This is a genomic window from Pseudomonas sp. BTN1 (assembly GCF_001907715.1).
In the GTDB taxonomy this organism is placed as follows: Bacteria; Pseudomonadota; Gammaproteobacteria; order Pseudomonadales; family Pseudomonadaceae; genus Aquipseudomonas; species Aquipseudomonas paracarnis.
Genome location: NZ_MPBM01000001.1, coordinates 57672 through 115342, shown reverse-complemented (window position 1 = coordinate 115342; position 57671 = coordinate 57672). Strand labels below are relative to the sequence as shown.

Annotated in this window: 49 protein-coding genes (2 of these 49 cut by a window edge); 17 read left to right on the top strand and 32 right to left on the bottom strand. The window is 60.1% G+C overall.

Translation table 11 applies throughout. From position 1 onward, the window contains the following. Positions 1-319: the beginning of a phosphoethanolamine transferase CptA gene (locus BMH52_RS00470; RefSeq protein ID WP_069868542.1), read on the bottom strand. The gene continues 1424 nt to the left of window position 1, outside the view; only the first 319 of its 1743 coding nucleotides appear in the window; its start codon is at positions 317-319; its stop codon lies off the left edge, out of view. A 157-nt stretch (positions 320-476) separates the two neighbouring features. Next, positions 477-653 (bottom strand): DUF6026 family protein, encoded by a 177-nt coding sequence (locus tag BMH52_RS29240; protein ID WP_196492057.1) that lies wholly within the window; start codon positions 651-653, stop codon positions 477-479. A gap of 259 nt (positions 654-912) precedes the next feature. On the opposite strand from BMH52_RS29240, the gene gnd reads away from it, so the two are divergent. From gnd to BMH52_RS00455, 3 genes are read left to right on the top strand one after another with little or no spacing between them, the layout of a single operon-like run. After that, positions 913-1896, top strand: coding sequence for a phosphogluconate dehydrogenase (NAD(+)-dependent, decarboxylating) (gene gnd, locus BMH52_RS00465; RefSeq protein ID WP_019817573.1), 984 nt, complete (start codon positions 913-915; stop codon positions 1894-1896). Next, the gene (zwf, locus tag BMH52_RS00460; RefSeq protein WP_014718746.1) at positions 1893-3416 is read left to right on the top strand and encodes a glucose-6-phosphate dehydrogenase; all 1524 of its coding nucleotides are present in this window, start codon (positions 1893-1895) and stop codon (positions 3414-3416) included. Before gnd ends, zwf begins: the two co-directional genes overlap by 4 nt. Beyond that, positions 3413-4237, top strand: coding sequence for a Cof-type HAD-IIB family hydrolase (locus tag BMH52_RS00455; RefSeq protein WP_032901660.1), 825 nt, complete (start codon positions 3413-3415; stop codon positions 4235-4237). The genes zwf and BMH52_RS00455 overlap by 4 nt, the downstream gene beginning before the upstream one ends. A gap of 67 nt (positions 4238-4304) precedes the next feature. Here BMH52_RS00455 and BMH52_RS00450 read toward each other — a convergent pair whose 3' ends face one another. After that, positions 4305-4565, bottom strand: coding sequence for a hypothetical protein (locus BMH52_RS00450; protein WP_014718744.1), 261 nt, complete (start codon positions 4563-4565; stop codon positions 4305-4307). A 344-nt stretch (positions 4566-4909) separates the two neighbouring features. Here BMH52_RS00450 and BMH52_RS00445 point away from each other — a divergent pair, with 344 nt between their 5' ends. Further along, positions 4910-6232, top strand: coding sequence for a sigma-54 dependent transcriptional regulator (locus tag BMH52_RS00445; protein ID WP_073842514.1), 1323 nt, complete (start codon positions 4910-4912; stop codon positions 6230-6232). A 1032-nt stretch (positions 6233-7264) separates the two neighbouring features. Here BMH52_RS00445 and BMH52_RS00440 read toward each other — a convergent pair. The 7 genes from BMH52_RS00440 to BMH52_RS00410 all read right to left on the bottom strand — a co-directional run bounded on the left by BMH52_RS00440 (position 7265) and on the right by BMH52_RS00410 (position 13270). Beyond that, complete coding sequence (locus tag BMH52_RS00440; RefSeq protein ID WP_073842512.1) at positions 7265-8572, bottom strand: hypothetical protein; 1308 nt, start codon at positions 8570-8572, stop codon at positions 7265-7267. Positions 8573-8621: 49 nt separating this feature from the next. Beyond that, positions 8622-9365 (bottom strand): hypothetical protein, encoded by a 744-nt coding sequence (locus tag BMH52_RS00435; RefSeq protein WP_032901657.1) that lies wholly within the window; start codon positions 9363-9365, stop codon positions 8622-8624. Positions 9366-9402: 37 nt separating this feature from the next. Continuing rightward, positions 9403-10083 carry a C39 family peptidase gene (locus tag BMH52_RS00430; protein ID WP_019817800.1) on the bottom strand — a complete coding sequence of 227 codons (681 nt, stop codon included), beginning with the start codon at positions 10081-10083 and terminating at the stop codon, positions 9403-9405. Positions 10084-10144: 61 nt separating this feature from the next. Then, complete coding sequence (locus tag BMH52_RS00425; protein WP_003190893.1) at positions 10145-10879, bottom strand: hypothetical protein; 735 nt, start codon at positions 10877-10879, stop codon at positions 10145-10147. A gap of 68 nt (positions 10880-10947) precedes the next feature. After that, positions 10948-11499 (bottom strand): adhesin, encoded by a 552-nt coding sequence (locus BMH52_RS00420; protein ID WP_072434061.1) that lies wholly within the window; start codon positions 11497-11499, stop codon positions 10948-10950. After that, a complete protein-coding gene (locus tag BMH52_RS00415) occupies positions 11499-11957 on the bottom strand; it encodes a hypothetical protein (protein WP_014718738.1) in 459 nt (152 codons plus the stop codon). The genes BMH52_RS00420 and BMH52_RS00415 overlap by 1 nt, the downstream gene beginning before the upstream one ends. A 314-nt stretch (positions 11958-12271) precedes the next feature. Continuing rightward, complete coding sequence (locus BMH52_RS00410; protein WP_014718737.1) at positions 12272-13270, bottom strand: FecR family protein; 999 nt, start codon at positions 13268-13270, stop codon at positions 12272-12274. A gap of 148 nt (positions 13271-13418) precedes the next feature. Between BMH52_RS00410 and BMH52_RS00405 the strand changes: the two genes are divergently transcribed. Then, entirely contained in the window at positions 13419-13688 is a 270-nt protein-coding gene (locus BMH52_RS00405; RefSeq protein ID WP_014718736.1) for a PepSY domain-containing protein, read from the top strand. Between the two features lie 19 nt (positions 13689-13707). Here BMH52_RS00405 and BMH52_RS00400 read toward each other — a convergent pair whose 3' ends face one another. After that, complete coding sequence (locus tag BMH52_RS00400; protein WP_143192507.1) at positions 13708-18849, bottom strand: dermonecrotic toxin domain-containing protein; 5142 nt, start codon at positions 18847-18849, stop codon at positions 13708-13710. 170 nt (positions 18850-19019) lie between these two features. Between BMH52_RS00400 and BMH52_RS00395 the strand changes: the two genes are divergently transcribed. Further along, positions 19020-20057, top strand: coding sequence for an Ldh family oxidoreductase (locus BMH52_RS00395; protein ID WP_020301093.1), 1038 nt, complete (start codon positions 19020-19022; stop codon positions 20055-20057). Positions 20058-20090: 33 nt separating this feature from the next. Here BMH52_RS00395 and BMH52_RS00390 read toward each other — a convergent pair whose 3' ends face one another. Next, the gene (locus tag BMH52_RS00390; RefSeq protein WP_019817806.1) at positions 20091-20411 is read right to left on the bottom strand and encodes a YqjD family protein; all 321 of its coding nucleotides are present in this window, start codon (positions 20409-20411) and stop codon (positions 20091-20093) included. Between the two features lie 164 nt (positions 20412-20575). On the opposite strand from BMH52_RS00390, the gene BMH52_RS00385 reads away from it, so the two are divergent. Continuing rightward, entirely contained in the window at positions 20576-20830 is a 255-nt protein-coding gene (locus BMH52_RS00385; RefSeq protein ID WP_003190904.1) for a hypothetical protein, read from the top strand. On the opposite strand, the gene BMH52_RS00380 is transcribed toward BMH52_RS00385, so the two are convergent. Continuing rightward, complete coding sequence (locus tag BMH52_RS00380; protein ID WP_073842508.1) at positions 20802-21722, bottom strand: LysR family transcriptional regulator; 921 nt, start codon at positions 21720-21722, stop codon at positions 20802-20804. The two genes, BMH52_RS00385 and BMH52_RS00380, sit on opposite strands and share 29 nt — an antisense overlap. Before the next feature lie 91 nt (positions 21723-21813). On the opposite strand from BMH52_RS00380, the gene BMH52_RS00375 reads away from it, so the two are divergent. Further along, the gene (locus BMH52_RS00375; protein ID WP_019817808.1) at positions 21814-22740 is read left to right on the top strand and encodes a carbon-nitrogen hydrolase family protein; all 927 of its coding nucleotides are present in this window, start codon (positions 21814-21816) and stop codon (positions 22738-22740) included. Positions 22741-22796: 56 nt separating this feature from the next. Here the strand turns inward: BMH52_RS00375 and BMH52_RS00370 are convergent, their stop codons facing one another. Both BMH52_RS00370 and BMH52_RS00365 read right to left on the bottom strand, forming a co-directional pair. Further along, positions 22797-23258 (bottom strand): LEA type 2 family protein, encoded by a 462-nt coding sequence (locus tag BMH52_RS00370; RefSeq protein WP_073842506.1) that lies wholly within the window; start codon positions 23256-23258, stop codon positions 22797-22799. A gap of 12 nt (positions 23259-23270) precedes the next feature. Further along, positions 23271-24701, bottom strand: coding sequence for a nucleobase:cation symporter-2 family protein (locus BMH52_RS00365; protein ID WP_047710726.1), 1431 nt, complete (start codon positions 24699-24701; stop codon positions 23271-23273). 233 nt (positions 24702-24934) lie between these two features. On the opposite strand from BMH52_RS00365, the gene BMH52_RS00360 reads away from it, so the two are divergent. After that, complete coding sequence (locus tag BMH52_RS00360; RefSeq protein WP_014718728.1) at positions 24935-26560, top strand: methyl-accepting chemotaxis protein; 1626 nt, start codon at positions 24935-24937, stop codon at positions 26558-26560. A 651-nt stretch (positions 26561-27211) separates the two neighbouring features. Here BMH52_RS00360 and BMH52_RS00350 read toward each other — a convergent pair. The 5 genes from BMH52_RS00350 to BMH52_RS00330 form a co-directional block, all read right to left on the bottom strand. After that, the gene (locus tag BMH52_RS00350) at positions 27212-28189 is read right to left on the bottom strand and encodes an NAD(P)-dependent oxidoreductase (protein ID WP_073842502.1); all 978 of its coding nucleotides are present in this window, start codon (positions 28187-28189) and stop codon (positions 27212-27214) included. Further along, entirely contained in the window at positions 28186-29478 is a 1293-nt protein-coding gene (locus tag BMH52_RS00345) for an MFS transporter (RefSeq protein WP_014718725.1), read from the bottom strand. The genes BMH52_RS00350 and BMH52_RS00345 overlap by 4 nt, the downstream gene beginning before the upstream one ends. A gap of 45 nt (positions 29479-29523) precedes the next feature. Continuing rightward, positions 29524-30465, bottom strand: a complete 942-nt coding sequence (locus BMH52_RS00340; protein WP_072434069.1) for a sugar kinase — start codon at positions 30463-30465, stop codon at positions 29524-29526. Then, on the bottom strand, positions 30458-31240 hold the full coding sequence (locus BMH52_RS00335; RefSeq protein ID WP_072434070.1) for a sugar phosphate isomerase/epimerase: 783 nt from the start codon (positions 31238-31240) through the stop codon (positions 30458-30460). The genes BMH52_RS00340 and BMH52_RS00335 overlap by 8 nt, the downstream gene beginning before the upstream one ends. Positions 31241-31324: 84 nt before the next feature. Next, positions 31325-32386, bottom strand: a complete 1062-nt coding sequence (locus tag BMH52_RS00330; protein ID WP_032901647.1) for a LacI family DNA-binding transcriptional regulator — start codon at positions 32384-32386, stop codon at positions 31325-31327. A gap of 248 nt (positions 32387-32634) precedes the next feature. Here BMH52_RS00330 and BMH52_RS00325 point away from each other — a divergent pair, with 248 nt between their 5' ends. The 3 genes from BMH52_RS00325 to BMH52_RS00315 all read left to right on the top strand — a co-directional run bounded on the left by BMH52_RS00325 (position 32635) and on the right by BMH52_RS00315 (position 39329). Further along, complete coding sequence (locus BMH52_RS00325) at positions 32635-34611, top strand: hypothetical protein (protein ID WP_073842500.1); 1977 nt, start codon at positions 32635-32637, stop codon at positions 34609-34611. A gap of 145 nt (positions 34612-34756) precedes the next feature. Next, positions 34757-36832 (top strand): hypothetical protein, encoded by a 2076-nt coding sequence (locus BMH52_RS00320; protein ID WP_256575656.1) that lies wholly within the window; start codon positions 34757-34759, stop codon positions 36830-36832. Between the two features lie 232 nt (positions 36833-37064). After that, positions 37065-39329, top strand: a complete 2265-nt coding sequence (locus tag BMH52_RS00315; protein WP_073842496.1) for an autotransporter outer membrane beta-barrel domain-containing protein — start codon at positions 37065-37067, stop codon at positions 39327-39329. Positions 39330-39381: 52 nt separating this feature from the next. On the opposite strand, the gene BMH52_RS00310 is transcribed toward BMH52_RS00315, so the two are convergent. The 5 genes from BMH52_RS00310 to BMH52_RS00290 form a co-directional block, all read right to left on the bottom strand. Then, positions 39382-39975 (bottom strand): LysE family translocator, encoded by a 594-nt coding sequence (locus tag BMH52_RS00310; RefSeq protein WP_072434074.1) that lies wholly within the window; start codon positions 39973-39975, stop codon positions 39382-39384. Between the two features lie 54 nt (positions 39976-40029). After that, a complete protein-coding gene (locus tag BMH52_RS00305) occupies positions 40030-40869 on the bottom strand; it encodes an AraC family transcriptional regulator (RefSeq protein WP_072434075.1) in 840 nt (279 codons plus the stop codon). A gap of 72 nt (positions 40870-40941) precedes the next feature. Further along, positions 40942-41583: a DUF1345 domain-containing protein gene (locus BMH52_RS00300; protein ID WP_073842494.1), complete on the bottom strand. Its 642-nt coding sequence runs from the start codon at positions 41581-41583 to the stop codon at positions 40942-40944. 121 nt (positions 41584-41704) lie between these two features. Continuing rightward, positions 41705-44803: an efflux RND transporter permease subunit gene (locus BMH52_RS00295; RefSeq protein ID WP_020301110.1), complete on the bottom strand. Its 3099-nt coding sequence runs from the start codon at positions 44801-44803 to the stop codon at positions 41705-41707. A gap of 6 nt (positions 44804-44809) precedes the next feature. Next, positions 44810-45952, bottom strand: coding sequence for an efflux RND transporter periplasmic adaptor subunit (locus BMH52_RS00290; RefSeq protein WP_072434077.1), 1143 nt, complete (start codon positions 45950-45952; stop codon positions 44810-44812). A 171-nt stretch (positions 45953-46123) separates the two neighbouring features. Here BMH52_RS00290 and BMH52_RS00285 point away from each other — a divergent pair, with 171 nt between their 5' ends. Next, positions 46124-46825, top strand: coding sequence for a response regulator transcription factor (locus BMH52_RS00285; protein ID WP_003190934.1), 702 nt, complete (start codon positions 46124-46126; stop codon positions 46823-46825). A gap of 3 nt (positions 46826-46828) precedes the next feature. Beyond that, positions 46829-48130 carry an ATP-binding protein gene (locus tag BMH52_RS00280; protein WP_019816856.1) on the top strand — a complete coding sequence of 434 codons (1302 nt, stop codon included), beginning with the start codon at positions 46829-46831 and terminating at the stop codon, positions 48128-48130. Here BMH52_RS00280 and BMH52_RS00275 read toward each other — a convergent pair whose 3' ends face one another. The 3 genes from BMH52_RS00275 to BMH52_RS00265 form a co-directional block, all read right to left on the bottom strand. Beyond that, positions 48131-48805: an anti-sigma factor domain-containing protein gene (locus tag BMH52_RS00275; RefSeq protein WP_014718712.1), complete on the bottom strand. Its 675-nt coding sequence runs from the start codon at positions 48803-48805 to the stop codon at positions 48131-48133. Then, positions 48802-49332 carry a sigma-70 family RNA polymerase sigma factor gene (locus BMH52_RS00270; protein ID WP_073842492.1) on the bottom strand — a complete coding sequence of 177 codons (531 nt, stop codon included), beginning with the start codon at positions 49330-49332 and terminating at the stop codon, positions 48802-48804. Before BMH52_RS00270 ends, BMH52_RS00275 begins: the two co-directional genes overlap by 4 nt. Positions 49333-49418: 86 nt before the next feature. After that, positions 49419-49940: a DUF3455 domain-containing protein gene (locus tag BMH52_RS00265; protein WP_014718710.1), complete on the bottom strand. Its 522-nt coding sequence runs from the start codon at positions 49938-49940 to the stop codon at positions 49419-49421. 192 nt (positions 49941-50132) lie between these two features. On the opposite strand from BMH52_RS00265, the gene BMH52_RS00260 reads away from it, so the two are divergent. Both BMH52_RS00260 and sfnG read left to right on the top strand, forming a co-directional pair. Further along, entirely contained in the window at positions 50133-50918 is a 786-nt protein-coding gene (locus BMH52_RS00260; RefSeq protein ID WP_014718709.1) for a sulfite exporter TauE/SafE family protein, read from the top strand. A gap of 380 nt (positions 50919-51298) precedes the next feature. Beyond that, the gene (sfnG, locus tag BMH52_RS00255) at positions 51299-52423 is read left to right on the top strand and encodes a dimethylsulfone monooxygenase SfnG (protein ID WP_073842490.1); all 1125 of its coding nucleotides are present in this window, start codon (positions 51299-51301) and stop codon (positions 52421-52423) included. A 37-nt stretch (positions 52424-52460) separates the two neighbouring features. Here sfnG and map read toward each other — a convergent pair whose 3' ends face one another. Next, a complete protein-coding gene (gene map, locus BMH52_RS00250) occupies positions 52461-53231 on the bottom strand; it encodes a type I methionyl aminopeptidase (RefSeq protein WP_073842488.1) in 771 nt (256 codons plus the stop codon). Then, positions 53231-53431, bottom strand: a complete 201-nt coding sequence (locus tag BMH52_RS00245) for a ParD-like family protein (protein ID WP_003190946.1) — start codon at positions 53429-53431, stop codon at positions 53231-53233. The genes map and BMH52_RS00245 overlap by 1 nt, the downstream gene beginning before the upstream one ends. 369 nt (positions 53432-53800) lie before the next feature. Here BMH52_RS00245 and BMH52_RS00240 point away from each other — a divergent pair, with 369 nt between their 5' ends. Further along, positions 53801-54070, top strand: coding sequence for a DUF1652 domain-containing protein (locus BMH52_RS00240; protein ID WP_014718706.1), 270 nt, complete (start codon positions 53801-53803; stop codon positions 54068-54070). Positions 54071-54139: 69 nt separating this feature from the next. Here the strand turns inward: BMH52_RS00240 and BMH52_RS00235 are convergent, their stop codons facing one another. Together BMH52_RS00235 and BMH52_RS00230 are read right to left on the bottom strand one after the other, a co-directional pair. Continuing rightward, positions 54140-56740, bottom strand: coding sequence for an autotransporter outer membrane beta-barrel domain-containing protein (locus tag BMH52_RS00235; protein WP_073842486.1), 2601 nt, complete (start codon positions 56738-56740; stop codon positions 54140-54142). Between the two features lie 144 nt (positions 56741-56884). Further along, a protein-coding gene (locus BMH52_RS00230; protein WP_072434081.1) for a carbohydrate kinase crosses the window boundary here: on the bottom strand, positions 56885-57671 show its 3' portion. 152 nt of this gene lie beyond the right edge of the window; 787 of the gene's 939 nt are visible here — the last part of the coding sequence; its start codon lies off the right edge, out of view; it ends in the stop codon at positions 56885-56887.

The following is a 57671-nucleotide window of genomic DNA, read 5'->3' as shown; positions in this document are numbered from 1 at the left end:
ACATGATGAAGATGACGCTCTGGGAAAATTCCTGCTGATAAATGAAGAAATAACCCAGGCTCGCCATGGAGCAAGCCCACAGCACCACGCCGATCAAGGCGGCGAGCAGGCGTGTACGACGCGGGAACAGCAACATCGGCGCCAGCCACAGCGCACTCATGAAGAAGGCCTGGCGGAAGCCACTGAAGCCGGAGGTGCCGGTCAGTTGGATAAGAAGTTGGGTAATACCCGAGAAATACCAGAAAAACAGGAATAACCAGCCAAGGCCGGCCCAATCAAAGCCTTTCGCAGTCGTCGTGCTGCGTTTGAACATCGCCATCCAGCGCCCCATCAGAGAAAGATTGTCGCGCACAGGCGCGCAACATCGGGCCGCCCAGGAAGTGAGCGGCATCGCGGAACGGGAGTATCAAGAGGGGAATGTGAAAACTTTGTGAGTTTTCTGTAGGTATTGCCTTACAACGCGTTCGGCCCGGCTTTCAGCACAGGGCTGGCTTGGCATCCGACGGTTGATCGAGCTGGGCTTGAAGGTGCAAGCGCAGGCGCAGGACTTCCTGTTGCAACTGATCGCGCTCGTCTTTCAACTGGCGCAGTTCATCGCGACGGAGGGTGACGTAGAGGGTCTGTGGCGGACGGGTCATCTGTGCTGTGCTCATTGCTTACCTCGCAAATAGCCGGTAGATCGCGGTGCCAAAACAGGTTTTTGGCAACAGTCGGAAGCAAGTTTGAATTCTTTTTCGCAGCAAGGGAACTTTTTTATTTTTGGTGGTCGTGTGACTTTTGCCGGGGTGATGGTGAAACGATGGCCACTTTTTTGTCATGAAACTACACGGATCCGCTCTGGACTAACCCTCATTAGCCTCATTGCGCTATAAACTATGTCACACATTTTTTAGAAGTTAGGAGCATCAGCACATGCAACTGGGGATTATCGGACTAGGCCGCATGGGCGGTAACATTGCGCGGCGCCTGATGCTCAATGGGCATACCACCGTTGTATACGACCGTAACGAAGCCTTCGTCAAAGCCTTGAGCGAGGAGGGCGCCACCGGCGTCGCCGACTTGAAAGCACTGGTGGCCGGCCTGCAAAAGCCCCGTGCTGTCTGGGTCATGTTGCCGGCGGGCGCGCCCACCGAAGACACCATCAACGCACTGAGCGAACTGCTGGAAGACGGCGATGTGATCATCGACGGCGGCAACACCAACTACAAGGACGACGTGCGTCGCGGCAAAGCCCTGGCTGAAAAGGGCCTGCACTATGTAGACGTGGGCACCTCGGGCGGCGTCTGGGGCCTGGAACGTGGCTACTGCATGATGATCGGTGGTGACACCGAGACCGTGAATCGCCTCGACCCGATCTTCAAAAGCCTGGCGCCGGGCCTGGGTAACATCCCGCGCACCAAGGACCGTTCGGCCTCTGCCGACCCACGTGCCGAGCAGGGCTACATTCACGCCGGCCCAGCGGGTTCGGGGCACTTCGTCAAGATGATCCACAACGGCATCGAGTACGGGATGATGCAGGCGTTTGCCGAAGGTTTTGACATCCTCAAGACCAAGAACTCGGAAAACCTGCCGGAAGACCAGCGCTTTGACCTCAACGTCGGCGACATCGCCGAAGTCTGGCGTCGTGGCAGCGTGGTGTCGTCCTGGTTGCTGGACCTGACCGCCGATGCCCTGGCCACCGACCCCAAACTTGACGGCTACTCGGGCTCTGTGGCCGACAGCGGTGAAGGTCGTTGGACCATCGAAGCAGCCATGGAGCAGGCGGTGCCGGTTCCGGTGTTGTCGACCTCGCTGTTCGCGCGTTTCCGTTCCCGCCAGCAGAGCACCTACGGTGACAAAATGCTGTCTGCCATGCGCTTCGGCTTTGGTGGCCATGTGGAGACTTCCAAAAAATGACCGCCAACGGCAAGAAACCCAAGGCCGAACCTGCTCCACCCACCACATTGTTTCTGTTTGGCGCCCATGGCGACCTGGTCAAGCGCCTGCTCATGCCGGCGCTGTACAACCTGAGCCGCGATGGGTTGCTGGGCGATGGCCTGCGTATTGTCGGCGTTGATCACAACGCCATCAGCGACGCGGACTTTGCCAAGAAACTTGAGGACTTCATTCGTACCGAAGCCTCCAGCAAGGTCAGGGGCAATGCCGAGAACGCCCTCGACCCCGCGTTGTGGGCACAATTGGCCAAGGGCATCAGCTACGTCGAGGGCGATTTCCTCGACGACAGCACCTATGCCGATATCGCCAGCAAGATCGCTGACAGCGGCACCGCCAATGCGGTGTTCTACCTGGCCACCGCTCCGCGCTTTTTCAGTGAAGTGGTGCAGCGCCTGGGCAGCGCTGGCTTGTTGAATGAAACGGACGATGGCTTTCGGCGCGTGGTGATCGAGAAGCCGTTCGGCTCCGACCTGGCCACCGCCGAGGCGCTCAACGCCTGCCTGCTCAAGGTGATGAGCGAGAAGCAGATCTACCGCATCGACCATTACCTGGGCAAGGAGACGGTGCAGAACATCCTGGTCAGCCGTTTCTCCAACGTGCTGTTCGAAGCGTTCTGGAACAACCACTACATCGATCACGTGCAAATCACTGCCGCTGAAACCGTCGGCGTTGAAACCCGGGGCAACTTCTTCGAGAAGACCGGCACACTGCGGGACATGGTACCCAACCACCTATTCCAGCTGCTGGCGATGGTCGCCATGGAACCGCCGGCCGCCTTTGGTGCCGATGCGGTGCGGGGTGAGAAGGCCAAAGTGGTCGGTGCCATCCGCCCCTGGTCGCTGGAAGATGCGCGGGCCAACTCCGTGCGCGGCCAATACACCGCCGGAGAAATCGCCGGCAAGCCATTACCCGGCTATCGCGAAGAAGCCAACGTCGCGCCGGACAGCAGCACCGAGACGTTCGTCGCGCTCAAAGTGATGATTGATAACTGGCGTTGGGTCGGTGTGCCGTTTTACCTGCGTACCGGCAAGCGCATGAGCATCCGTGACACCGAGATCGTGATCTGCTTCAAGCAGGCGCCTTATGCGCAATTTCGCGATACCGAAGTCGATGAGCTCAAGCCAACTTACCTTAAGATCCAGATCCAGCCGAACGAAGGCATGTGGTTCGACCTTTTGGCCAAGCAGCCTGGGCCGACCCTGGAAATGGCCAATATCGAATTGGGCTTTGACTACAAGGACTTCTTCGAGATGCAACCGTCGACGGGTTACGAAACCCTGATCTACGACTGCATGACCGGCGACCAGACCTTGTTCCAGCGTGCCGACAACATCGAGAACGGCTGGCGTGCGGTGCAGCCGTTCCTGGATGCATGGAAGGAAGATGACGGTATCCAGGCTTACAAGGCTGGTGAGGATGGCCCAGCAGCGGCCGATGCCTTGCTGGCCCGCGATGGCCGCGCTTGGCATAGCCTCGGATGAGTGACGCGACGATTCATCCCATCCGGTTTGTCCTCAGTGATGTGGACGGGACGCTATTGCATCCCGACCACAGCCTCAGCCAACGCACCGCCGATGCCATTCGCGCCATGCGCGAGGCCGGGGTGCTTTTCAGCCTGGCCAGCGGGCGTCCGCCCAAAGCCATGCGGCATTTGATCGAGACCTTTGGCATCGATGTGCCGGTGGCTGGCTTTAATGGCGGTACGTTGGTCAACCCGGATGGCAGCATCCTGGTTGCTCACCATCTGCCGGCGGAAGCGGCGCTGATCACCCTGGCGCTGTTTTCGGCCGAGCCGGACGTGGAAGTCTGGGTGTTTGCCGATGGCGACTGGCTGCGCCGTGATCCGCCCGGGCCCATGGTGCAGCGCGAAGCCGACGGCTTGGGCTATGGGCCGGTGGTGGTGGAGAGTTTCGAGCCTTACCTGGACCGGGTCGACAAGATCGTCGCCGCCAGCAACAACACCCAGTTGTTGGTGGAGCTGGAGGCGCAATTGCAGCCGAAAGTGCAGGGGTTGGCCCAGGTGTCGCGTTCGCAGCCGGTGTATCTGGATGTGACCGCGATGCTGGCCAACAAAGGCGAAGCCTTGAAAACCCTGGCCGAGCACCTGGGCGTGCCGCTTGCGCAAACGGCTGCGATTGGTGACGGTGGCAATGACCCGGCGATGTTTCATGTGGCGGGATTGTCGATTGCCATGGGCCAGGCCGAAGAAACCGTCAAGCGCCAGGCCAATGTGGTAACCGGCAGCAATGTCGAGGACGGCGCTGCCGAGGCGTTCGAACGGTTTATTCTCGCGGCACGCTAAGTAACTGACGTTTTAGTGCGCAACTTCCAGCCGATGTTTGGCGTTGGCTGGAAGTTGCCGCATTGCATTACTTCGGCATTGCCCAGGACTGCAACTGGTGGCCATCTTTATCGAGCTCGGCGCGGGCCTGTAACAACAGGTTTTCAAGTTGGGCCGGGTCGGTATACGCAGTGCAGGACAGCTGTTTGCTGCCGATGCGGGTGTTGGTACGGTCGATGACGCTCAGGCTGAGGGCGCCGACGCCATCGTGCCAGGCCACGCACTGAAAGGGCTGGAAAGCACGGTCTGCAATCAAAAGAGCTTCGTTGATGCGCAGCGGAGCGTTCATTTGGGTCTTCTCTCTGTATGCCCATTCAAGTGAGTACCGGCGGTTGGGCTGACCGTGCGGTGGGTTACTTGTACTGATGCACGATGGTGGCGTGCGGGTCACATGCTAGGGCAAGAAAATTTAACTTTTCCTGATTGACGTCATGTAAGCGGCTGTTTTGAAAGCGCCATAAGCGTTTCACTGACGAGCAACTTTCGGCGTGCTACGAAACAAGCATGGCTTTTTGCCCGCACTTATAGCGAAAGGGTACAAGGAAAGCGTCAAGATCTTGCTAGGGTTACCAACGGTCGCCACAAACTGTTGTTTCTAAATAACTTTAACAATCTTGGCGCCAAGGAATAGTCATGATTGCGACACCCGCCCAACGCCGCTTATTGGTGGTCGACCCCTGTGACGATTGCCACGGGTTATTACCCGGTTTACGCACCGCCGGCTGGGAAGTAGACAGCTGTGCCTTGGAGGCGGTGGGGGAGCGCTCCTGCGATGTGGGCCTGCTGCGCTTGCAGCGGGATCACCTGGAGCGCCCCGAAGCGGTCAAGGAGTTGATTGGTCGCAGCGGCACCGAGTGGATCGCCGTGCTCAGCCAGGATGTACTGCGTTTGCAGAACGTCGGCGATTTTGTCTGCGAATGGTTTTTCGACTTCCATACCTTACCCTTCGATGTGTCCCGGGTACAGGTGACCCTGGGTCGCGCGTTCGGCATGGCGCGCCTGCGTGGCAAGGGCTACGCGCCGGTGGATGAGCCCCATGAATTGCTGGGCGAGAGCCGCCCCATTCGTGAGCTGCGCAAATTGTTGTCCAAGTTGGCGCCGACTGAATCCCCGGTGTTGATCCGCGGTGACAGTGGCACGGGCAAAGAGTTGGTGGCCAAGACCCTGCACCGCCAATCCCAGCGGCATACCAAGCCGTTTGTCGCGATCAATTGTGGCGCTATTCCTGAACACCTGATCCAGTCCGAGCTGTTCGGTCACGAAAAAGGCGCGTTTACCGGCGCCCATCAGCGCAAGATCGGGCGTATTGAAGCGGCCAACGGCGGCACCCTGTTCCTCGATGAAATCGGCGATCTGCCGATGGAGCTGCAAGCCAACTTGTTGCGCTTTCTTCAGGAAAAACACATCGAACGCGTTGGCGGCAGCCAGCCGATCCCGGTGGATGTACGGGTGTTGGCCGCCACTCACGTCAACCTTGAGGCTGCGGTAGAGAAGGGCGCCTTTCGCGAAGACTTGTATTACCGCCTGAATGTGCTGCAAGTGGTTACCGCGCCGTTGCGCGAACGCCATGGTGACGTGGCGATGCTGGCCAACCACTTTTCACGTTTTTACAGCCAGGAAACCGGACGGCGCCCGCGCAGTTTCAGCGAAGAGGCCTTGGTGGCGATGGGGCAACACCCGTGGCCGGGCAATGTGCGTGAACTGGCCAACCGCGTGCGGCGTGGCCTGGTACTGGTCGAAGGGCGGCAGATCGAAGCGGCTGACCTGGGGCTGCAAGGCCAGCAAGCCATGTCGGCGCCGATGGCGACATTAGAAGACTACAAACACCGCGCCGAACGTCAGGCGTTGTGCGATGTGCTCAACCGGCACAGCGACAACCTCAGTGTCGCGGCCCGTGTACTGGGGATTTCCCGGCCGACGTTCTACCGGTTGCTGCATAAACACCAGATCCGCTAGGGCGGGTAAACCCAAAGTGGGAGCTGGCTTGCCTGCGAAAGCGGTAGTGCAGTCACAGATGCAGCAACTGACACACCGCCATCGCGGGCAAGCCCGCTCCCACAGGGGACTTGTGCCAGGCGCTGATTCTGTGGGCAATGCATGGCAAATGTGGGAGCTGGCTTGCCTGCGAAAGCGGTAGTGCAGTCACAGATGCAGCAACTGACACACCGCCTTCGCGGGCAAGCCCGCTCCCACAGGGGATTTGTGCCAGGCGCTGATTTTGTGGGCAATGCATGGCCAATGTGGGAGCTGGCTTGCCTGCGAAAGCGGTAGTGCAGTCACAGATGCAGCAACTGACACACCGCCATCGCGGGCAAGCCCGCTCCCACAGGGGATTTGTGTCAGGCGCTGATTCTGTGGGCAATACAGGGCCAATGTGGGAGCTGGCTTGCCTGCGAAAGCGGTAGTGCAGTCACAGATTCAGTGACTGACACTCCGCCTTCGCGGGCAAGCCCGCTCCCACAGGGGATTTGTGCCAGGCGCTGATTTTGTGGGCAATGCATGGCCAATGTGGGAGCTGGCTTGCCTGCGATAGCGGTGGTTCAGTTAGAGATTCAGTGACTGACACTCCGCCTTCGCGGGCAAGCCCGCTCCCACAGGGGATTTGTGTCAGGCGCTGATTCTGTGGGCAATACAGGGCCAATGTGGGAGCTGGCTTGCCTGCGATAGCGGTGGTTCAGTTAGAGATTCAGTGACTGACACTCCGCCTTCGCGGGCAAGCCCGCTCCCACAGGGGATCTGTGCCAGGCGCTGATTCTGTGGGCAATGCATGGCCAATGTGGGAGCTGGCTTGCCTGCGAAAGCGGTAGTGCAGTCACAGATGCAGTGACTGACACTCCGCCTTCGCGGGCAAGCCCGCTCCCACAGGGGATTTGTGTCAGGCGCTGATTCTGTGGGCAATACAGGGCCCATGTGGGAGCTGGCTTGCCTGCGAAGGCGGGAGTGCAGTCACCGATGCAGCAACTGACACACCGCCCGCAGGCAAACCAATCAGAAGTAATACGGGAATTTCAGGCTGAACGTAAAGTCCGGCGCATCATCGGTCATCCCAATCGCCAGGTTCGGCACGATGGTCAGGTTATCCGAGGCGGCAATCGTCATGCCCACGTTGAAATAGCCGGCGTTGGCATCGCTGGACACCACTGATTGCCAGTCGCCGCCATCGGGCTTGAGCTTGCTCTTGCGCTGCACCAGGTCGGAAACCGAGAACGACATGCTCATCTTCTCGTTCAAGGCAAAGGCGACGCCGACCCCGAATTGGAAGCTGTCGCCCAGGCGTACCTTGCCTCCTACCTTCTGATTGACTTCGCTGCTGATGTCATCGAAAGAATCTTCAAAGTTGTGGGTGTACGACAACGAACCGAACAGCACGGCCGGGTCGAAGGTCTTGACCAGGGAGATGCCCGGCGTGACCGACCAGACCCCGTTACCCGTGGGCAGGCTTTCGGGCACGTAGAGGTTATCGTTGTTAGGTTGCTTGACCAGTTTGATGCCGAAGGGCTCTTTGCCCGTCGGGGCCTTGGCGCGCACCGACACCACCGCATCGGGCAAGGTCGAGGTTTCGTCGAGGAACTTGTACGCCACGCCAAAGTTGACATCGCCGATGGTCGGGTCACGGGTCACGGAACCTTCGGAGGTGGCGGTGGCGTCGTTGCCGGCGCCGCCCGACTGGTAGGTGGACTCGCGGTACACCACCGGCACGTTCAGGTCGAACTGCCAGCGGTTGTCGACGTTGTAGCGCCCGGTAAGGTCCAGGGTCCAGCTGTCGGACTTGATCCGGTCCAGGTTGATGTTGCCCAGGAAAATAGAGTCCAGCGCCAGGAAACCATTGAGCGTCAACTGGCGCGCGTCATAACGGGCATAGGTGATGCCCGTTTCCACGCTGAACTTGCCATTGCCGAAAAAGCCGCTGGCCTCGTTGTATAGGTTGCTCACACTTTGCGCAGGGGCCGAGTCGTCCTTGAGGGCCTGGCCGTAGGAGCTGCCACCCCCGCCAGCGCCACCGGATGCCGCGGCTGCGCCCGTACCGCTAGCCGCGACAGTGTTAGCGCCGTTCTTGAAGTCGGCCGGTGATTTGGCCAGGCGCCTGGGGGCGGGCGTTGCCGGTTGGTCCTCGACCTGGCGCACACGTTGCTCCAGCACGGCCAAGGCTTTTTGCTGCACGTCGTAGCGTTGTTTGAGTTCCAGCAGTTCCTTCTTCAGGGTTTCGATGTCAGCGTCTGGCGCGGCATACAGCACGGATGCGGGCAAGAGCGTACTCAAACAAACCACCGCACGTAGCGATAACGATCGATGCATGAAATAAGCCGTCCTTTTCTAATGCGTAAGTGTCGAGGGTCAGCGTAGTTCAATAACCGAGCGTGCGTAGGCCTTTGAGTTGATCCAGGTTGCAGTTCAACGCGGCGTTGTTCAGCCCGTTATTGTTCATCACCACGTTGATCTGGGTGATGTTTCTGACAAGGTTGCTATCGCCGGTCAATACCGTGCCCTGCAGCACGTTCCCCGCGCCGATCTGTTGCAGGCTGTTGCCCTGGTTGTGATTGGCCTGGATGGCCATCTGCACGCCGCCACTGTTGGCCGATACGCTGACACGGCCCGCGGCGCTGTCCCCGGTCACTGTACCGCCCGCCACCAGCACCTGGCCGGACTGCAGGTTATTGGCGGGGCTAACCCCATTTTCGACGTTGATGCCCACATTGTTGTAGGCGGCGTTGCCATCGCCGGCGGTGCGTACACTTTGGGTCACGCCCTGGCCGCTGCCGAGGCCGGCACCACCGACCACATTTCCGGTGCCCGTGTTGGGGCGCGTGCCGGTACCGGTCGAGCCCGTGGTTTGCACGTAGAACTGTGGCGTAATGGTGGTCTTGTCGATCTGCATGTTGGCCGTGCCGGTGATGTTGCTACCTTCGGCATTGGTCCAGGTGCTGCTCATGACAATGCCAAAGCTGATGATGCGTCCCGGCATCACATAACGGCCGCGCAGCTCGGCCATTTCGGCGTCCTTGAGTTCGATGGGCTTGAACCCCGAGGACGCATAAGCAGGCATTGAGGCGGCCAGACACAAGACCGTCAGCCAACGGGAAGTGTTCATCTGCTGCTCCTGGGGCGTCCTGCCCCTTATTGCGCTTCTAGAAGAAGTCGCTCTGGATAAAACCGAAATCCATCAGCTCGGCATCGCCCACAGGCCTGAACTCATTCATCTGGCTCTTGGCGGTCAGCGGCAGGGGCGGGTCGAGCAAGACGTTGGCCTTGTCGTAACCCTCGCCCAGTACGGCGAAGACAATGCCATTCCAGCCTTTGACGAAATCGTCATGGGAATAGCGCTTGTGGCCCAATACGGGGTCGCCGATGTACACCCAGTCCTTGTCGGCCCGTTGCAACACCACGAAGTGCTTGTAGCCGCGGATTTCCAGCAGCACCACCACGGGGATTTTCACGGTCAGCAGGGTCTCGGGCGCGATCTTGTAGCCCCGGGCACGCATGCCGATGCTTTCGAGGTAGCGCTTCATGTCCAGCATGGAAAAACCCTGGGTTCGTACCAGGTCCTGGTCGGCGGTGACCAGCATGCCTTTGATGATGTGTGCTTCGTCGACGTCCAGCCAATAGGCCTGGCGCAGGATGGTGGCGAGTGCCGCGGCACCGCAGCTGAAATCGGTTTTCTGTTCCACCAGGTTGGCGAACCGGCGCTCGCGAATACTCTCGACCTTCTTGAAAATCACCGCCCCGCCGGGCATGGCGGAAATCGCCATGGTGCCTGCCCAGGTCGTGCCGGTGAGCAACATCAAGAGGGTAAGGGTCGCGATACGCATGATCGAATGACCTGTTGGACACTGGAATAAAAAAGGGCCTTGTCGCCAAGGCCCCGTTGGATCAGAAGCGCACGCCGCTGGCGCAGACGCTGCAACCTTGGCCGATCGACAGGCTGTTGCTGCCTTGGTTGCCCGCACCCGATTGCAGGTTGACACCTACGTTGCCGGAGTTGCGGTTAACCGAGTTGTCGAGGCTTGCGTTGTTGGACACGTACTGAGGCTTGCCATAACCATGGCTGCTGGCGGCCGTGTTCAGGTAGCTGTTGTTGAGCGAGTTCTGCTCGGTGTTGGACGCTGCTGCGATGTTCTTGCCGTCAGCGGTGGTGATGGCCAGGTTGTTTTTACCCTGGTTACCCTGGCCGGCCTGGCCGTTGTAACCCACGTTGCCGGAGTTGCCGGTGATGGAACCGTCCAGGGAGGCGTTGTTTTGCGTGCCTTTGTTGACGAAGTTGTTATGCGAGCTGCCTTGGTCGACATCGATCACGGCAAACACGGTGGCGAAGTCGCCTTTGGCACTGGAAATGGCGCCGGCGTTGTCAGCCTGGTTGCCGGAACCTGATTGTGCGTTGACCCCGACATTACCGCTGTTGCTATTTACCGAGTTGTCGGCTGATGCGTTGTTCTCGGTGTTGGTGTCGTCGAATTTGTTGTGTTCGCTTTTCTGTACGTCAGTGACCACAGCGGCCACAGTACCGGTGGGTTGTGGGGTTGGATGCCAGCCACCCGCTTGAGCAGCAGCAGCCATGAGTGCGGCGAGAGCGAAAACCATTGGTTTCAGAGCCATTTGAGGTTTCATGGTGTTTCTCCTTGCTTCTAATTAGTTGGTTAAGTGTTGGTACGGTCTAACGAACGTCTACCAAGCGGTTACTTGATAGTGATGCCCAGGGTGTTAGCCACTCGGTTCCCCACCCCGGCACTCTGGTTCACCTGTGTCACTCCTCGGCTGCCGGTGAAGGCCTGGTCGCTGGTCACGACCTGGCGGCTGCCAGTGGTGCGGGTGAGCCCTGAGTCGGTTGCCAGCGTCGTCGTGTTCTGTTGCAACAGGACGCTGTCATCGATGCTCTGCGGGCCAGGGTTGAGGCTGATCCGCACAGCGTTGATGGATTGGTTATGAGCCCCGGCAGACTGGTTGATGCCCAGTACGCCGTTGCCACTGCTGAATGAGTTGCCCTGGATCGCGGCCTTGGCGTTCAGGGACGGGTCGACCTTGCCGTCGACGCGCTGGATGTCGACGTTGGTGGCCTGGCCACCGAGCGCGATGGCGCGGCTGTTGGACATTTGTTGCCCCGTGCCGGCGGCCTGGTTGATCGACAGCACGCCGTCGTATTGCTGGCCGCTGTGGTTGATCACGGCGGTGTTGTCGGCCATGGCCGAGGCGCTGCCCAGCAGGGCAAGCACCAACAGGGCGCGCTTCATCACTTGCCCCCCATCATGCTGCCGAGGTTGTTGAGCGGCGCCATGCCACGCTGGATCGAGTCGCTGATCTGCCCGCCCATGCTGCTGCCGCTGCCCGCACCATGGCCTGCCGCTGCGCCAGCGCCGAGTGTCGACATGCTGTTTTGGGTGGCGCCCAGGCCCGACAGGCTGCCGTTGGGCTGCAGGGAGCGGGCGAGGCTGGAGCCACTGCTGATGCCGCCGATATCCCTGTCGCTGAGTTCGCCGGTCAAAGCGTTGTTGATCTCTTTGCTGGGGTTGGCATTGGCGGTGTTGGGGTAGGGATCGGGCAGCGAGGTGCGCCCGTACATGTGGCCCTGCACCGTACGCCCGGTCACGATCACACCGTCACCCGCCTGGCTCGTCAGGCTGACACCTGCACTGAGCACGCAACTGATCAGCAGTACGTTTATCGACGAGGTGTGTGTGAGTGTGTTCACGGCGGCAGTCCTTATTCTTAACGCTGACCCTAAACAGCGTTGTCAGGGAAAGAGCAGAAGGCGTGCCGCTTTTTATTAGATGTGGTTATTCAAGGGGTTGGGAGAAAGTCGAGGCAAAGTGATGGCAACCCTGTTTCAGGGTTGAAACAGTCTCAAAGGCGTGAGATAGGCCCATGCTCATCTCACGCTGTCTCAGCCATGTAACACTGCCTGTGACAGAACCATGAATCCGCATACGGCGGGCGATGCAGGTGAGGGAGGTGTTTCAAAAATGGACACCTGCGGCCCAAACGTCCCGCTTCGTGCGAGCGGGCTCAGCCCTTGGGGGCTTTACGGGGAATGGAGTTGAGCACGGGGTTGCCGTCCTGGTTTTGGGTCAGGTACACCGGCAACACCTTGGGCAGGGAGGGCACGAGGTTGTTGACCTCATTGATGTTGTAGATACCGCCGACGCGAATCGCGCCGGTACTGGCGTCTGCGAGCATCACCGGCTTTTTCAGGTAGCGGTTGATCAGGGGCAAGGCGTCCGTGAGGGTCAGGTTGTCGAGCACCAGCTTGCCCTGGCGCCATGCCAGCGCGGTGTCATCGGGATTGATAGCGGCGACCTGCGGGGTCGCGTCACCCTGATGGAAACTGGCTTGCATGCCTGGGCTAAGCGGCACACTGGCATGCTCGCCGTCGCTGGAGATCTGCACCGAGCCCTCCAGTAACATCACCCGCACCTGATTTTCATATTCCCAGACATTGAATTGTGTGCCGGTCACTCGCACCTGGCCTTCGCCGGCCCGCACGATAAACGGGTGGTGGCTGTCGTGCGTGACGTTGAAGAACGCTTCGCCCTTTTTCAGGGTGACACGGCGCTGGTCCTTGTAATGGCTGTAGACCAACTCGGTGCCCAGGTTCAACTCCACTTGGCTGCCATCGCCCAGGGTGACTTTTTTCAAGCCATTGGCTGCTTCGAACCGTTCATAGGAGCTGGGCAACCAGCCCGCTTCCCAGCCGGTGAAGGCGGCAAGCGGCAATGCCGCCAGGCACACCGCTGCGGCCACCGCGTAGGTGCGCAAGCGGCTGGCTGGCTTCTTGATTGGGACCACCACCGCCTCAGGCTTGTCGCGGGGCAGGTGGTCGGCCACGTCCCAGATCTCGAGCATGGCTGCATATTCGAAGGCGTGCAGCGGATGGGCATCGTGCCACTGGGTAAAAGCCTGACGTTCGCCCGCCGTGCAATCTGCAGCATGCAGGCGCATGCACCAATGCGCGGCGGCGTCGGTGATGGCGTCATATTCGGTTTCTGAAAGGGGCTTTTCGCTCATTAACTCATCCTGATTTCCCACATTCTAACCTCCCAAGGTGGACGGCGAGAACCGCATCATGGCGATTGCACATCAATTGGAACTTATTCTTGTTTGTGTGCGCCTAAAAATTCAGGAATTAACCTGTCGTCCACTATGGAGTACGAAAATGTTGAAGAAAACCTTGATCGCCCTGTGTGCTACTTCCGCGCTGTTGAGCGCTGGCGCCGCCATGGCCGACAAGCCGGGTGCAGGCTGGATCACCATTGAGAAAGCCATCGAGGTGGCGAAAACCAAGGCCGGCTACATTGAGGTCTACGCCGCTGAAGCGGATGACAATGGCTATTGGGAAGTCAAAGGTCGCAAGTCCGATGGCATCGTGTATGAGGCGCGCATCGATGGCGCTTCCGGTAACGTGCTGCGTGACCAGAAAGACTGATGCACTCGCCGGGGGCCGTTCAGGCGCCCGGCTCCACCTGGCGGCCAAGATGGGTGATCAGGTACGTCACCGAGTCGGCGTTGGCCAGAATGGTGTCAATCCGTTTATCAGGGACTGACATGAAAATGATCCTCGCGTCCTGCAAGGTCTTGGCGCCGGTGGCCTTGAAAATTTTCTTTTCAATTGCAGAACCTGGTTTGAAGTCTTCCCACAGTTCGGTGAGGGTGTCTTGAGTCTTGAACAGCATCGTTGCAGGCGTCATCGTCGATAACGCGGTGCTGCGCAGATCTTCCAGGGTGGTTTTAAGCACTTCGGCGCCGGGCCTTTCGATATTGATCAAGTCTGGGAAGGGTCGCATGCTGTCCAGGTAGGCAATGTCCACGGTGTCGAGCTTCAAGTGCGATAATTCGTGAATCAGCGTGCTGGCCCTGGCGTGCGTCGATATGTTGAACGCCACATTTTCCAGCAGACGGTTCTGGTAGACGTCCAGATTGGGGTCGAAGAATCGGCTCAGAAGATACAGCTTGCGTTCTGTGTCAGCGGGAATCATGAATGCATAATCCGACGCCGGATCCTGTCGGCTGGTGCCCGCGACAAAACGCATGGAGTTCGGACCGGTCAAGCTGGGGTCGGTGAGTTCATCGATGATCTCGTCGATTATTTTTGTGACTCTCAAGACCTGGTCCGGGGTCAGTGTGACGACACCAAACATTTCCCCTAAAAACCGCCCAACCCGGCTGTCAGGGTCGCGTTGTACAGCAAATTGCGCAACGTTGCGGCGGCAGTTCAGCGCGTAATAAGTCGCAAAGTTCAACGCTTCGGTGATGGCCTGGGCTTTCCAATAGGTCAACGCGCCAATATCGCGGATACCGACCGCTTCAATGTTGATGTCCCGTACCTCATTGCGCCACGTCTTGAGGTACGACTGGGCCCTGCCGAAGCGCGGCTCCTGGCCGTCCAGCTTCAGTACCCATATGCCCTGCGCATTACGGCCGATGTACGGCCCCACCTGCTCGTCGTTGGCGAGGCGCCAATGTTGTGCGGCGTTCTTGACGCTATACACCTTGCCGGCCAGCGGCACGTAGTATTTCGCGTTTTTCTGGTCTTCATACACCTGGCTGAGCGTGCTCTTTTTCAGGTCTTGCAACGCCACGTCCTGTGCCTCGAACGGTTGCAGCCGGGTGCGCGAAGGGCAGGTGACATGCCAGGTGGCGAGGGTGGTGGCTGCGGGCAGTGACTCATCTGTCAGCTCGGCCAGCGAGCGCTCCTTTTCAGTGGGTGGGGCAAGGGCGGTGCCGTCCAGCGCACTGCGCAGGGCGGCCATTTGCGCCACGCCCCTGACGAAATCCTTGAATGCAGCCTGCCACTGGTGTAGCTGCAAGGCTTCGGCCGAGCGCTTGAACAAGGTGTAGCTACGCCATACCACCAGCGGGTAGGCGAGTTTGCCGGCCATGAACTGCACCGGCGTCGGGATTTGCGTGCCGAACAAGCGGGTCGCATGATCCCACAAGGTCTTGGTGCCTTCTTCGAATTGGCTGCCCAGTACCTTGAGCAACATCAATGTGTTCTCGCTGAACAGGTAATGCAGCACATTGCCCGTCACTGCCGAAGCGGCCAGGCGGATATCGGACGGGCTATGCTGGTTGTTTTTCAGCAAATGGCGGTAAGTGGCCTGGTGCGGATCTTCCATGTGCATAAGCACCCAGTCCTGCAGGATGCCGGGCCTTTGTATCTCATCCAGCAAGGCCGTTTCATCCGCGTATTCCTTGAACACATGCTGTTCGCTGTACGGCGCGTAGAGCACCCATGGACCCTCGCCAGGAAACTGCGGGCCGATCAGGTACACACCCAGCACCTTGGCGGTACTGGCGCCTTCGGTGGCGATCAGTTCCAGCGGTCGAATCATCGCCGTGGTCCCGCTGAGTGACGCTCGGGCCACGGTGTCCGGCATATCGAAAATCTGCTGGACCAGGCTCAAGGCTCGGGTGGAAAGTCGCTCCTGCAAACGTTGCTCGTCGGCGTGTTGCAGCGCTTGCCACGGCAACTGACGGCAAAACAGACGCCTGCGTTGGCGTGCATCATCGGTTTGCGCCTCAAGGTGGCTTCGCACCTGTTGCTGATAAGCGCTTTTGAGATCCAGCTGTCGCACCATTTGTATCACGGCACTTGCGTCCAGGGCTTGCGGTAATGGCTTTGCCGTGCGTGAACGTGGGCGGATGTGTTGAACTGTCAGATTTGGCCAGTGCCGCAACGCAAAGTCGGTCAGGTTGTCGACATTCACATCGAGCACTGCATCGGTGGGGAGCAAGATGTGATCGGGGTTGAGCGCCTGGCCGGGAAAGCGCGCCTCAAGCAGCGTCATCAGCGTGGTGAAGGCATAAGCACGCAGGGGTTGGATGTCATGCAGGTAGTCATGTTCCTCGTCGGCGTTGTTGCAGTACTGCTCCAGAAGCTCAGCCTGGTGGATTTGGTCCTGGGCCGGCGCCATACCCAGCCACACCGGCAGTGCCTGCTGGTTGACCATGGCATCGGCCAGTGTGATTGCCCTGCCAAGGTTGGTGGGCGGAGGCTGTTCGATGACGGCGTCCAACCGATCCTGCAAGGCACGGGCGCGCAGGCCCATGGATTGCAGGTGATCCACGCCTTCCATGACCGCGTCGTTGTAGCTGTTTACTCGGTCATTCAACAGGTCCTGATCAATACGTTGCAGCGGGCCCTGGCGAAATGCCTGATGGGGCTCGCGCAAGCTGAACGGCAGATTTTCCAGCAGGCTCAAGCTGTTGATCGGGTGCGCCAGGCGCTGGGTGATTTCATCGCGCAGGGCGTTGATCGAGGCAAAGACTTCGTAGCCCAGGCGCGGGGTCCAGAGCAGCGCCTGGCCCGAGCGCTGCGGGTCGATACCGCCGCGCTCAGTAATCACGAACGTATTGGCCAGCGGTTGTGGCGTATCGACGGCGTTCAAGTCCAACGTCAACCCATAGGCATCCGGCAAAAATCCGTTAAGGCCATGGCGTGTCAAGCGCGACAGACTGTCGGGCTGAAGTAGCGTGTCGAGAATGGCCTGGCTTGTGGGCGCCAGGGTTTTATCCAGCGACCTCAGCTCGGCTTCGCTGCGTAACCCCACCAGCATCGAGTGGGCGTGTTTGGCGTGAGTCTTGACCAGAAACTCATGGGGTTGCTGGCGCATGGCGTGCTTGGAAAACAGCAGCAGGACGCGCTCGATGACGGTGTTGAACGTCTTGAGCGTCATGCTTGGCAATTGCACGAAGACATTGCCTTCGCCCCGCGTATAGAACTTCGTCCTGGACGAGAAGGGCACCGCAGGCGCCTCTTGGGCCAGACGTTCAATGAAGTGCTCAAGCATGCTCAATGACTGCACTGGCGCACGCTCTTCACGCTCCTGGGCACGCGTGGCGTAGGTATTGATAAACACCTCTTCGGCTTTGACTGACTGTTGCTGCAGTTGCAGTTCAGCGTTGAGCGTGTCAGCGACGATGCTACGTAAGGTCGGGTGGTGCGCGCGCTCCATCGCCAGCGCACGCTCAATCGCCCGCAGGTTCTGAAGCTGCAGCCGGGCGCGCTCGGCCTTGACGGTCGTAGGGCGGCCATTACCACGGGTGACCGGATGCAAGGTCCAGCGCCCGCCGGTCTCTAGTGTGGCCAGTTGATTGTCCAGCAAGGCACGTACGTCCAGGGCACTGTCCAGCAGGGCTGTGAGGTCCACTTGGCCATCGCTGCGCCGGTAGATTTCCAGGGCGTGGTTAAGGTTGTCCGTTTGCTTGCGCGCAATGTCTTGTACCAAGGTCACGAACACATTGCCGGGTATCGGCCTTGCCGCGATGGTGATCGGGTCCAGGCCGAGCAGCGTGTCGCGCTCATCCAATGAGAGGAAGTTGAGCCATTCGTCCTCGTAGCCTTCGGCCTTGAGCATGCTCAGTAACCGGTCTTTGAGGTCGTCGAGGTTTTCCAGCACCTGTAACCCGCGCGATTGGGTGTAGAGGTACGCGTGGTGCTCGGTGATCATCAAGGTGCTCGCTGGTTCAACGTAATGTTGATGAGGGGCATAAAGGCGCACCTTTTCCACGCTGAGGTTTTCGGCATGGGCGCTGCGGGCGCTTTGGTCGCTGAGGAACAGGGCCTGAAGTGCGTGGCTTTCCTCGGCGGTAATAATCTCGCCCTGGCGCTTGAGCAACACATCGAGGCGAAACTTCTGCGCCACGCCTTGAGCAAAAAAATCCACGCGCGAGGTGCCGCTGTCGATATCTTCATTCCAGTAGGTCTGCAACAGGCTTTCCAACAGCTTCGAGAAAGTACTGGAGCTTTGTTCGATCAAGGCCTCCCAACGCCGGTGATCTTCTTCCCGTTCGGAGGCAGTGAAACCAGTGGTGTCATGTTTTGGGTTCGAGTATTCGCGTATCTGCCCTTTGGGCCACCTGTGACGCACATAAAATTGCAGCAGCGCTTCGCTCAAGGTCTGCGAGTTGACCCAGCGTGGCGTTGCTTGCTCAGCTTCGCGGGTTAAGACATTGACCCGTGTGTCCCGTTGATCCAGGTGTTTGAAATGGGGGCGGGCCATGACGCTCAGCAGCGTGTCGAGCATGTCAGGCAAGGTCGGGGTTTTTTGCAGGTGGTCGAGCATGGCCTTGACGTTATCCAGCTGGCAGGCCTGGAGCATGCGTGCCTGCTCCGGCATGACTTCACCTTCGATGAGCTGAGTGGTCAACACCATGGGCGTGTCAGCGCCCAGCGCATTGCGTTGGTCCATCGACAGGTAGCTCAGCAAAGGGGCGCTCTGCAGTGGGTCTTCCAATTGCTCGATCAATTCGCTCAGCAGGGCAGCGTGGCTGTCATAGACCTGTATGCCGTTATCCGGGGTGTAGAGCAATGCCTTGGCGGCGTCGGGTGTCGGGCTGATCGCGAACGCGCCGGCAAGGGGAATGGGGGGCTTGCCGGAAATGTTGATCAGGACCTTTTCAACACGCATGGGGTGATCATGCCGGCTTGTGTCCTGCCGAGACTCGTCGGTAGCCAGGTAAAGGTTGTACAGCCAATCAAGGTCTTTGGCGGTGAGCCCCAGCGTACGTTCACGAGCAGTGGGCGAGGCTTTGCCTTGGGGTTTGAGAAACTCAGGGAAGAAATACGGGGGCGTTAAGCGAACCACAGCCTGTCTCCGGCGTGCCAGGAAAAGCACAGGGTAGGCAGGCGTCCGTGGTGCAAGGCGGTAAATATTCAGCGCTGCGCACGTTGACAACGCAGAGCGTGCGTGGTGTTTAATCGAGGGTCTGGATGTCCCATTCGTTGCCCCTTCCAATCATAAAAACGGAGCTTCAAATGTCTGCGCAGTCCCCGACAGTTGCCACCGCTTGTGCCTCGATCCGCTTCGCTGAACTGGAGGAGTTACTTCATCAGGTGTTCGTTCGGCACGGCACATCGGCGCAGGTTGCTGCGATTCTTGCGCACAACTGCGCAAGTGCCGAGCGTGACGGTGCCCACAGTCACGGTATTTTTCGCATCCCCGGTTACCTTTCGACGCTGGCCAGTGGATGGGTCAACGGCACCGCCGTCCCCAGCGTGACCGATGTGGCCTCAGGCTTTGTGCGCGTCGATGCGGGCAATGGTTTTGCCCAGCCGGCCCTGGCGGCGGCGCGCCCGTTGCTGGTGGAGAAGGCACGCAGCGCCGGCATCGCGTTGCTGGCAATCCATAACTCCCATCACTTTGCTGCCCTGTGGCCGGACGTCGAGCCGTTTGCCGAGGAGGGGCTGGTGGCACTCAGCGTGGTCAACAGCATGACCTGCGTGGTGCCCCACGGCGCGGATCGTCCGTTGTTCGGCACCAACCCCATCGCGTTTGCGGCCCCCCGGGCCGACGGTGCGCCGATTGTGTTTGACCTGGCCACCAGCGCCATCGCCCATGGCGACGTGCAAATCGCCGCGCGCAAAGGCGAGCGGTTGCCACCGGGCATGGGCGTCGATAGCCTCGGGCAGCCGACCCAGGACCCTAAAGCCATTCTGGAAGGCGGCGCACTGTTGCCATTTGGCGGGCACAAGGGTTCGGCACTGTCGATGATGGTGGAGTTGCTGGCGGCAGCGTTGACGGGCGGCAACTTCTCTTTTGAATTCGATTGGACGGACCACCCAGGCGCGCGCACGCCCTGGACAGGCCAGCTTCTGATCGTGATCGACCCGAGTAAAACCGCTGGGCAAAGCTTCGCCCAACGCAGCCAGGAGCTGGTGCGGCAGATGCATGCGGCGGGGTTGCGTCGATTGCCGGGGGACCGACGCCATCGTACGCGGGCGAAGTCGCAGGAAACCGGGATCGAACTGGACGCGCAGGCGTTGCGCGAGTTGAGGGCGTTGGCGGCGGGGTGAAACAGGCTGCGCGGGGGGCGCAGCCTGAATGGATCAGTTACGGCGACCCAGCAACAGGCCGACCACCAGGCCAAAGCCTGCGGAAATGGCCACGGTCTGCCATGGGTGCCCGCCGATGTAAGTCTCGGTGGCATCCACGACCGGCTTGCTGCGTTCACGCACATTGGACACCGATTCCAGGGCTTGCTTGAGTTTGATGGCAACCTGCTCGCGCAGGGTTTCACCTTCCTCGCCCACCAGGGATGCGCTGCTTTTGAGCAGTTTGTCCGACTCTTCGATCAACGCGCTCAGTTCGCTGAACGCTTGGTCCTTGATTTGATCTTCGACAGCTTGGGCGGCGGTTTTGCGGGCCATTGAGTGACTCCTTGCAGGTGGATGTGGCAGTGAACAATGGAGTATCGGGGGGAGGCAAAAGTTGCAGTTTTTTTCCCCATGCGCTCATCCGAGGCAAAATCCGGATCGGGAACTTTGGGCCTACAGTGTAAGATGTCACCTATTTGTGCAGCAGGTAATTCAACATGAGCTTCAATCTCGCCAACAAGACCCTCGCCGAACGCGCCGAGCTGGAAGATGAAAAGTCGCGCCTCTACGACCTGTGGCAAACCAACCTGGGCAAGGCCAAGGGCGAAGCCGCGCGCTTGTTCGGTGAGCGCGCCAAGCGCAAGGGCAAGTGGGCCGAATGGGTGCGTGCCGAACTCGACGGCATGTCGCCGCCGGAGTTTTCCAACATGGTGCGCAGTGAAGTCAACAAGCTGATGGCTGCGGCGAAGTAAAGCACGCCACAATCGCTTCGCGTACCTTGAGCAACAGCGGGTCCAACTGAGCCTGGGTGCGCCAGCCCAACTCCACCGGGTAATGCGGTAGCGCCAGCGGGCAGGGCAGCACGCGCAGGCCGGTCATTTGCGCAATGGCGTGGGCTGCATGCCCGGGAATGGTTGCCACGGCGGTGCTGCCTTGGAGCAGATACGGCAGCGCGGCAAAGTGGCTGGTGGACGCGCACACGTGGCGGCGCAGCCCGTGGGCGGCCAAACCTTCATCGGTAATGCCGATAAACCCGCCTGACGACACCAATACATGTTCCCGTGTGACAAACCCCTGCAGGTCGATAGCCTCCTGGCCCGGCGCCAGGCTATGGGGGTCTACCAGGCAACGATAGTCACCTTCCCCCAGCACCTGTCGGCTCAGCCTGCGCTCGGTAAAACCGCCGGCGGTAATGGCCAGGTCCAGCGTGCGGTCGAGCAGGGCGGCGGCGACGATCTGGCTGTAGGTCTGGCGAAAGATCACCCGTAGTTTGGGCAGGCGCAGTGCGATGGCCTCCATCAGGCTTCGGCCATAAGCAATCTCGAAGTCATCCGACAGCCCCAGCACCACCGAGCGGCCCTCGTAGTGCGAGTTTTGCGGGCTGATCATCGCCAGGCTCTGGCGGCAGCGATCCAATGCCTCACTGATCACCGGTTTCAACTGATTGGCTCGCAATGTGGGCGCCAGGCCGCGTCCGGTGCGCACGAACAAAGGGTCGCCGTACAGCTCACGCAAGCGCCGTAGGCCCGCGCTGATCGCCGACTGCGTCACACCCAGTCGCAGCGCCGCACGGCTGGCACTGGACTCGTCGTGCAGGGCTTCGAAGGTTTTGAGCAGGTTGAGGTCAACCTGGGCGATATTCATTTGGCTCATATCATTTAGCACTGAGGTGGGCTTTATTCATGATCGAGTCTGGCCAGAGAATGGGCAACCCCTATCTATCGGAGTAAGCCTGATGCCCGTATCGACTGTCGCAGCCCTGCAAATCGGCGCCTTGCCTGGCGGCAAGGCTGACACCCTGGCGCAGATCCTGGCCTATGAGGATCAAATCCAGCGCAGTGGCGCGCACTTGGTGGTCATGCCCGAGGCGTTGCTGGGCGGCTATCCCAAGGGCGAAAGCTTTGGCACGCAATTGGGTTATCGCCTGCCCGAGGGCCGGGAAGCCTTTGCACGGTATTTTGCCAATGCCATTGACGTGCCGGGGCCAGAAACCGAGGCGCTGGCCGGGATGTCGGCGCGTACCGGTGCCAGCCTGGTGCTGGGCGTGATTGAACGCAGTGGCAGTACGCTGTATTGCAGCGTGCTGTATTTCGAACCCTCGGGCGGCCTGGTGGCCAAGCATCGCAAGCTGATGCCGACCGGCACCGAGCGGCTGATCTGGGGCAAGGGCGACGGCTCGACCCTGCCGGTGATTGACACCGCGGTTGGGCGTATCGGCGGCGCGGTGTGCTGGGAAAACATGATGCCGTTGCTGCGCACCGCGATGTACGCCAAGGGCGTCCAGGTGTGGTGTGCACCCACCGTGGACGAGCGCGACATGTGGCAGGTGAGCATGCGCCATATTGCCCATGAAGGGCGTTGCTTTGTGGTCAGCGCCTGCCAGGTGCAGGCATCGCCTGAAGCCTTGGGTGTGGAGGTTGCCAACTGGCCGGTGGACCGTCCGTTGATTGCCGGCGGCAGCGTGATCGTTGGACCCATGGGCGATATTCTGGCGGGGCCGTTGGTGGGCGAAGCGGGTTTGTTGACGGCGCAGATCGATACTGATCAGTTGGTGCGGGCCCGCTACGACTACGACGTAGTGGGGCATTACGCCAGGCCGGATATTTTTGAATTGGTGGTCGACGAGCGCGCCAAGCCAGGCGTTCGCTATATCACTGACTGAACGCAATCAACCTGTGGGAGCAGGCAAGTCAGCTCCCACATGTGGTTTTCAGCCACTTACCAGGTGGCAGTGTTCGGTAAGTCCAGGGTGCCACGCTCCACAAAACGCATGGTGCCAAACAGGCCACCCGCCAATTTGCCGCGCAGCACGTAGGGCAGGTTGTTCAGGCTTTGGGTCTGGCTAAGGCCCAGGGTCTGGCGCAACACCGAAAACGCCGAAACGCTGACCGGCACCATCAGTACGGTTTCGGAAAAGCGTGGGATGCTCCCAGCCTGATCGCTGACGCCAGAAGCGAGTGGCCGGCCATTGACCTCCAGATCCAGCGCCACGCCGTTGTAGTCGATTGCCGCTTCATTGGGGTTTTGCACCCGCAGCTTCATGGTAAAGCGCACTTCCAGGTCCTGGCTTTGCAGCGGCTCGATGCCCACCACATTGATGTTCACCGGGTCGCGGTTGGGGAACAGTGCGCAGGCGCTCAAGGTCAGCAGCAACAGCGATACAACCATGAGCTTGCGCATAAAGAAATGCTCCTACTTTGGGGTAACGTCCGGGTCCTGCATGACCTTGAGGGTAGAGGACTCCGGCTCGAATTCATCTTCTTCCAGCTCTATGAACTCTTCGGGCAGGAAAATGTTCAGCAGGATTGCACAGAATGCGCCCACGGTGATCGGCGATTCGAAGATGTTGTGCAGCGCCTTGGGCAGCTCGCGCAGCACTTGCGGCACGGCGGCGACGCCCAGGCCCATGCCTAGGGAAATCGCCACGATCAGCACATTACGTCGATGCAGGCCCGCTTCAGCGAGGATCTTGATGCCGGCCACGGCCACGGTGCCGAACATGATCAGAGTCGCGCCACCCAATACGGGCTTGGGCATCAGTTGCAGTACCGCGCCGATCATCGGAAACAGCCCCAGCAGCACCAGCAGGCCAGCAATGAAGTACGCCACGTAGCGGCTGGCCACGCCGGTCAATTGGATCACGCCGTTGTTCTGGGCAAAGGTCACCATCGGCAGGCTGTTGAACGTGGCGGCCATCGCCGAGTTGAGGCCGTCGGCCAGCAGGCCGGACTTGATGCGCTTGATGTACAGCGGGCCCTTGACCGGTTGCTGGGAAATCATCGAGTTGGCGGTCAGGTCACCGGCGGCTTCCAGGGGCGAAATCAGGAAGATCACCGCCACCGGGATAAACGCCACCCAGTCGAACGAGAAACCATATTTGAACGGCACGGGCACGCTGATCAGCGGTACTTGGGGCAGGGCGGCCATGTCGACGCGGCCCAGCAGCCACGCTACTACAAAGCCCAGGGTCAAACCGATCACGATCGAACCCAGGCGCAGGAACGGGTTGTTGAAGCGGTTGAGTACCACGATGGTCAGCAGCACCAACGCCGCCAGGCCCATGTTGCCCGCCGCGCCCAGATCGCTGGCACCATAGCCGCCAGCCATGTCGGTGACGGCCACCTTGATCAGTGACAAGCCCATCAAGGTAATGATGGTGCCGGTGACCACCGGGGTGATCAGTTTGCGCAGTTTGCCGATGAATTGGCTGAGCACCACTTCGATAAACGCCGCGAAAAAGCAGATGCCAAAGATCGTCGAGAGGATCTCATCGGTGCCGCCGCCCCGGGCCTTGACCATAAACCCGGCGCTCAAAATCACACTGATAAAAGAAAAACTGGTGCCTTGCAGGCACAACAGCCCCGAACCCACCGGCCCGAAGGTGCGCGCCTGCACAAAGGTGCCGAGCCCCGAGACAAACAGCGCCATGCTCACCAGGTACGGCACTTCGCTTTCCAGCCCGAGTACGCCGCCGACGATCAGGGTGGGCGTGATGATGCCGACAAAACTCGCCAACACATGCTGCAACGCGGCAAAAATCGCGGCGGTGAAGTGCGGGCGGTCTTCGAGGCCGTACATGAGGTCGGATTTATAGCGCGGGCGGGGGGCTTGAGCGTCAGACAAAATGATGGCTCGGGTCAGAAAATGGAGGCGCAGGATGCCAGAAAGTGCCAGGCGCCTGAAGTGTAAAAAAATATTTATAAAAACCCTGCGCTAAAGCCGTGGCCCAGCCGATATCAAGCATAGGCCCACACTACAACGACAACAGTGGTGACCAAGGTCTGGGCAGCGCGTTGACGCTGACGGATCGTTTCGCGGCAAGGACGCTCGCAAACACTACTTCTGAGAGCAGCCCTATGTCCCTCCGTCACCTGAATATTGCCCCTCGCGCGTTTATCGGTTTTGCCTTCATTGCGGTTCTGGTGGTGCTGCTGGGCGTGTTTGCGGTCAACCGCATGACGCAAATGCGCCAATCCTCCCAGGACATGAGCGCCAACCAACTGCCCAGCATGACCCACCTGGGCACCATCACCGAAAACGTGCTGCGCATGCGCATTCTGTCGTTTCGTGTGCTGGTCAACCGCGAGCCTGCCGCCTTGCAGGAAGCCGAGACCCGCATCGGTGTGTTGGCTGACAAGGTCAAGACCGCCCAGGCCAAATACGCCACGCTGCCTGCCGGCCCGGAGGAGGCAGCGCTGTACAAGACCTTTGGCGTGACCCTGGACAATTACCTCAAGGCCCAGGCCGAGATGGTGGCATTGTCTAAACAGGGCAAGGTCGATGAGATGCGCGCCCTGATCAACAGCCGTATCAAGGACGGCACTGACCAGATGGGCGAGCAACTGAACAAGCTGATTGCCATCAATGCGGCCGACGCCAAGCAGGCCGACGAGGATGCCGGGCAAAGCTACGAAGGCGCGATCACCGGTGTGGTGGCAGTCTCCGTGGTGGCGGCATTGCTCACCGTGCTGCTGGCCTGGTTGCTGACCCGCAGTATCGTGACCCCGTTGCGCAAGGCTGTGGAAGTGGCTGAAACCATTGCCGCCGGCAACCTGAGCAAAACCATCGAGGACGATGGCAAGGACGAACCGGCACGGTTGCTCAGTGCGCTGTCGACCATGCAAGCCAGCCTGCGCCAGACCATCCAGCACATCGCCGGTTCGGCCACGCAGCTCGCTTCGGCGGCGGAAGAGTTGAGCGCGGTCACCGAGGAAGCCTCCCGTGGCCTGCAACAGCAGAACAATGAAATTGACCAGGCCGCCACGGCCGTCAATGAGATGACGGCGGCAGTGGAGGAGGTGGCGCGTAACGCGGTTTCCACCTCCGAGGCGTCCGGGCAGTCCAACCAGGCCGCGCGGGAAGGCCGTGATCGGGTAATGGAAACCGTCGGCGCGATCCAGACCATGACCCAGGACGTACAGAATACCTCCGCGATGATTGAAGGCCTGGCCGCTCAGGGCCGGGATATCGGCAAGGTGCTGGATGTGATCCGTGCGATTGCCGAGCAAACCAACCTGCTGGCGCTCAACGCGGCGATTGAAGCCGCCCGTGCCGGCGAGGCCGGACGTGGCTTTGCGGTGGTCGCCGATGAAGTGCGCGCCCTGGCCCATCGCACCGCGCAGTCGACCCAGGAAATCGAGAAAATGGTCGCCGGCATCCAGAACGGTACCGGTGAGGCGGTGCAGTCCATGCAACAGAGCAACCAGCGCAGCCAGACCACCCTGGAAATGGCACGCGCAGCCGGCGCCTCACTGGAGCAGATCACGGCGTCTATCAGCCTGATCAACGAACGCAACCTGGTGATTGCCAGCGCGTCGGAAGAACAGGCCCAGGTCTCCCGCGAGGTGGACCGCAACCTGGTCAACATCCGTGACTTGGCCACCCAGTCGGCGGCGGGCGCCAACCAGACCAGCGCGGCCAGCCATGAGCTGTCGAGGTTGGCGGTGGATTTGAATGGGATGGTGGCCAGGTTCGTCGTCTAACAGCCGCCACAAAACCCTGTGGGAGCTGGCTTGCCTGCGATAGCAATCTTACAGTCAGCACATCATGGGTTGGCTTACCGCTATCGCAGCATAGGGATCTACACAACTTGGGCCGGTGCTGACCTGTGGCGAGGGCGCTTGCCCCCGTGACGGACTGACAGCCGACGCTGATCTAACTGACGCGCCGCAATCCAAATGTGGGAGCTGGCTTGCCTGCGATGGCGGCCTTACAGCCGACCAGGATGTTGGATCTGACCGCGTACATATCCGTTCCTGCGGTAACGGCCACCTATGGTTCCGCTCTTACAGCGGGTCACTTTTGGAAAGGCCCAAAAGTAACCAAAAGGCCTTCGCCCCACCACTCGGCACCTCGCCTAGGCTCGGTGTGCCCGAACGCAGGCTTGAATCCGTGGGCCGCCGCCACGCGCCATCCATGGCGCGGGGCGGCTAACCCGGCGTCCTGCCGGGTTGCCCACGACTTCAAGCCTGCGTTCGGCCAGCGTGGTTTGACGGGGCGCTTCAGATCAAAAGCCAGATCAAGATCAAGAGCGGCTCGCTTAGCATCGTGGTTACCGTCGATCGCTTCAGAGTTGTGTAGATACCTATGGCTATCGCAGGCAAGCCAGCTTCCACCTTTGCTCTTGTGTTGTGTCAGTGCCGCCATGCCCCTGGATTCACCAGGTTTACCGGCTTTTCGCCAGCCAGTGCCGCCAACAGATTATCCACCGCACACTTGGCCATCGCCTCCCGCGTCTCATGGGTGGCCGAGCCGATATGCGGCGTAGCCACCACATTGTTCAACCGCAACAACGGCGATGCGTGATCCAGCGGCTCCTTCTCAAACACGTCCAACCCCGCCGCGCGGATAGTGCGTTGCTGCAATGCTTGCACCAGTGCTGCCTCATCCACCACCTTGCCTCGGGAGATATTGATAAAGATCGTCTCTGGCCCCATCAGCGCAAACTCCTCGGCGCCAATCAACTTCTCGGTCTCAGCGGTCAACGGCAACGTCAGGCAGACAAAATCCGCTTCTTTGAGCAAGTCCTTGAGGCTTCGGTACTGCGCGCCAAAGCGCGCTTCAACCGCCGGCTTGGGCGAATGGCTGTGGTAGATCACCGGCATGCCGAAGCCAAAATGCCCGCGCTGGGCCAGGGCTTCGCCGATGCGGCCCATGCCGATGATGCCCAGGGTCTTGCCATGTACATCACTGCCAAAATGCGCCGGGCCGATGTTTTTGTTCCATTGCCCGGCGCGTACCATGTCGGCCAGTTCCACCACGCGCCGGGCGGTCGCCAGGATCAGCGCAAAGCCGGTGTCGGCGGTGGTTTCGGTGAGCACATCCGGGGTGTTGCTGAGCAGGATGCCGCGTTGGGTCAGGTAATCGATATCGTAGTTGTCGACGCCCACCGAGACGCTGGCTACTGCTTCCAGCTTGGGTGCCAGGTCGAGCAATCGGGCGTCCAGGCGCAGGCTTGCACCCAACAGGCCATGGGCAGTGGGCAGTGTATCGCGCAGTTTGGCCAGGCCGGTCTCATCCAGTGCATCAATCAGCGTGACCTCGGCCTGCTCATGCAGGCGGGCCATCAGCGGCGCGGACAGTTTCTTGTACAACACAACGGACTTTTTCATGAGGTCTTTACCTTCAACTCCAGGGTTGGCGCCGGCGAGCGGTCACTGGCGCCGGGCTTGAGGAAAATCGTCAGCACCACCGAAAGCAGCAGCGCGCCGCTCATCAGCAGGTACGAAGCGCCGGGCGAGCCGGTGCTGCTGTTGAGGTAACCCACCAGATACGAGCCACCGAACGAGCCCAAGGCGCCCATGCTGTTGATCAGTGCCATGGCGCCACCGGCGACGTTGGCCGGCAGGATTTCCGGGACGATGGCGAAAAACGGGCCGTAGGGTGCATACATGCAGGCCCCGGCGATCACCAGCAGGGTGTAGGACCACCAGAAGTGTTCGGCGCCCAGCACGTAGGACGCGTAGAAAGCAATCGACGCAATCAACAGCGGCGGCCAGACAAAACGCTTACGTTTCTGCAGCTTGTCCGAACCCCAGGACACCACGAGCATGCCAATCACCGCCGCCAGGTAGGGCAGGGCCGAGAGCCAGCCGGCTTCGACCATGTCCATCTGCAAACCGGCCTTGAGGATCGATGGCAGCCACAGTACGAAGCCATACACGCCAATGCTCCAGCAAAAAAACTGCAGGGCGAGAATGATCACCTTGGGCGAACGGAACGCCTCGGCGTAGTTCTTCACGGCCTTGATCCCCACCTGCTCGGCGGCGAGGGCGGTTTCCAGGCTGTGCTTTTCGGCGTCGCTCAGCCACTTGGCATCCTTGGGACGCTCATCGGCCAGCTTCCACCAGATAAACGCCCACAACACCGCCGGCAGGCCCTCGATGATGAACATCCAGCGCCAGCTGAAATGCTGCACCAGGTAGCCCGACACCACCGACATCCACAGCATGGTCACCGGGTTGCCAAGGATCAGGAAAGTGTTGGCCCGCGAGCGTTCGGCACGGGTGAACCAGTGGCACAGGTACACCAGCATGGCCGGCATCACGGCCGCCTCGACCACCCCGAGCATGAAGCGGATGACGATCAGCATGTAGGCGTTGGACACCACGCCGGTCAGCGTCGCCAAGCCGCCCCACAGAATCAGGCTGACGAAGATCAGTTTCTTGACGCTGCGCTTTTGCGCATAGATCGCCCCCGGCACCTGGAAGAAAAAGTAGCCGAGGAAAAACAGCGCGCCGAGCAGGGAGGACATGCCCGGCGTGATCATCAGGTCCTCGGCCATCCCGGAGGCGGCGGCGAAGCCGTAGTTGGCGCGGTCCAGATAGGCCAGGCTGTAGGTGATAAACACGATAGGCATGATGTACCACCAACGGCGGGTGGCGAGTTTCACGGTTTCCATGGGGTTGCTCCTGAGCTTGTTGTAGTTGTGGCAACAGGTAATGGGTCACGCAACGGATCGAGTGGGTAATTCGGCGCGGGTCGGCAAACCCTCCATGTCGCCACGGCTCTGCACAGCGCGGCTGCCGATCCAGTTAGCGCGCTGGACCGCCTCGGGGAAGCTTGAGTTTTCCAGCAGGGCGCTGATCATCCCCACGGCAAAGCCATCGCCGGCACCCACGGTATCCACCACCTTGTCCACCGGTACGGCGGCGACAAAACCCTGGTCCATATGAGTGCGGTAATAGGCGCCCTCCGAGCCGAGTTTGATCGCCACGGCTTCGGCGCCCTGGTCGAGATAGAACGCGGCGATGTCTTGCGGGTCGTCGAAACCAGTGAGCAGGCGACCTTCGCCCAGGCCCGGCAGGACCCAGTCGGCCAAAGCGGCAAGCGCATTGATTTCGCGGATCATCTGCGCCTGGCTGGCCCACAGGGACGGGCGCAGGTTCGGGTCGAACGACACACTGCGCCCGGCCTTGCGCATTTGCGCCATCAGCTCGAACGACAGTGCGCGAGTGGCATCGGACAGTGCTGGTGGAATGCCGGTGGCGTGTAGATGGCGGGCTTGCAGCAGCGTTGGGTGGATGGCCTCGATGGACAAGTGGCTGGCCGCCGAGCCTCTGCGAAAGTACTCCACTTGAGGATCTGCGCCGGCCTCTTCCCGGGATTTGAGTTGAAAGCCGGTAGGGTGCAGCGGGTCGACGGCCACATGGCGGCAATCGAGCCCCTCTTTGGTCAGGGTATCGACCACAAAACGTCCGAGGGAATCGTTACCCACGCGGCTCAGCCAGGCCACGTTGAACCCCAGGCGTGACAGGCCGATAGCGACGTTGCTGTCGGCGCCGGCAATGCGTTTGTGAAACTGCCCGACCTGGGCCAGGTCGCCGGTCTGTTCGGCGACAAACATCGCCATGGTTTCGCCAAACGAGAGGATATCGATCTCAGACATGGGCGTTCTCCACATGGGGTTGGCCAAGGCGGGCCAGGGTCGCGACCTGTTGTGCGGTGACCTCGATCAGGTCATCGCCCTGCAACGGAAATTCCACCGCGCGGGTAATACCTTGAGTCATGTGTTTGAGCAGTTGTTCCCACAGATGCACGTCGGTGGCGCCCGGCGGCAAGGCGACGAGCCTGCCATCGGCGCGGCGGGCCACGGCCTTGCAGTGCAGGTAATCCACATGCCGACCCAGCAACCGCGCGGCGGTGAGCGCGGATTGGTCTTGCCACTGCCAGTTGCCGATGTCGAAGGTCATTTTCACCGGCAGGCCGAGACGTTCGACTTCAGTGAAAAACCGTTGCATCGGTTCAATGCGCCCACCGTGCAGGGTCTGGTCGTTTTCCACCAGCAGCTTGACCGGGTGGCGGTTGAGCAGGGCGTGCAGGCTTTCCAGGTCGTTTGTGTCGGTGAAGTAACCGAGCGAGACCTTCAGCCAGCCCGAGCCAAAGGCCTGGGCGCGGTCCAGCGTGGCGGCCAGCTCGGCATTGGGCTGGGCACGGCCGGCGACCCACAGCTCCAAGGGCGAGGAAAATACTGATTCCAGGCCTTGTTCTGCAGCGGCCAGGGCCAGCTCGGCCGGTTGCTCGGTGGTGAGCAATTCTTCGCGCCATTCAATGCGCTGGGCACCAGCGGCGCTCAGCAGCGCGACAAAACTCAATTGGCCCTGCTGGCGAACCAGGTCGGCGCCGTAGCTGGAAAGGCTGATGGAGACGGGGTATTTATGCATTGTTGTTTACCTCTGAAACCGGTTTCATTTTTATACGCAAAACAAAATGTGGGAGCGGGCTTGCTCGCGAAGGCGGTGTGTCAGTCAGCGCAAGAGTGGCTGATCTATCGCGTTCGCGAGCAAGCCCGCTCCCACAGGGGATTGTGTCGAGCCACGGATAATCAGCTCCGGTAAAAAATCCAGGGTGCGCGTGGGGGCGGTATCGCCGCGCAGGCGCTTGAGCAAACAGTCAAAAGCGCTAGCGCCAATCGCTTGCGTCGGTTGGGCGAGGGCGGTGATGCCGCTACCTACCAGCGGGTACCAGTCCAGGTCATCCAGGGCGATCAAGCCCACGTCGCCGAACAGCTCGCAGCCCAGGGCCTTGAGTGCACGGGTGCAGGCCAGTGCTGCCACGCCGTTGGCGCAAAACAATGCCTTGGGGCCGGGTTTGGCGAGAAAGGCTTGCAGACGGTTTTCCAGTTCACCGTCCAGTTCAACCACGGCACCTTTCAACGCCGGGCGCTTGGCAATCTCGGTGTTGAAACTCTCCAGACGCTCCAAACGTGAACTGGTGCCATCGGTGGTCTCGCTTACCAGCAGCACGTCGCGGTAACCCTGTTGCTCCAGGTGTTCCACCGCCATGCGCACCGCCGCCGGGTTATCCAGGCCGACCAGGTCGCTGTGCAGTGGTTCGACCTTGCGGTCCACCAGCACCAGGGGCATTTCCCGTTGCAGTTCGAGCAGTTGGTCGAGGTGATGGCCCAGGGTGTTCACGATCAAGCCTTCGATGTTGTACGAGCGCAGCGCGGCCAGATGTTGGCGCTCCTGCTCGTCATCGCGGTCGGTGTTGCACACCACCAGGCTGTAGCCGTGCTGGCGGCAGGCGGTTTCGACGCCGTGCATCACCGCGATGGAATAGGGGTTGCGGATATCAGCCACCAGCATACCGATCAGGCGCGTGCGTCCACGTTTGAGGCCGCGGGCCATCTGGTTGGGGCGATAACCGAGTTCGTCGATGGCCTGTTCGATGCGCAGGGCAATGGCATCGGAGAGCAGGGCGCGGTCATCGCCGATAAAGCGCGAGACGCTGGCCTTGGACACGCCAGCGCGCTCGGCGACGTCGAGCATGGTCACGCGGCTGCGCTGGGCGGCTGAAAAAGGAGTCACGGTAAAGCCTTTCTTATTGGAGTTGGGAGAGACGCTGAAACCGGTTTCAGAAAACACCAAGTATAAGAAACCGTCAAGTTAATCTTCGACATTCAGACGCGGCAAGCTCGAGACAACTGACGAATGGCACTCGCAACCTGTTAGATCTGACAGTACCCAGAAAGGACGGTTTGGCGTTTACTTTTCCATAACTTGACGGGGTAGGACGGTTCTGTGAACCCGCCATTAAAATTAAAAGAGTAAAGAACATGTCCATCTCAAAACTGAGTCACCTTCCTGAAGCGACCAGTGGCGGTGTACTTGCGCTAGACCCGATGGACATCCCAGGTGTCGATCCTCTTGACCCAAACGGTCTCGTACCGGTCTCACTGACTCTTGCGCCTCTGTTGGTCAGGATACCTATGTGGCTCCCGGCGCCTGAACCATTGGATACACCCCACCGGGTGCAACTTCTCTGGGAGCGAGACGGTATTGAAAGGCAGGCTGATCTGAAGTTTATCGATGCCCCACCTCCACCTCTGCCTGCGTTTGTGCCAATGCACGTGCCATTAGCCATGCTCAGAGAGCGTTCAGGCACTGTGAAACTGTTTTATCGCGTGATCGATTCCGAGGGACAACGCAGCGAGCTTGATCCAAAGGTCACGTTGACCATTGATTTGGAATCCCCGGAATTGCTCCGGCCTGATGACCAACTCAGCTTCGTGAATCCACCCGTCACAGGTGTTGATGAAGCCTATTTGGCGAGCAATGACCCGGTGCGCTTCAATATTCCGCCTTATCGGGGGCGTGAGCGAAATGATCGTATCGAAATGGTGCTATCCAATAGTCCGAACCCAGCTGCTGCTGCGCCGGACGGCGACTATGTACTGGTAGATGTTTCAGACCCGCTGGTCTGTGAGTTGCCAGCGGCTGCGTTTCGTCGCCTGAATAACGGCCCAGCCTATATCTTTTATCAAGTGTTCGACGAGGCCGGGAATTTCAGTACGCGTAGTGCCGGTTTACCGTTTTCACTCGATCTGATAGCAGGTCCAGATGTACCGCTGCCTGCACCCACTATCATGCCGCCGGCCTACGATGACAATATCATCAAGCGCGACGACGCCCGGGCCGCGGTGGTGCTGCTGATTGACCCCTATATCAATTGGGCCGCCGGAGATCACGCCCGGGCTTTTTGGGACGAGCGGCCGCTCGCAGATGTGCCGGTGTTCGACGGCGTCGTAACACAGGTACCGGTTCCCTGGGCCACTATGCGGGGGCCATCCCCAGTTCTGGTGGCAGAAGAGATCCGGATACGTTACGAAATCATCCGCGGTCTGACGATCTACCCGTCATACCGGCGTCGTATCAGCCAGGATTTCACGGTTGCCGGGCAAGACCATGCGGGTGCGCCCGCACTGCTAAACCCCGATCTACCGTTGGCTGAAGTACGTGGCCTGGTGTCAGATGAGGCCAATCTGGTTGACCTTCGCGACAAGGATGTAGGCGCCCGTGCCAGGGTGTTTCTCTATGACGACCCACAGCCAGGCCAGGTATTGAGATTCTTTTGGAATGGTATAGGGCCTGTGGCTACCAAGACAGTTCAAGTCGGGGAAGTCGCCGGCCAATTAGTATTCTCCAGTGTTATTCCATGGGCGGTGATGGAGGGCACTATTAACGCTTCGTTGCCTGTGCATTACACCACCGATAATGGGATTAACCAGCAACAGTCCCGACATACTGAAGTCGATGTTCATACCGGGCCGCTGCTCAGCTTTCCTACTCCGATTATTCAGCACACGCTGGTGGGTAGCACGGGTACGTTTCTCACCTGTTGCTCATCCCCAGAGATATTTGCCGGCGTGCGTTGGAAAGTTGTCGCTCATGGCGATTTTGATTTGAACGATGAAGTTCGATTTTTTACCCATGGCTATAACAATAACGGCTGGGATGACCCCGTGGTGGAGGACAGTCGATTTACTCAAGACAAGACATTTGATACGCCGGCGGACTTGGTGAATGGGTTGGACTTTACAGTGACGCCTTTCGATCCAGTGGTGTATTCGCTGCGCCAGGAGAGTACTGCTGTCGCGTGGTATGAGGTGTGGCGTGGTGGGCGCAAAATCGGTGAATCCATCCTGCGGCGCTTCAGAGTTGACCTGGCTTATCCCGCAGGTGGTTACTGCCAGGCAGGCGACATTATTCAGTGTTCAAGTGACGGCGTGCCCACCCTGATAAAGAAAAGTTGATGACATCGGTGCAGGGCTTAACGTCTGAAATGAGCGGCGGGCACAGGTGCTTCTAGCCGGCAAATGGCTGTACTAAACGAATAGGGTTAAACGAATATTTTTCGCAGTTGTTCGTCGCCCATATTGTCACTAATGGAGAACGATGATGAATAAAAAAACGCGTGATTATTTTGCCAGATTGAACTCTGTTGTTAGTCCGTCGACAGTTGTTTTGTCACAGTTGGATCCGCCAGAAGTTGATTCTGTTCCAGGTTTTCCAGGATTGCTTTCTCGGGAACAGGCGTTGTCCGAAGATTTGGAACTGCGCATGCCGCGATGGGAAGACTACAGCGTCGGTGGCGGCGACGCTCAGGATACCGTGAGAGTGTTTATAAAGCCGGTAGATGATGCGGAGTATGGAGAGCCGTTCCTAACGTTCACTTTTAATTTCGATGCAACACTGCCACAAGCCTATGCAACTGCGAATATCGCCCGAGGCAGGCGTCCGCCAGGTCACTGGGATATCAAGTACGAGGTGTATATCAGACGTGCGGATAACTTGAGCGAATCGACCGAGATGCGTTTGATTGTCGATACTGATGCACCATACGCATCATCTCCGAGTCTTCCGCCAGCGCCTATCCTACCGGCAGGCTTGACACTGCCCATTGACGAGGCCGATTTTCCAGCTGCTCCCAATGATCGGTTGTTTTTTTCAATTCCAGATTATGTTCTCCACGGGCGTGCGCCGGGTGACAGGCTGAGGGCGTTCTACGGCGGTTCCGATACCCCATATGCTCCTGATCCTCCCTCTACCGAGGTGGATTGGCCGGTGACGGACCTTAGGTTCCCGTTGCCCAAGGGTGTTGTTTCGGCTGGACCGGACGCGTTTAACACGCTTCGATATCAGTTACTGGACGCCGCGGGCAATCCCAGCCAGCTTTCCTCCTCCTTGCGGTTGGATGTGGCCTTGCAACCTGCACCGGCTAATCTGAAGCAGCCCTTGATCGGCAGGGCGTTTCCGGGAGATAACCGCTTCGACCGGATTGACGGCTCCATTGACCTGGGAATGATTGTAAGAATTCCCGCTTATGACCATCCGCAGCGGGGCAATGACGGTGATGTCATTGACGTCATACTGTCGACCAGCGTCCGTACCGAAACCATCGAGGGTACGGCATTGGGCAACGGTACGAGCTTTCCAGTGCCCATTGTTGTTGCACTTCATATTTTGCAAATTCTCTATGGCGCGTTGACAGGTGACGAGCTGTTGACGGTCACTTACGTCATCCGCCGTCGATCCGTCACGTATCCTGCTGCGCCGTCGACGATCATCAATTTGAATCTGCACGTGGTCGGGCCAACCCCTACCGATCCTCCGGACCTGACGAACACCGACCTGGATCCGGTGGTGATCAAGGGGGTAAATGCCGCTGGCGTGGAGGGCGGTGACAACGAGCTATTGCCGGAGCACGCCAATCGGCCCGCCAATGCCCATATCACGTTGTGGGATGAGGCCCCAACCCCTGACGCCGAGGATTTTTTCATCCGGCTGTGGTACGAGGGTGAACTCGCCGCCACTCGCCAGATAACGGGCGGGGTTGCCGGCGCCCCGGTCACCCCGCCGCTGCAGATTCCGTGGGCGCTGATCGCCAAGCACGGTAATGCACCGCCTATGAAACAGGTGCATCACACAATCGACGCGGGCCTCGGTACGAATCGGCAGCAGTCTGAGGTGACCTCGGTGGACGTACAGGCCAATGTCCAGGCCCTTGTCATGCCCGAGGTCCAGGACCTGGATTTACTTGGCGGTGCTCCAGGCGTGATCAACTGTACTACCTTCAGGCCTTTGAATATGGACGGACGTATCACTGTTCGTATTCCGCCGTCGGACTTGTTTGAGCCGACCATGGTGGTCCGGGTGAACTGGCAAGGCTACAGTGATAATGATGGCACGACCCCAGTGCTTGCATCCGTAGGGTTCAAAGACTCCCCTCCGTTGACCGCCTCCATGATCGCGCTGGGGTTTCTGGTGACCCTAGACGCGCCTTTCTCCACCCTCATGAAGACGATTCATACACACTTAGGCCTACGGCTCCAGGGGTCGGCAAGGATCAACTACACCATCCAACTGCCAACAGGGCCTTTAACATCGAGCGACGCTTTGCATCGGGCACGCTCGGTCAAATCCGGCGCCTCTCCCACCTACTGCGACAACACGCCGGTACCCGCAGCGCCTTGACGTGGTTGCGAAAACAGCCTGGGAGCAGCCACGCTGCTCCCAAGGTTCATAGAGGGACAACTCATTTGTTCTCACCGTGCGCATCGAGATTGATTCGGGGGTATTAAGATTAATCCTACATAAATGGGGAACAACTCTGGATAACTTTGGCACCGCTTGATTGGCAGGGTTCCACGCTCTTAGGTACCGGCCAATTTCTTCAATAGGAATGCCAAACCCAGAGGGTTTTTCGATGTCGTCAATGTTTAATTTTAAGCTCAAGCCGTTGAGTTTTGCCTTGAAGGCCAACGCGGTTTCATTAGCAGTTCTTATGTCAAGCGTGGCCGAAGCCCGCGTGGTTACGGGCCCGAATGAAACAGTTCGGCCAGGCCCTCCACCTGACAGTTTCGAGCTCAGGCCCGGCTCAGGCCTCACCGTGGAAGGGGCCACTACCAAACAAATCCGTGCCCAGTCTGCCAACTTGACCGTTAATCCGGACAGCAAAACTCAAGACATCACGGCATTCAATTCGAACGTGAATATTGATGGCGCCGAGATCACTGCGCGGGCGACACAGCCGGCAGCAGTGTTCATGAGTGGCGGGACGCTGTCGCTCAAGAACAGCACACTTACCCACAGCAATGGCGTTGGCCTGGTCGTTTCTCGTCCGATCGGCAGTGACGAGGGGGCAATTGCCTCGGTATTCAACAGCAGCATCACCGGCACCACGCGTGGCGTCAGTGTGGGTGGTAACAGCGCGTTGGCCCTCTACCAAACCGACGTTGCAGGCACGGGCGAAAATGGCGTGGGCCTGTATCTGTTCGGTCAAGCCATTGCGATCGATAGCTCCATCACCGGTGAGCTCAATGGCGTGCGGCTGGATATGGACCGCAGCCCCGACGTGCCAGCTGCATTGATACTTGATGGCTCATACGTAGAAGGAAAAGCGGGCGCAGCCATTCTGGTCGAAAGCTCGAAGGCGGGTACACCGGCTAATGCAACTATAGATGTGCGCAACGGTGCGACCCTCAAGGGCGGCAACGGCAATATCCTCGAAGTCACCGGCGGCTCCTTCGCCAACATGAATGTCGACGGCAGTACCTTGTTCGGTGACGTCGTGGTCGAGGAGGGCAGCACTGCCAAGTTGCAGCTCAACAACGGCTCGTGGTTGACCGGCCAGCTGAAAAACGTAGCTGAGTTAAGCGTGAACAACGCCTCCCACTGGGCGCTTGTGGGTGACAGCGAAGTCGGTGACCTGAAAATGGCGGGCGGCAGCGTGCATTTTGGTGGGCCTAATGAGTTCTACCGGTTGGATGTCGACAGCCTGTCGGGCGAAGGCACGTTCGTGATGCATACCGACTTTGGCAGCGGCCAGACCGACTTGCTCGCCGTTAATGGCATCGCCGAAGGTAACCACAGCCTGTTGCTGGCGGCCACGGGGTCGGAGTTGGCCACGGCCGAGCCGATTCGCGTGGTGAGCACCGAGGGCGGTGATGCACAGTTCGCCCTGGTCGGCGGAACGGTTGACGCAGGTGCCTACAGTTACGGGCTCAAGCAGGAAGACACCGATTGGTACCTGGACCCTAACCGGCGCGGCACCAGCAACAGCACCAAAGCGGTGATGGCGTTGTTCAACACCTCGCCCACAGTGTTGTACGGCGAGATGACTTTGTTGCGTACCCGGATGGGTGAGCTGCGCTTCAGCCAGGGCAACAACGAAGGTTTCTGGATGCGCGGCTACGGCAACAAGTACGAGGTCAGCGGCAATCAGGATGGTGGCGGCTACACGCAGAACCAGCGCGGCTTTACCTTGGGTATCGACACGCCGCTATACGGCGGCGATGGGCAGTGGGTGGCCGGTGTGATGGCCGGTCACAGCACCTCCGATATCGACCTCAACCGCTCCGGTGGCGGTACAGTCGACAGCTACTACGTGGGCGGTTATGCCACGTGGCTCGATGACGAGAGCGGCCTGTATTTCGACGGTGTGGTCAAGCTCAACCGCTTGCACAACGAAGTCAACGTGAGCATGAGCGACGGCAAAAAAGCCAAGGGCAACTACACCCAGAACGCCGTGGGGGCTTCGGTGGAAGTCGGTCGGCATATCAAACTGGATGACGGCTACTTCGTAGAGCCCTACGGGCAACTCAACGCTGCGATCACCCAGGCTCAGAGTTATGACCTGGACAATGGCCTGCACGCCAAAGGTGACCGTTCGGCCTCGGTCGTGGGCAAGGCTGGCGTCACGGTGGGCAAGAATATCCAGTTGGACAGCGGTGGTGTGTTGCAACCGTACTTGCGTACCGCGTTGGCCCATGAGTTCAACCACAACAATAAGGTCACGGTAAACGGCGAGCGCTTCAACAACGATGTATTCGGTTCGCGCATTGAAATGGCCGGTGGTGTGGCGATGTCGGTGACTCAGAACGTCAAGCTGCATGCGGACCTCGAGCATACACGTGGTAAAACCGTCGACCAGCCATGGGGTGTCAACTTCGGCGTGCGTTACGACTTTTAATTCATCCATCCACCCGAACAGGGGAGGCTTAGGCTTCCCCTTTTTTTCGCCTTCAGATCAGCACACTCAGCCAGGCTGAGCCCAACAGCAGCAAGGCCATGACCCGGTTGAATGCGCCTACGGTCCTGGGGGAGCGCAACAGGCGGCTAGACCCGGCACCCAATAAAGCCCAGGCGCCGAGGCAGGGCAAGGCGATCAGGAAAAACATCAGGGACAGGTACACCACCTGGCGCTGCCCACCCTGGCCAGCGAACACACTGACTACCGCCAGTGCCATCATCCAGGTTTTGGGGTTGATCAATTGCAGGGCCGCGGCGCCCAACAGGCCCAAGGGTTTTTGCGTGTCATCGGCATTGATGGCCTGGGCTGGCGCCCTGAAGATCTGCCAGGCCAGGTAACTCAGCCAAGCCACGCCGGCCCACTGCATCGCCGTTTGCACGTTGGGCAGTTGCACCAATGACTGACCCACACCGCAACCCACCAGCAGCACAATCCCCGATGCCCCCACGCAAGCCCCCATGATGATTGGCAGCGCAGCCTTGAAACCGTAACGGGCGCTGTTGCTGAGCACCAGGATATTGGTCGGGCCGGGGGTGATGGAGGCGACAAAGGCGAACAGCATGAAAGGCACGAAGGTGGACAGCATGGCGGGTGACTCCGGCGGGCTCATTTAGAGCGACCATCTTCACAAGCCCGGGCGTTACCGGTCTGGAAGATTTGTGCAGCGCTTGCGGTACGCGGCCGGTGTCAGCCCATAAGCCCGCGTGAACCAGCGGCCCAAATGACTTTGATCGGCGAAACCCAGGGCCATCGCCACGTCTGCCGGTTGATCGCCCTTGGCCAATAGATACCGGGCACGGGCCAGGCGCAGTTGCACCAGATAAGCGTGGGGCGGCAGGCCGAAGGCACTCTTGAACGCGCGGCTCAGGCGAAAGCGGTCGACGCCGCAAGCCTGCGCGAGTTCATCCATGCCGACGTCCTGATGCAGATGGGCGTGCAGGTATTCCCGGGCCTTGTGCGCCACCTGCGGCAAGCGCGGGTCATCGCGGTAGCGCATGCGCCAGTAAAGCTGGCCTGTGAGGCGTTCCAGTAACTGATCCAGCGCGCTTTGCCGCACGATCCGCAATTCACCGTGATGCAAGCTCTGAAACGCGTGGCTTGTGGCCAGGGCCAGGCGCGGATCACTGGCCAAGGTGCTGGCGAAACTCAGCTGATGATGGGCGGGTGCTTCCTCGAAGACACTGGCGATTTCCCGTTCCAGCCACTGCGGGTCGAGGTAGAGCATGCGGTAAGTGAAGCCGTCGACTGTCGGGGCATACCCGTCGTGGAGTTCCCCGGGCTCCAACAGGAACACCTGCCCCGGCACACTGTCATGGCGCATGCGCCGACAGTTGAATTGCTGCACGCCTTGTTCGGTCACGCCCACCAGGTAGCTGTCGTGCCAATGGGGGTCATACGCATGGCCTTCGAAATGCGCGCGCAGGGTCTCGATACCGGTGTCGGCGTCCTGGGACAAGTCGATCCAATTGTGCGCAGGCATACAACACCGAGGCGGAAAGTGAAGGGCTATTAGCGGCGACGCCTCAGTGGGCGTCTAGAAGGTTTGTGCAGTCTAGCCAAACAACCCGGCGGCGATGTTGATCGAAAAGCCCAGAATGGCGGTGTTGAACAAAAAACCGATCAACGACTGCCCCAGTACCACCTTGCGCAGGCCACGGGTGGCGACGCCCACATCCGAGGTTTGTACCGCTACGCCGATGGTGAAGGAAAAGTACAGGAAATCCCAGTAGTTGGGCGTGAGCAAGCCTTCGGCAAAACGCAAGGCGGGCTCCTTGCCTGGCCAGGTGTAATAGAGCCTGGCGTAGTGCACGCTGAAAATCACCCCGATCAATAGCCAGGAGCCGATCACCGTCAGCCCGGTGAAACCGTAGTGCAGCAGGCGCTCGGAGGTGGCCAGGTCCTTGCTGCCGACCAGTTCGAACGTAATGGTCGCCAAGCTAGCGATGGCGGCGATACATACCATGAACAGCACCAGGCCGGCGTTCTCGTCTTCGATTTCGGCGATGCGCTTGACGTCCTCGGCCTTGGCGCGAATGGTCAGCCACAGCATCAGTATCAGGTAGGTCCAGACCCCGGCGTTCCAGCCGATCAGGATTTTACTGGCGAGGGTGTCGGCCGGCACCAGGAGGCCGACGGCAAGGCCGAGTAAGGCGGCGGATGAGAGGCGAGGGTGGGTGCGGGCGAGGAAGGGCATGGTGGCTCACAAAGAACTATGTGTGAGCACCATAGCTTATTCGGGTGTACCTGATCATGAATGCAATCAATAACCCTGTGGGAGTTGGCAAGCCAGCTCCCACATTTGGCTGCGGCGTTGATCAGTTTGCTTTATGGCGCTTGCGCACCAGCTTCATCACCACCACGAAGAACACCGGCACAAACACCACCGCCAATGTCGCTGTGATCATCCCGCCAATCACACCGGTACCAATCGCCTGCTGGCTGGCCGAACTGGCCCCGGTGGCAATTGCCAATGGCACCACTCCGAGGATAAACGCCATCGAGGTCATGATGATTGGTCGCAGGCGCAACCGCGCCGCCTTCAAGGTGGCGTCGATCAAATCCTCGCCCTGGTCATACAGGTCCTTGGCGAACTCGATGATCAGGATCGCGTTCTTCGCCGACAGGCCGATGATGGTGATCAGGCCGACCTTGAAGAACACATCGTTAGGCATCCCGCGTAGCGACACGGCTAACACCGCGCCCAGCACCCCAAGCGGCACCACCAGCAACACCGAGGTGGGGATCGACCAGCTTTCATACAGCGCGGCCAGGCACAGGAACACGATCAGCAGCGACAGGCCCAACAGCAACGGTGCCTGGGAGCCGGACAAGCGCTCCTGCAACGACAAGCCCGTCCATTCCTGGCCCAGCCCGGCAGGCAACTGGCTGACCAGGCGCTGGATTTCGTTCATGGCCTCGCCCGTGCTGTGCCCCGGCGCCGCTTCGCCGCTGATGGCGATGGCCGGGTAGCCGTTGTAACGGGTCAACTGCGTTGGGCCCTGGGTCCACTTGGCTTCGACAAAGGCTGACAGCGGCACCATTTTCCCGGCGTTGTTGCGCACGTGGATTTTCATCAGGTCGGCCACCTGGCTGCGCTGGTCGCCTTCGGCCTGTACCACCACGCGCTGCATGCGGCCCTGGTTGGGGAAGTCGTTGATATACGCAGAACCAATCGCGGAGGACAGCACGTTGCCCACGTCGGCAAACGAAACGCCCAAGGCGTTGGCCTGCTTGCGGTCCACTTCCAGCTGCACTTGCGGTGCTTCGGCCAGGGCGCTTTCACGCACGTTGGCCAGGATCGGGCTTTTCGCTGCAGCGTCCAGCAGTTCAGTACGCGCAGCCATCAACCCCGCATGGCCAACGCCACCACGGTCCTGCAAACGGAACTCAAAACCGCTGGAAGTGCCCAGGCCGTCTACCGGCGGCGGCAGAACCGCGTAGGCAATCGCGTCCTTGAGTTCGCTGAAGGCCATGTTGGCGCGATCGGCAATCGAGGAAGCGGAGTCATCACTGCCACGCTCTGACCAATCCTTGAGCGTGGTAAACGCCAGTGCCGCGTTCTGCCCGGAACCGGAGAAACTGAAGCCCATGATCATGGTGGTATCACCCACCCCAGGCTCGCCGGCGTTATGCGCCTCGATCTGTTCGGCCACCTGCACCGTACGGTTCTTGCTGGCGCCCGGTGGCAACTGGATATCGGTGATGGTGTAGCCCTGGTCTTCCACCGGCAGGAACGAGGAGGGCAAACGGCTGAACAACAGCCCCATGCCCACCAGCAAGACCAGGTAGATCAGCAAATAGCGGCCGCTGCGCTTGAGGGCATAGGCCACCCAACCTTCATAACGGTTGGTGAGGTGCTCAAAGCGCTGGTTGAACCAGCCGAAGAAACCAACCTTGGCATGGTGTTCGCCCTTGGCAATCGGCTTGAGCAGCGTGGCGCACAGCGCCGGGGTCAAGGTCAGGGCCAGGAACGCCGAGAACAGAATCGAGGTGGCCATCGACAGCGAGAACTGCTGGTAGATCACCCCCACCGAACCCGGCATGAAGGCCATCGGCAGAAACACCGCCACCAGCACCAGGGTGATACCGATGATGGCTCCGGTGATCTGGCCCATGGCTTTCTTCGTCGCTTCCTTGGGCGACAGGCCCTCGGTGGCCATGATGCGCTCGACGTTTTCCACCACCACGATGGCATCGTCCACCAGGATACCGATGGCCAGCACCATGCCGAACATCGTCAATACGTTGATCGAGAAGCCCAGCAGCAACATGGTGGCGAAGGTGCCCATCAGCGCAATTGGCACTACCAGCGTGGGAATCAAGGTGTAGCGCACGTTCTGCAGGAACAGAAACATCACCGCGAACACCAGCGCCATCGCCTCCAGCAAGGTGTAGACCACCTTGGTGATCGAGACTTTGACAAAGGGCGAGGTGTCGTAGGGAATCTTGTATTCCACATTGGCAGGGAAGTAGCGTGACAACTCGTCCATTTTCGCCCGCACCAGCGTTGCGGTGCTCAAGGCATTAGCCCCGGGCGACAGTTGCACGCTGACGGCGGTAGACGGCTTGCCGTTCAGACGCGTGGAGAACTGGTATTCCTGGCTGCCGACTTCCACCCGTGCCACATCGCCGATGCGCACGGTGGAGCCGTCGGGGTTGGCCTTGAGCACGATGTCAGCGAATTCGGCCGGGGTGGACAGTTGCCCCTTGACCAGCACCGCCGCGGTGATCTCCTGGGTGTGGGTGCCCGGCAAGTCACCGATGCTGCCCGCTGAGACCTGGGCGTTCTGGGCGCTGATCGCAGCGTTGACGTCGGCCGGCGTGAGGTTGAAACCGATCAGCTTCTGCGGGTCGATCCAGATACGCATGGCGCGTTCGGCGCCATACAACTGAGCCTTGCCGACGCCGTCCAGGCGCTTGAGCTCGTTCATCACGTTGCGCGCCAGGTAATCACTGAGCGCGACGTCATCGAGCTTGCCGTCGTTGGAGGTCAATGTGACCAGCAGCAGGAAGCCGGCGGAGACTTTTTCCACTTGCAAGCCTTGCTGAGTCACGGCCTGGGGCAGGCGCGGCTCGACCACCTTGAGGCGGTTCTGCACATCCACCTGGGCCATTTCCGGGTCGGTGCCCGGCTGGAACGTGGCGGTAATGGTCGCCGAGCCCAGGCTGCTCTGGGATTCGAAATACAGCAGGTGATCGGCGCCGTTGAGCTCTTGCTCGATCAGGCTGACCACGCTCTCATCCAGGGTCTGGGCCGAGGCGCCGGGGTACACCGCGTAGATTTCCACCTTGGGTGGCGCGACGTTGGGGTACTGCGCCACCGGCAATTGCGGGATCGCCAGGAAGCCCGCCAGCAGGATAAACAGGGCCACCACCCAGGCGAAGATCGGGCGGTCAATAAAGAACTGCGGCATGACGGGTTATTCCTTTACGAGCGGGCTGTCGTCCACTTCAACTTTTTCACCGGGGCGTGCGTGTTGCACGCCCTCGACGATGATGCGGTCGCCGGGCTTGAGGCCACTGGTAACGATCCAGCGATTGTCGACCACTGCACCCAACTCCACCGGCTGCTGGCTGACGGTCTGCTCGGCGTCCAGCAGCAACACCATCGGGATACCGGCGCTGTCACGGGTGATGGCGCGTTGCGGCACGCTGAGGCCTTGTTTGTCCACGGCCTGTTCCACGCGCACCCGCACAAAGCTGCCGGGCAACAGGTCGAGGTCCGGGTTGGGGAACTCGCTGCGCAGGATGATCTGCCCGGTGCCCGGGTCGACGCTGATGTCAGCGAAGAGCAATTTGCCTGGCAACGGGTACTGGCTGCCGTCGTCCTGGATCAAGGTAGCCTTGGCCTGGTCCTGGCCGACCTGCTTCAGGCTGCCGGCACGAAACGCACGACGCAGGTCATTCAACTCACGGGTGGACTGGGTGAGGTCGGCGTGGATCGGGTCCAGTTGCTGGATAATCGCCAGCGGCGTGGCTTCGTTCTGGCCGACCAGCGCGCCTTCGGTCACCAGGGCGCGGCCAATGCGCCCGGAAATCGGTGCGGTTACGGTGGCATAGCCCAGGTTCAGCCTGGCACGCTCGACGGCAGCCTTGTTGGCGGCCACTTCGGCGTTGGTCTGGCGCAGGGCGGCGCGGGCGTTGTCGTACTCCTGGCCGCTGATGGCGTTGCCTTCGACCAATTGGCTGTAGCGCTGTTCTTGCAGGCGCGCCTGGAACGCATTGGCCTCGGCCTTGCTCAGGTTGGCCAGGGCACTGTCCAGGTCGGCCTTGAACGGCGCCGGGTCAATACGGAACAACACGTCGCCTTGCTTGACGTCGTGGCCTTCGTTAAACACCCGCTGCATCACCACCCCTGCGACCCGGGCGCGTACCTCGGCGATACGCGGTGCGGCGATGCGCCCGCTCAGTTCGCTGGTAATAGAGAGGGGCTTGGCCTGCAGGGTTTCGATCCGCACTTTGGCCAGGGGCATTTGTGGCGTCTCGTCTGCCGACTGACCACACGCGCTCAGCGCCAGTGTGAGGGCCAACAGGCAAAACGGCGCAAATAGATTCTTCGACATGCTCTTATCCCAATATTGACTGGCGCATCCTAGAGGCACCTGCGCCGTGGTGCTGTGAAGCTGTGTAGCGGGTCTGTGAAGAAGTGTAAGGTACGGCGCACGTGGCGTCGGGGGCGTATATCCTTGCACAATCCTGCAACACACCAACAAACAGCATTATTTGGAAACACCATGCCCAACATCCTCCTGGTGGAAGACGACGCCGCACTCTCCGAGCTGATTGCCAGCTACCTGGAACGCAATGGCTACCACGTCAGCGTGCTCAGCCGTGGCGATCATGTACGCGAACGTGCACGCCTGAACCCGCCGGACCTTGTGATCCTCGACCTGATGCTGCCGGGCCTCGACGGCCTGCAGGTGTGCCGCTTGCTGCGCGCCGATTCTGCGGGCCTGCCGATCCTGATGCTGACCGCCCGCGATGACAGCCACGACCAGGTTCTGGGCCTTGAGATGGGCGCCGACGACTACGTGACCAAACCCTGCGAGCCGCGCGTATTGCTGGCCCGGGTGCGCACATTGCTGCGGCGCAGCAGCCTGTCCGAACCCCAGGTGGCCAGCGACCAGATCGTCATGGGCAACCTGTGCATCGACTTGTCCGAGCGCACCGTGACCTGGCGCGAACAGGCGGTGGAGCTGTCCAGCGGAGAATACAACCTGTTGGTGGTGCTGGCCCGGCATGCCGGCGAAGTGCTCAGCCGCGATCAGATCCTGCAACGCCTGCGCGGTATCGAGTTCAACGGTACCGACCGTTCGGTGGACGTGGCCATCTCCAAGCTGCGGCGCAAGTTCGACGACCATGCGGGCGAGGCGCGCAAGATCAAGACGGTGTGGGGCAAGGGGTATCTGTTCAGCCGTTCCGAGTGGGAATGCTGAACCATGTTTCGCGTACTGCTGCGCCTCTACCTGATCACCATCGTCACCTACAGTGCGGCGATTTACCTGATTCCCAAGCTGGTGATCCAGCTGTTCGAACACCGCTACATGAACTACAACATCGAACAGTCCCGCGGCCTGCAAAAACTCATGGTCAAGCAGTACCAGCGCGCACCGGTGGAGCGCTGGTCCCAGGTGACCGACCAGTTGAGCCGCGATTTTGCACCGTTGAAAGTGCAACTGTTGCTGCGCCAGGACGCCCGCTACACCCCTGAGGAAGAACAGTTACTGGAGCAAGGCAAACCGGTGATCCGCCTGGGCGAGTGGGGCTGGATGGAGGAAATCAGTTCGCCGATCAACCAGCAGTTCGCGGTCAAGCTGACCGTACCGCCAGACCCGTTGGACATGAACCTGCTGTACTGGTCGATGAACGTGCTGGTCGGCGCCGCCTTGTTGGCGTGCCTGCTGGTGTGGCTACGTCCGCACTGGCGTGACCTGGAACGTCTGAAAAGTACCGCCGCGCTATTGGGTAAGGGCCACTTGGAGGCCCGTACGGGGCTTGCACCCAGCTCCAGCATCGGCGGCCTGGCGGCGGTGTTCGACACCATGGCCGACGATATCGAGCATCTCTTGAACCAGCAGCGCGACTTGCTCAATGCGGTCTCCCATGAACTGCGCACGCCGCTTACCCGCCTGGATTTCGGGCTGGCCCTGGCGCTTTCCGAAGACTTGCCCCTGGCCAGCCGCGAGCGTCTGCAAAGCCTGGTGGCGCATATTCGGGAGTTGGATGAATTGGTGCTGGAATTGCTGTCTTACAGCCGCCTGCAAAACCCGGCGCAATTGCCCGAGCGGGTAGAGGTAGCGCTCGACGAGTTTATCGACAGCGTGTTGGGCAGCGTCGACGATGAGTTGGAAAACCCCGAGATCGTCATCGATGTGGCGCTTGATTGTGCCGTTGAGCGCTTCAGCCTCGACCCGCGTCTGACTGCCCGAGCCTTGCAGAACCTGCTGCGCAATGCGACGCGCTACTGCGACAAGCGCATCCAGGTGGGCGTGCGCGTATGCCCCAAAGGCTGTGAAATCTGGGTGGACGACGATGGCATCGGCATACCGGCTGACCAGCGCGAGCGCATCTTCGAGCCGTTCTACCGCCTCGACCGCAGCCGCGACCGCGCAACCGGCGGCTTTGGCCTGGGCCTGGCGATCAGCCGGCGCGCCCTGGAGGCCCAGGGCGGCACCTTGACGGCCTTGGCGTCGCCCCTGGGTGGGGCGCGGTTTCGTGTGTGGCTGCCTAACCTTTCGTGATCAAAGTACTTTGACTGCTCGGCCGATCCCGTGAATCGGCCCGGTGGGTTTGCCGGTAGGCGAGCCATTGGGCCCTTCCAGCGTCAGTTCAAACAACTGGTTCGGCGCCAGCGGCGGCAGCTTGTCCAGGGGCACCGACAAGGTCTGCCCAGGCTTGACCAGGCCCAGGGATACGGGACCCTGCCAGCCATCGGCCTTGGTCCAGAACTCCAGGGCTTTGTCTGCGGGAATCTCCATCACCCCCAATGGGATCAACTGGATCTGCCGATTATCACTGGCCTGCACCACCCAGCCCGGTGCCTGGCTTTGTGGCGCCATCAGCACCACCACGAAGCTGGGTGCGGTCATGGGCGGGCGCGTCAGTAATAAAGCCGCCAGCACCACGCTTGCCATCAGGCCGACGGCAGAAAGCCCGCGCCAGAACGCCAGCAGGTTCCACCACGCCACGCCCGTTTCGGCGATTTTGATGCGGCGTTCAATGCGCCGCCACAGCTGTGCCGAAGGCGGCACCGGTTGCGCCAGCGCCACCAGAGGCAACAGACGCTGCTCCCAGGCATCCACCGCTGCGCGCAGTGCCGCATCATGGGCCAGGCGTTGTTGTACCTCAGCGCGCTGTTCGGCGGGCAGGGTCCCCAGCACGTATTCACTGGCCAGTTCATCCAGGCTGTCGTTCATGCCATGCACTCGCGCAAGGCGGCGAGGCTGCGTTTGATCCAGGCTTTGACCGTGCCCAGCGGGGTACTGAGTTTTTGCGCGATTTCGCTGTGGGAGTAACCGTCCACATACGCGTGCAGAATGCAGGTGCGACGCGTCGGGTCGAGCCGTTCCAGGCACTGGTGGATCTGCCCGGAGCGTGCGGCAAACTCGATGGACTGGGCCGGCTCTGCCAGCGGCTCGTACTGATCGTCCAATGGCACGTCACGCCCGGCGCTGCGTACCAGGTCCAGGGCCAGGTGGCGGGTCACGCTGAACACCCAACCCCGTGCGGAGCCTCGCAGGGGGTCGAAACTGTGTGCGCCGTGCCAGATCTTGATAAAGGCGTCATGCACGATGTCCTCGGCCAGTGCCTTGTTGCGGGTAATGCGCAGCGCCACACCGAGCAAGCGGCTGCTGTCCTGCTCATAGAGCTGGTGCAGGGCGCGATGATCGCCGCGGGCGCAGGCTAACAGGCACACTTGATAATCAAAGATGAGTTCAGCCAAACCAGAATTCCTGCCACTGAGGAGACGTCTACGCGTGGTAGGCGCGAGGTTGCTCGCGCCTACCTGGCCAGCGTAGCTGAGTTTGCTCAGTTGGCGGCCCAGAAGAGGTAGTCCGCCTGGTATTTCACCATTTCCTTGGCGCCTTTGTTCGCCGTGGTGCAGGGCGCAGCCGGAGCGACCCCGCCTTTGAGCGCAACCCGCTGGATATACACCACGCCACTCATTGCACCTTTGCCCTCGGCTGGATTGGCCTTGACCAGTTGATAGGGCAGGTTGCCGGGGCTCGACGGCGCCACGGCCAATTGCGTGCCGGTGATGGTCGAGCCGTCCTTGGCCTGCCACGTGGCGGGTGGGCCGAAGTAGGTGCCGACCTGCTGGCCATTACGGTCGTTCAACACGGCTTTAGGGCCGACGAAGGTCCACTCGGTCTGGCCGGCAGCGTTGGCCTTGTCGCGGCATTCATAGGTGATTTCGCCGACCCCGGTGGTGTGCATCGCTACCTTGTGGCCATCGGGCACCTTGATGCTGTCCGGCAGGCCCGCCTGGGCAAACGCCGACGGTGCGGCGAGGAGCAAGCTGGACAGGCACAGCAGTGTTTTAGCGTTCATGGTGTTTCTCCATTGGGTAGAACAGCAGGGTTACGTTGATGACTACGGCCCAGGCCCGACCATTGGATGCAGTTTTGTGCAAAAAAATTGGAGTTTCCAAAAAGGCATAAACTCAGATCGCATCGGTATAAGTGGTTATAAGAAAAATCGCTATCCTGCGGCCAGAAATTTATAAGGCCGCGGGTAGCTGGAATGGATGTAGGTAATATTGGTTTCGTGGTTGCCGGCTTGATCGTGGGGTTTATCGTGGGCATGACGGGGGTGGGCGGCGGTTCGCTGATGACCCCGATCCTGCTGTGGTTTGGCATCAACCCGGCCACCGCGGTGGGCACCGACCTGCTGTACGCTGCCATTACCAAGTCCGGTGGCGTGCTGGTGCACAGCAAGAACAAGAACATCGACTGGACCATCACTGGCTGGCTCACCCTGGGCAGCGTGCCGGCAGTGTTGCTGACGTTATGGTTCCTGGCCAGCTTGCACACCGACCCCAGTGCGATGAACGCGGTGATCAAGCAGGCCCTTGGCGTGGTATTGCTGCTGACGGCCCTGGCGATCCTGTTCAAGAAAAGCCTGTTGGCGTTTGCCCAGCGTCATGCTGGCGATTCCTACCATCTGCGCCCGCGCAATCTGAATGCGCTCACTGTTGTGACAGGTGCGATCCTTGGCACCATGGTGGCCCTGACCTCGATCGGCGCCGGCGCTCTGGGCACGGTGGCGCTGTTTATCCTGTACCCGTTCCTGGCCACGCGGCGCCTGGTTGGCACCGAGATCGCCCATGCCGTGCCCCTGACATTGGTGGCGGGCCTGGGCCATGCCAGCATGGGGAACATGGACTGGCATCTGCTGGGCTTTTTGCTGATGGGGTCGCTGCCGGGGATCTACATGGGCAGCCATATGACCGGCAGGATTCCCGACGGGGTACTGCGGCCGTGCCTGGCGGTGATGTTGATGGCGGTGGGGTACAAGTTGGCGTTCTGAGCACGTGGCCTGACACCCCACGTTCCAAATGTGGGAGCTGGCTTGCCTGCGAAGGCGGTCTCACAGTCGACACCGTTATACCGAGTACATATCCATCCCTGTCGATTCCGGCCAGCGTGGTTTAACGGGGCGCCTAAGATCAAGATCAAAAGCAGATCAAGATCAAGAGCTACTCGCTTCGCATCGTGGGTACGCTTGGTGCTGGTCGCAACTGTTGCTCCAGCAACAGCAGATCCACAAACTGCTGCGATCCCAGACACTGGCAAGCCATCGCTTCAATCCCCCTTTTTTTCCGCAACCCCCAGGCTACGGGCATTTGCCTGCCCCTGGCACGCTTGCTGCCTAAGCACTGGTACATCCCCTGTGCGAGGTACCGTCCGATGAGTCAGCAAGCCGTGAAATTTGCCTATTGGGTACCCAACGTCAGCGGTGGGTTGGTCGTCAGCAAGATTGAACAACGCACCCACTGGAGCATCGAGTACAACCGCAAGCTGGCGCAACTGGCGGAGGCGGCGGGTTTTGAGTATGGCTTGACCCAGATTCGCTTCACCGCAGGTTACGGTGCCGAGAACCAGCATGAGTCCGTGGCGTTCAGCCATGCGTTACTCGCGGCGACTACCACCCTCAAGGTCATCGCGGCGATCCTGCCCGGGCCGTGGCAACCGGCGTTGGCGGCCAAGCAATTGGCGACCATCGACCAACTGACCAATGGCCGTATCGCGGTGAATATCGTCAGTGGTTGGTTCAAGGGCGAGTTCCAGGCCATTGGCGAGCATTGGTTGGAGCATGATGAGCGCTATCGGCGTTCCGAAGAGTTTATCCGCGCCCTCAAAGGCATCTGGACCCAGGACGATTTCACCTTCAAGGGCGATTTCTATCGTTTCAACCAATACACCCTCAAGCCCAAGCCCCTGGGCCAGCCGGAGATCTTCCAGGGCGGCAGTTCGCGGGCGGCTCGGGACATGGCGGCGCGGGTGTCGGATTGGTATTTCACCAATGGCAACACGCCTGAAGGCGTCAAGGCCCAGGTCGATGATATTCGTGCCAAGGCCGCTGCCAACCACCATTCGGTGAAGGTGGGCGTGAACGCCTTTGTGATCGCCCGCGACACGGAAGAGGAGGCTCGGGCGGTGCTGGCGCAGATCATCGACCAAGCCGACCCGGAGGCGGTCAACGCCTTTGGTGACGCAGCCAGGCAAGCGGGCAAGGCGTCGCCGGAGGGCGAGGGGAACTGGGCCAAGTCCAGCTTTGAGGACCTGGTGCAATACAACGATGGCTTCAAGACCAACCTGATCGGCACGCCGCAGCAGATCGCCGAGCGCATCGTGGCACTCAAGGCCGTGGGTGTGGACTTGGTGCTGGCAGGCTTTCTGCACTTCCAGGAAGAAGTGCAGTATTTCGGCAAACGTGTATTGCCGCTGGTGCGCGAGCTTGAGGCCAAGGCCACTGTAGGAGCGAGCTCGCTCGCGAAAAACGTCAACGAAGAAGTGGGTAGCCTGGTTTAACGCGTAGTCCTTGAGGCCTTCGCGAGCAAGCTCGCTCCTACAGGGTGTGAAGGTTTTGAGGGGTTTGCAAGGTCAGCACTTCAAACCCGTCCGCCGTCACCGCCACGGTATGTTCCCATTGCGCCGAGAGGCTGTTGTCCTTGGTGACCACCGTCCAGCCGTCTTTCAGGCTGCGGGTTTTGGCGCTGCCCTGGTTAAGCATCGGTTCGATGGTAAACACCATGCCTTCGCGCAATTCCAGGCCGGTGCCAGGCCGGCCGAAGTGCAGAATTTGCGGTTCTTCGTGCATTTGCCGGCCAATGCCGTGGCCGCAGTATTCGCGCACCACGCTGTAGCCGTTGGCTTGCGCATGGCTCTGGATGGCATGGCCGATATCGCCCAGACGCGCCCCGGGCTTGACCTGGCGTATACCGGCCCACATCGCCTCGAAGGTCATGTCCACCAGGCGCCTGGCCTTGGGCGTCACGTTGCCGATCATGTACATCTTGCTGGCGTCGGCAATGAAGCCGCCTTTTTCCAGGGTGATGTCGATGTTGATGATGTCGCCGTCCTTGAGTATTTGCTTGGCGCTGGGCATGCCGTGGCACACCACTTCGTTGATCGAGGTGTTGATGCAGAAGGGGTAGTCGTACTGCCCCAGGCTGGCAGGGCGGGCCTTGAGGTCATTGCGGATGAAGGCTTCGACGGCGCTGTCCAGCTCCAGGGTAGAGCGGCCGGCGGCGACGAAGCCGTCGAGCATGTCGAAGACTTGCGCCAACAGACGCCCGGCTTCACGCATCACGGCCAACTGTGCGGGAGTCTTGATCATCAACTGCGCCCCCGGATCAGGTCGGGTTTGTCCAGCAACAGCTTGTTGATCAGCTCGTTGTAGGGCAGGTGCGGGTTGAGTTCGGCGAGCAGGCCGATCTTGATCCAGAACTCGGCTTGGGCGTTGATGGAGCGGTCCATGGCGGCGCTGGCCAGGCGCAGTTGTTCGTGCAGCTGATCGGTGATCTTGACGATGCCCATAAGGTTCACTGTGTTTAATTGATATACGAATCGTATATGGTTCGTATGTCGATCGCAAACCTCCTTCGGCTAAACGGTGATGGGTTGATGGGTTGCGATAGGTTGCCGAAAAAAGGATCTCCACCTAAACGCCGGTTCCCACGCTGCGGGTTAAACGTTTAATCGATGTAGTTCGACGAGGATGCCAAACAAGCCGTTTTCTTTAATATGAGCAAGCGGTTTGCTTATGAGGAAAGGTTACAACCACCACGGTTTTTGCCGAGTAGGCTTACTGATTGAAAGCGTCTTCCAGGGTTGGCAAGACGTGGCAGGCAAGTGCCTGTCGGATACATATAACTGTTGGCAGTCTCAAAAAAGGAGAGGTTAGCCATGCTTTCAGAACTAGAGCTTCGCAGCATTATTGAAGGAAGTTTCCTGCCTAAACGGTGCGAATGCACCAAAGCCGAAGATGCCTCGTTGACGATCAGGGTCTACGACGATCGCGACCGGGATCGGGTGGATTTGGAAGTCAAAGGTATCCACCCTGACAAGCTCGACAGCAGCCGAGCGATTTGCAACCTGATCACCGGGTTGCGTGAAGACCTCAAGCAAAGCCACGCACCGGTACTGCAACGAGCCGGCGCTCGCGGTTATCACTAGCGGATGCTTGAGTGCAAGTTGACCCATGGGCCTGGTAGTTGCCAGGCCCAATGTTGACATCCTTCCTGTTTACCAACGCGCTCTTACGCCGAAATTGCCACTGACACCCTCAAAGTTGTTGTCGTCCAGTTGGGTGCCATAGTTACCCTCCATATAAACACTGACCGTGGATGACAATTGAGCCACAACACCGATGCCCATATCAGCCGTGGAGGACTTGTGATCGCTCTTGATCCGGTCCACCCCGTCGAACGTCACCGTGTCGCTACCGCCGAAGGTGTGCCAGACATTCGCCCGTAGGTACGGCTCCACGGGCGTGTTGCTGACCAGATAGCGACCCTTGAGCCGTGCGCCGATGCGGCCGGTCCAATACTCCTGGGAGTCGAAAGAGACCTTGGAAATGCCGTCGTGCTGGTTATCCAGATCGATCTTCTGGCCGATGACCTGGGCCTGAGGTTCCATCTCCCAATGCTCGGACAGCCTGAACGGGTAGCCGGCCTCGGCGGAGAACGCCAGGGCGTGGCCCTTGGTATCCATCTTCACCCCTCGGTCGGACTTGTTGTCGCCATCCAGGCGGGTACCCATGGCCACCAGGTCGACGTACCAGCCGGTCGGATCGGTGAGTGTCCAGTAGGCACCGAAGTTGTCGCCGTCGAGTTTGACCCGCCCGGAGCGATGGTTCTGCCAGCCCATTGCAAAGCCCTTCACGTCGCCGCGCAGGCGGCTCTGGCCGATAAAGAGGCCAAGGCGTTGCGTCTGCCCGCCGCTGGTTTCGGCGGCGTAAAGGTCATGGCCAACCTGATAGCCCTTGACCGTGCCGTCAAAACTCGGCGCCACGCTGCCCGACCAGCTTTTGTTGAAATCACTGCCATAGGCGCGGCCCCAACCTGCCGGCACTGCACCGGTATCGGTCAGCAGGCTTTGCTCGCCCTGGCGTTCATGGAAGGTGCCCAGCGCCTGCAACGTCATCAGTTGCGCAGCGGGGATGTCTACGGAGTAGACCGGAACTTCCAGGCGATACAGTGGAATCGGCGCGGCACCCGCCACGGCGGTGGGAAGTACAGGGTTACTCGCCGCCGATTGCGGCGACGTGGCTGCAGCGACTTGGCTGGGCGGTGGCGCGGCAGGCTCTATTGGGGGTTGCGGTTGCGCAGTGGGCGGTTCCACGGAAGGTTCATCCGAGTCCACTACAGGGGGAGTGGCGGGGATCGGCGGCACCGGCACCACCACGGCCGGTGTCGGTGGTACGGGTGGGACCGCCGGCGGTTGCACGGCCACCACTGAGGAACGAAGGAACCAGCTGTCTTTCGTATTGGCAAGGGTGCCGCCCTTGAACAGCAGGTATTCATACGCCCCGGCGGAGACCGAGCCCTTCAAGGCAAACGCATCGTTGCTGCTGATGGCGCCGTTGAGTGCCTGGACCACTTCGATGCCGTTGTTCTGAGTCAGCCCGCCGATACCGCCGAGGTTGCTGACACTCAGTTGGGTGTGACCGCTGATGTTGCCGTCGGACACTACCAGCTTGTCGGTGGCAGAGTTTTCGTCGCCGAGTACGGTTTGCAGATGCAACTGGCCGTTGTTGCCCACGTAGTTGCCATGCACCGTCAACACGCTGGTAGCGCTGTTGTCAGCGGTCATGTCGACAGTGCCGGTGTTGTTGAGCGTCGCCAGTTGCCCGGCGGTGTAGGGGCGGATGCTGCCTTGGGTCACGGCCAGGGTACTGCTGCCGTCGATGTTGAACGTGCCGGTATTGCTGCCACTGTCACCGAGGAAAAAATCCCCGGCCAGATTCAGGCGTGAGTGGTTGGTGAGGTTGACGGTCTCCCAGCCGATATAGCGGGCCGCAGTGCTGGATGTCGTTGTGTCGAAGGTCAATTGATCGTTGCCCAGGCCACCATCGACGGAGGGTTTGGTGGCCAGCAGGCTTTCATTCAAACCGCGCAGCAGGGCGGTGTCGTCACCATCGCCCATCAACACCGAGGACTTGATCTGCCCACCGTCAAGCCACCGGAAAGTGTCGTTGCCGACGCTGGCACGGATCTCACCACTGATCACGCCGCCACTCACGGTAATGCTGTCGTCACCACCGCTGGTGCTGATATTGCCGCCGATGCTGCCAGCGGAAATGATGATGGTGTCAGTATCAAAACCGGTGACCAGGTTGCCCAGGATGGCGCCTCCGGACATGTCATAAAGGTTCTTGTCCAGCTTCATATTCACTCGGCCAATGGTGCCACCGCTCTGGTAGGCCACATCGCCGTCCTCAAAGGCATCGACGATGGTGCCTCCCTCCATCCTGAAGGTGTCGAGCCCATCGCCCTGGAACAGCGCCTGTATTTGCCCTCCGAGCATGACGAAGTCATCGATGCCAGCCCCTTGTTGCACCGCGCCGGTGATCTGCCCGGACTCTATGCGCACCGTATCCACGCCAGGGCCAAAGGTGACATTACCGTTGATGGTGCCGGTGCCGCCTGCGGGGAGGGTCAGATGGTTATCCCCGGAAAGGTCGGTAAGGCCGGGACTGCTGCCGCTGTCGCACGTATAGGTATCGTTACCGGTTCCCGGGGTGAGAACGCAGGCGGCGGGGGAGGGTTGAGGGATCATGTACTGCAATGAAATGAGGCCGACAGCTAAAACGGCCCGGGTCGAGAAACCACTGGGCTTTTGCATGGGTGTGTCCTGAGTTTGTTGTAATAACTGCTCCTGTTTTTGGGTTTAGCACAGTTTTCCAGTAGCGCAATTTTTTATGCATGGCGCGCAGGCCACGGAATACGTGGCCTGCGTGATGGCACTTTGGGTTTTTGCCCGCTCAGCTCAAGCCAGTTGTTGACGATAGGGCAGGTCTGGGCCGGTCTTGCCGCAGGTCAGTGCGGCAGCCCGGATCGCGAAGCCCAGCATGGCGTCGATCTGCTCGCGGCTCAGTCGTTGCAGCCCTTCAACCGAATCCAACTGCTGTTCCGTCAGCCACGCAATCAGCGCCGCCTGGAAGGTGTCACCAGCGCCCACCGTATCGGCCATCACCACCTTGACCGCAGGTTGCGACCAGCTGCCATGCTGGCGGCTGAACACCGACGCACCGTCGCCACCACGGGTGAGGAACACCAGTTGGCAGCGGTGTTGCAGCCAGCCTTGCAGCACGCTTTCCGGTGTCTGGTCGGGGTAGAGCAGGTGCAGGTCTTCGTCGCTGACCTTGATCAGGTCGGCGTGTTGCACCAGCTCTGCGACGCGGGCGCGCCACAGGTGGATATCGGGCTGCGGGTTAAGGCGCACGTTGGGGTCGAGGCTGATCAGACGCTTGCCGCTTTCACGCTTGACCAGGCTGAGCAGGGTGTCACCAATCGGTTGCACCACCAGCGAAAACGAGCCCACATGCAGCCCGCGAATCTCATCGCCCAAAGGCGGCAGGTGGGTCAGTTGCAATTGCCGGTCGGCGCAGCCTTCGCCGCGAAAGCTGTACTGCGGCGAGCCATTGGCGCCCACGGCCACCATCGCCAGAGTGGTCGGCGCGTCGAACGCCACCAGAAAGCGTTCGCTGATACCTTCGTCATTCAGGACCTGCTGCAAGCGCCGTCCGAGGTAATCGGTGGACAGACCGGCGAAG

What these genes read in the sequence shown, in the direction of transcription:
- BMH52_RS29240 (WP_196492057.1), bottom strand. Translation starts at nt 653, where the DNA reads ATGAGCACAGCACAGATGACCCGTCCGCCACAGACCCTCTACGTCACC.
- gnd (WP_019817573.1), top strand. Translation starts at nt 913, where the DNA reads ATGCAACTGGGGATTATCGGACTAGGCCGCATGGGCGGTAACATTGCG.
- zwf (WP_014718746.1), top strand. Translation starts at nt 1,893, where the DNA reads ATGACCGCCAACGGCAAGAAACCCAAGGCCGAACCTGCTCCACCCACC.
- BMH52_RS00455 (WP_032901660.1), top strand. Translation starts at nt 3,413, where the DNA reads ATGAGTGACGCGACGATTCATCCCATCCGGTTTGTCCTCAGTGATGTG.
- BMH52_RS00450 (WP_014718744.1), bottom strand. Translation starts at nt 4,565, where the DNA reads ATGAACGCTCCGCTGCGCATCAACGAAGCTCTTTTGATTGCAGACCGT.
- BMH52_RS00445 (WP_073842514.1), top strand. Translation starts at nt 4,910, where the DNA reads ATGATTGCGACACCCGCCCAACGCCGCTTATTGGTGGTCGACCCCTGT.
- BMH52_RS00440 (WP_073842512.1), bottom strand. Translation starts at nt 8,572, where the DNA reads ATGCATCGATCGTTATCGCTACGTGCGGTGGTTTGTTTGAGTACGCTC.
- BMH52_RS00435 (WP_032901657.1), bottom strand. Translation starts at nt 9,365, where the DNA reads ATGAACACTTCCCGTTGGCTGACGGTCTTGTGTCTGGCCGCCTCAATG.
- BMH52_RS00430 (WP_019817800.1), bottom strand. Translation starts at nt 10,083, where the DNA reads ATGCGTATCGCGACCCTTACCCTCTTGATGTTGCTCACCGGCACGACC.
- BMH52_RS00425 (WP_003190893.1), bottom strand. Translation starts at nt 10,879, where the DNA reads ATGAAACCTCAAATGGCTCTGAAACCAATGGTTTTCGCTCTCGCCGCA.
- BMH52_RS00420 (WP_072434061.1), bottom strand. Translation starts at nt 11,499, where the DNA reads ATGAAGCGCGCCCTGTTGGTGCTTGCCCTGCTGGGCAGCGCCTCGGCC.
- BMH52_RS00410 (WP_014718737.1), bottom strand. Translation starts at nt 13,270, where the DNA reads ATGAGCGAAAAGCCCCTTTCAGAAACCGAATATGACGCCATCACCGAC.
- BMH52_RS00405 (WP_014718736.1), top strand. Translation starts at nt 13,419, where the DNA reads ATGTTGAAGAAAACCTTGATCGCCCTGTGTGCTACTTCCGCGCTGTTG.
- BMH52_RS00395 (WP_020301093.1), top strand. Translation starts at nt 19,020, where the DNA reads ATGTCTGCGCAGTCCCCGACAGTTGCCACCGCTTGTGCCTCGATCCGC.
- BMH52_RS00390 (WP_019817806.1), bottom strand. Translation starts at nt 20,411, where the DNA reads ATGGCCCGCAAAACCGCCGCCCAAGCTGTCGAAGATCAAATCAAGGAC.
- BMH52_RS00385 (WP_003190904.1), top strand. Translation starts at nt 20,576, where the DNA reads ATGAGCTTCAATCTCGCCAACAAGACCCTCGCCGAACGCGCCGAGCTG.
- BMH52_RS00380 (WP_073842508.1), bottom strand. Translation starts at nt 21,722, where the DNA reads ATGAATATCGCCCAGGTTGACCTCAACCTGCTCAAAACCTTCGAAGCC.
- BMH52_RS00375 (WP_019817808.1), top strand. Translation starts at nt 21,814, where the DNA reads ATGCCCGTATCGACTGTCGCAGCCCTGCAAATCGGCGCCTTGCCTGGC.
- BMH52_RS00370 (WP_073842506.1), bottom strand. Translation starts at nt 23,258, where the DNA reads ATGCGCAAGCTCATGGTTGTATCGCTGTTGCTGCTGACCTTGAGCGCC.
- BMH52_RS00360 (WP_014718728.1), top strand. Translation starts at nt 24,935, where the DNA reads ATGTCCCTCCGTCACCTGAATATTGCCCCTCGCGCGTTTATCGGTTTT.
- BMH52_RS00350 (WP_073842502.1), bottom strand. Translation starts at nt 28,189, where the DNA reads ATGAAAAAGTCCGTTGTGTTGTACAAGAAACTGTCCGCGCCGCTGATG.
- BMH52_RS00345 (WP_014718725.1), bottom strand. Translation starts at nt 29,478, where the DNA reads ATGGAAACCGTGAAACTCGCCACCCGCCGTTGGTGGTACATCATGCCT.
- BMH52_RS00340 (WP_072434069.1), bottom strand. Translation starts at nt 30,465, where the DNA reads ATGTCTGAGATCGATATCCTCTCGTTTGGCGAAACCATGGCGATGTTT.
- BMH52_RS00335 (WP_072434070.1), bottom strand. Translation starts at nt 31,240, where the DNA reads ATGCATAAATACCCCGTCTCCATCAGCCTTTCCAGCTACGGCGCCGAC.
- BMH52_RS00325 (WP_073842500.1), top strand. Translation starts at nt 32,635, where the DNA reads ATGTCCATCTCAAAACTGAGTCACCTTCCTGAAGCGACCAGTGGCGGT.
- BMH52_RS00320 (WP_256575656.1), top strand. Translation starts at nt 34,757, where the DNA reads ATGAATAAAAAAACGCGTGATTATTTTGCCAGATTGAACTCTGTTGTT.
- BMH52_RS00315 (WP_073842496.1), top strand. Translation starts at nt 37,065, where the DNA reads ATGTCGTCAATGTTTAATTTTAAGCTCAAGCCGTTGAGTTTTGCCTTG.
- BMH52_RS00310 (WP_072434074.1), bottom strand. Translation starts at nt 39,975, where the DNA reads ATGCTGTCCACCTTCGTGCCTTTCATGCTGTTCGCCTTTGTCGCCTCC.
- BMH52_RS00305 (WP_072434075.1), bottom strand. Translation starts at nt 40,869, where the DNA reads ATGCCTGCGCACAATTGGATCGACTTGTCCCAGGACGCCGACACCGGT.
- BMH52_RS00300 (WP_073842494.1), bottom strand. Translation starts at nt 41,583, where the DNA reads ATGCCCTTCCTCGCCCGCACCCACCCTCGCCTCTCATCCGCCGCCTTA.
- BMH52_RS00295 (WP_020301110.1), bottom strand. Translation starts at nt 44,803, where the DNA reads ATGCCGCAGTTCTTTATTGACCGCCCGATCTTCGCCTGGGTGGTGGCC.
- BMH52_RS00290 (WP_072434077.1), bottom strand. Translation starts at nt 45,952, where the DNA reads ATGTCGAAGAATCTATTTGCGCCGTTTTGCCTGTTGGCCCTCACACTG.
- BMH52_RS00285 (WP_003190934.1), top strand. Translation starts at nt 46,124, where the DNA reads ATGCCCAACATCCTCCTGGTGGAAGACGACGCCGCACTCTCCGAGCTG.
- BMH52_RS00280 (WP_019816856.1), top strand. Translation starts at nt 46,829, where the DNA reads ATGTTTCGCGTACTGCTGCGCCTCTACCTGATCACCATCGTCACCTAC.
- BMH52_RS00275 (WP_014718712.1), bottom strand. Translation starts at nt 48,805, where the DNA reads ATGAACGACAGCCTGGATGAACTGGCCAGTGAATACGTGCTGGGGACC.
- BMH52_RS00265 (WP_014718710.1), bottom strand. Translation starts at nt 49,940, where the DNA reads ATGAACGCTAAAACACTGCTGTGCCTGTCCAGCTTGCTCCTCGCCGCA.
- BMH52_RS00260 (WP_014718709.1), top strand. Translation starts at nt 50,133, where the DNA reads ATGGATGTAGGTAATATTGGTTTCGTGGTTGCCGGCTTGATCGTGGGG.
- sfnG (WP_073842490.1), top strand. Translation starts at nt 51,299, where the DNA reads ATGAGTCAGCAAGCCGTGAAATTTGCCTATTGGGTACCCAACGTCAGC.
- map (WP_073842488.1), bottom strand. Translation starts at nt 53,231, where the DNA reads ATGATCAAGACTCCCGCACAGTTGGCCGTGATGCGTGAAGCCGGGCGT.
- BMH52_RS00245 (WP_003190946.1), bottom strand. Translation starts at nt 53,431, where the DNA reads ATGGGCATCGTCAAGATCACCGATCAGCTGCACGAACAACTGCGCCTG.
- BMH52_RS00240 (WP_014718706.1), top strand. Translation starts at nt 53,801, where the DNA reads ATGCTTTCAGAACTAGAGCTTCGCAGCATTATTGAAGGAAGTTTCCTG.
- BMH52_RS00235 (WP_073842486.1), bottom strand. Translation starts at nt 56,740, where the DNA reads ATGCAAAAGCCCAGTGGTTTCTCGACCCGGGCCGTTTTAGCTGTCGGC.